Source organism: Lutimaribacter degradans (assembly GCF_023703375.1).
Classification (GTDB): domain Bacteria; phylum Pseudomonadota; class Alphaproteobacteria; order Rhodobacterales; family Rhodobacteraceae; genus Lutimaribacter; species Lutimaribacter degradans.
Genome location: NZ_JAMQGO010000001.1, coordinates 280,374 through 337,520, shown reverse-complemented (window position 1 = coordinate 337,520; position 57,147 = coordinate 280,374). Strand labels below are relative to the sequence as shown.

At 64.2% G+C, this 57,147-nt stretch carries 49 protein-coding genes (2 of these 49 running past the window's edge); 19 read left to right on the top strand and 30 right to left on the bottom strand.

Features of this window, described 5'->3' with window-relative positions:
* The 5 genes from M8744_RS01645 to M8744_RS01625 all read right to left on the bottom strand — a co-directional run.
* A protein-coding gene (locus M8744_RS01645; RefSeq protein ID WP_251408389.1) for a M20 aminoacylase family protein crosses the window boundary here: on the bottom strand, nt 1–1,072 show its 5' portion. Its footprint begins 92 nt before the window's first position; only the first 1,072 of its 1,164 coding nucleotides appear in the window; the start codon lies at nt 1,070–1,072; the stop codon falls past the left edge of the window.
* Nucleotides 1,073–1,145: 73 nt separating this feature from the next.
* Nucleotides 1,146–2,318: a M20 aminoacylase family protein gene (locus M8744_RS01640; RefSeq protein ID WP_251408386.1), complete on the bottom strand. Its 1,173-nt coding sequence runs from the start codon at nt 2,316–2,318 to the stop codon at nt 1,146–1,148.
* 112 nt (nt 2,319–2,430) lie between these two features.
* Entirely contained in the window at nt 2,431–3,780 is a 1,350-nt protein-coding gene (locus M8744_RS01635; RefSeq protein ID WP_251408383.1) for an NAD(P)/FAD-dependent oxidoreductase, read from the bottom strand.
* Nucleotides 3,777–4,934 (bottom strand): acetylornithine deacetylase, encoded by a 1,158-nt coding sequence (argE, locus tag M8744_RS01630; protein WP_251408380.1) that lies wholly within the window; start codon nt 4,932–4,934, stop codon nt 3,777–3,779. Before argE ends, M8744_RS01635 begins: the two co-directional genes overlap by 4 nt.
* Before the next feature lie 173 nt (nt 4,935–5,107).
* Complete coding sequence (locus tag M8744_RS01625) at nt 5,108–6,928, bottom strand: ABC transporter ATP-binding protein (RefSeq protein WP_251408377.1); 1,821 nt, start codon at nt 6,926–6,928, stop codon at nt 5,108–5,110.
* A gap of 312 nt (nt 6,929–7,240) precedes the next feature.
* Here M8744_RS01625 and M8744_RS01620 point away from each other — a divergent pair, with 312 nt between their 5' ends.
* From M8744_RS01620 to M8744_RS01605, 4 genes are all read left to right on the top strand, one after another.
* Complete coding sequence (locus M8744_RS01620) at nt 7,241–8,944, top strand: peptide ABC transporter substrate-binding protein (RefSeq protein ID WP_251408374.1); 1,704 nt, start codon at nt 7,241–7,243, stop codon at nt 8,942–8,944.
* Between the two features lie 85 nt (nt 8,945–9,029).
* On the top strand, nt 9,030–10,067 hold the full coding sequence (locus M8744_RS01615; protein ID WP_251408371.1) for an ABC transporter permease: 1,038 nt from the start codon (nt 9,030–9,032) through the stop codon (nt 10,065–10,067).
* Nucleotides 10,060–11,040: an ABC transporter permease gene (locus M8744_RS01610; protein ID WP_251408368.1), complete on the top strand. Its 981-nt coding sequence runs from the start codon at nt 10,060–10,062 to the stop codon at nt 11,038–11,040. The genes M8744_RS01615 and M8744_RS01610 overlap by 8 nt, the downstream gene beginning before the upstream one ends.
* Nucleotides 11,041–11,250: 210 nt before the next feature.
* Complete coding sequence (locus M8744_RS01605; RefSeq protein ID WP_251408365.1) at nt 11,251–12,309, top strand: YeeE/YedE thiosulfate transporter family protein; 1,059 nt, start codon at nt 11,251–11,253, stop codon at nt 12,307–12,309.
* On the opposite strand, the gene M8744_RS01600 is transcribed toward M8744_RS01605, so the two are convergent.
* The 5 genes from M8744_RS01600 to M8744_RS01580 form a co-directional block, all read right to left on the bottom strand.
* Nucleotides 12,230–13,525, bottom strand: coding sequence for a DUF3422 family protein (locus tag M8744_RS01600; protein ID WP_251408362.1), 1,296 nt, complete (start codon nt 13,523–13,525; stop codon nt 12,230–12,232). The genes M8744_RS01605 and M8744_RS01600 overlap by 80 nt on opposite strands.
* A gap of 188 nt (nt 13,526–13,713) precedes the next feature.
* A complete protein-coding gene (locus M8744_RS01595) occupies nt 13,714–15,147 on the bottom strand; it encodes an NAD(P)(+) transhydrogenase (Re/Si-specific) subunit beta (RefSeq protein ID WP_251408359.1) in 1,434 nt (477 codons plus the stop codon).
* 12 nt (nt 15,148–15,159) lie between these two features.
* On the bottom strand, nt 15,160–16,731 hold the full coding sequence (locus tag M8744_RS01590; RefSeq protein WP_251408355.1) for a Re/Si-specific NAD(P)(+) transhydrogenase subunit alpha: 1,572 nt from the start codon (nt 16,729–16,731) through the stop codon (nt 15,160–15,162).
* A 127-nt stretch (nt 16,732–16,858) separates the two neighbouring features.
* Nucleotides 16,859–17,317: a methyltransferase family protein gene (locus M8744_RS01585; RefSeq protein ID WP_251408353.1), complete on the bottom strand. Its 459-nt coding sequence runs from the start codon at nt 17,315–17,317 to the stop codon at nt 16,859–16,861.
* Between the two features lie 49 nt (nt 17,318–17,366).
* Complete coding sequence (locus M8744_RS01580) at nt 17,367–18,323, bottom strand: MBL fold metallo-hydrolase (RefSeq protein WP_434481337.1); 957 nt, start codon at nt 18,321–18,323, stop codon at nt 17,367–17,369.
* A gap of 155 nt (nt 18,324–18,478) precedes the next feature.
* Between M8744_RS01580 and M8744_RS01575 the strand changes: the two genes are divergently transcribed.
* The 3 genes from M8744_RS01575 (at nt 18,479) to kynA (ending at nt 21,552) form a co-directional block, all read left to right on the top strand.
* Nucleotides 18,479–19,240: an SDR family NAD(P)-dependent oxidoreductase gene (locus tag M8744_RS01575; RefSeq protein WP_251408350.1), complete on the top strand. Its 762-nt coding sequence runs from the start codon at nt 18,479–18,481 to the stop codon at nt 19,238–19,240.
* Nucleotides 19,241–19,380: 140 nt separating this feature from the next.
* A complete protein-coding gene (gene kynU, locus M8744_RS01570; protein ID WP_251408347.1) occupies nt 19,381–20,574 on the top strand; it encodes a kynureninase in 1,194 nt (397 codons plus the stop codon).
* 144 nt (nt 20,575–20,718) lie between these two features.
* Nucleotides 20,719–21,552 (top strand): tryptophan 2,3-dioxygenase, encoded by an 834-nt coding sequence (gene kynA, locus M8744_RS01565; RefSeq protein WP_251408344.1) that lies wholly within the window; start codon nt 20,719–20,721, stop codon nt 21,550–21,552.
* An 80-nt stretch (nt 21,553–21,632) separates the two neighbouring features.
* On the opposite strand, the gene M8744_RS01560 is transcribed toward kynA, so the two are convergent.
* A complete protein-coding gene (locus M8744_RS01560) occupies nt 21,633–22,241 on the bottom strand; it encodes a TetR/AcrR family transcriptional regulator (RefSeq protein WP_251408341.1) in 609 nt (202 codons plus the stop codon).
* Nucleotides 22,242–22,337: 96 nt separating this feature from the next.
* Between M8744_RS01560 and M8744_RS01555 the strand changes: the two genes are divergently transcribed.
* Nucleotides 22,338–22,799, top strand: a complete 462-nt coding sequence (locus tag M8744_RS01555) for a (2Fe-2S)-binding protein (protein ID WP_251408338.1) — start codon at nt 22,338–22,340, stop codon at nt 22,797–22,799.
* A 3-nt stretch (nt 22,800–22,802) separates the two neighbouring features.
* Nucleotides 22,803–25,040: a xanthine dehydrogenase family protein molybdopterin-binding subunit gene (locus M8744_RS01550; RefSeq protein ID WP_251408335.1), complete on the top strand. Its 2,238-nt coding sequence runs from the start codon at nt 22,803–22,805 to the stop codon at nt 25,038–25,040.
* Nucleotides 25,041–25,119: 79 nt separating this feature from the next.
* On the opposite strand, the gene M8744_RS01545 is transcribed toward M8744_RS01550, so the two are convergent.
* The 6 genes from M8744_RS01545 to M8744_RS01520 all read right to left on the bottom strand — a co-directional run bounded on the left by M8744_RS01545 (nt 25,120) and on the right by M8744_RS01520 (nt 30,931).
* Complete coding sequence (locus M8744_RS01545; protein ID WP_251408332.1) at nt 25,120–25,647, bottom strand: flavodoxin domain-containing protein; 528 nt, start codon at nt 25,645–25,647, stop codon at nt 25,120–25,122.
* 79 nt (nt 25,648–25,726) lie between these two features.
* Nucleotides 25,727–26,503, bottom strand: coding sequence for a gamma-glutamyl-gamma-aminobutyrate hydrolase family protein (locus tag M8744_RS01540; RefSeq protein WP_251408329.1), 777 nt, complete (start codon nt 26,501–26,503; stop codon nt 25,727–25,729).
* Nucleotides 26,504–26,744: 241 nt separating this feature from the next.
* Nucleotides 26,745–28,889, bottom strand: a complete 2,145-nt coding sequence (locus tag M8744_RS01535) for a malate synthase G (protein ID WP_251408326.1) — start codon at nt 28,887–28,889, stop codon at nt 26,745–26,747.
* A 123-nt stretch (nt 28,890–29,012) separates the two neighbouring features.
* On the bottom strand, nt 29,013–29,171 hold the full coding sequence (locus tag M8744_RS01530) for a DUF2256 domain-containing protein (protein ID WP_251408323.1): 159 nt from the start codon (nt 29,169–29,171) through the stop codon (nt 29,013–29,015).
* 5 nt (nt 29,172–29,176) lie between these two features.
* Entirely contained in the window at nt 29,177–30,694 is a 1,518-nt protein-coding gene (locus M8744_RS01525) for an FAD-binding domain-containing protein (RefSeq protein WP_251408321.1), read from the bottom strand.
* 39 nt (nt 30,695–30,733) lie between these two features.
* Nucleotides 30,734–30,931 carry a hypothetical protein gene (locus M8744_RS01520; RefSeq protein ID WP_251408318.1) on the bottom strand — a complete coding sequence of 66 codons (198 nt, stop codon included), beginning with the start codon at nt 30,929–30,931 and terminating at the stop codon, nt 30,734–30,736.
* 112 nt (nt 30,932–31,043) lie between these two features.
* Between M8744_RS01520 and pepN the strand changes: the two genes are divergently transcribed.
* Both pepN and M8744_RS01510 read left to right on the top strand, forming a co-directional pair.
* Nucleotides 31,044–33,596, top strand: coding sequence for an aminopeptidase N (gene pepN / locus M8744_RS01515; RefSeq protein ID WP_251408315.1), 2,553 nt, complete (start codon nt 31,044–31,046; stop codon nt 33,594–33,596).
* An 82-nt stretch (nt 33,597–33,678) separates the two neighbouring features.
* A complete protein-coding gene (locus tag M8744_RS01510) occupies nt 33,679–34,107 on the top strand; it encodes a hypothetical protein (RefSeq protein ID WP_251408312.1) in 429 nt (142 codons plus the stop codon).
* Here M8744_RS01510 and M8744_RS01505 read toward each other — a convergent pair.
* Nucleotides 34,104–34,649, bottom strand: coding sequence for a peptidoglycan-binding domain-containing protein (locus M8744_RS01505; RefSeq protein WP_251408309.1), 546 nt, complete (start codon nt 34,647–34,649; stop codon nt 34,104–34,106). The two genes, M8744_RS01510 and M8744_RS01505, sit on opposite strands and share 4 nt — an antisense overlap.
* Nucleotides 34,650–34,697: 48 nt before the next feature.
* Complete coding sequence (locus M8744_RS01500) at nt 34,698–35,090, bottom strand: OB-fold nucleic acid binding domain-containing protein (protein WP_251408306.1); 393 nt, start codon at nt 35,088–35,090, stop codon at nt 34,698–34,700.
* Between the two features lie 127 nt (nt 35,091–35,217).
* Between M8744_RS01500 and M8744_RS01495 the strand changes: the two genes are divergently transcribed.
* Together M8744_RS01495 and M8744_RS01490 are read left to right on the top strand one after the other, a co-directional pair.
* A complete protein-coding gene (locus M8744_RS01495; protein WP_251408303.1) occupies nt 35,218–35,541 on the top strand; it encodes a 2Fe-2S iron-sulfur cluster-binding protein in 324 nt (107 codons plus the stop codon).
* The gene (locus M8744_RS01490; protein WP_251408300.1) at nt 35,541–36,269 is read left to right on the top strand and encodes an FG-GAP repeat domain-containing protein; all 729 of its coding nucleotides are present in this window, start codon (nt 35,541–35,543) and stop codon (nt 36,267–36,269) included. Before M8744_RS01495 ends, M8744_RS01490 begins: the two co-directional genes overlap by 1 nt.
* 34 nt (nt 36,270–36,303) lie before the next feature.
* Here the strand turns inward: M8744_RS01490 and purD are convergent, their stop codons facing one another.
* Nucleotides 36,304–37,572, bottom strand: a complete 1,269-nt coding sequence (gene purD / locus M8744_RS01485) for a phosphoribosylamine--glycine ligase (RefSeq protein ID WP_251408297.1) — start codon at nt 37,570–37,572, stop codon at nt 36,304–36,306.
* Between the two features lie 73 nt (nt 37,573–37,645).
* Between purD and xseA the strand changes: the two genes are divergently transcribed.
* Complete coding sequence (gene xseA, locus M8744_RS01480) at nt 37,646–39,211, top strand: exodeoxyribonuclease VII large subunit (protein ID WP_251408293.1); 1,566 nt, start codon at nt 37,646–37,648, stop codon at nt 39,209–39,211.
* 38 nt (nt 39,212–39,249) lie between these two features.
* Here xseA and gatB read toward each other — a convergent pair whose 3' ends face one another.
* Nucleotides 39,250–40,761, bottom strand: coding sequence for an Asp-tRNA(Asn)/Glu-tRNA(Gln) amidotransferase subunit GatB (gatB, locus tag M8744_RS01475; RefSeq protein ID WP_251408290.1), 1,512 nt, complete (start codon nt 40,759–40,761; stop codon nt 39,250–39,252).
* An 85-nt stretch (nt 40,762–40,846) separates the two neighbouring features.
* The gene (locus M8744_RS01470; protein WP_251408288.1) at nt 40,847–42,124 is read right to left on the bottom strand and encodes a hypothetical protein; all 1,278 of its coding nucleotides are present in this window, start codon (nt 42,122–42,124) and stop codon (nt 40,847–40,849) included.
* Between the two features lie 134 nt (nt 42,125–42,258).
* Between M8744_RS01470 and M8744_RS01465 the strand changes: the two genes are divergently transcribed.
* The gene (locus M8744_RS01465; RefSeq protein WP_353049781.1) at nt 42,259–42,897 is read left to right on the top strand and encodes a transglycosylase SLT domain-containing protein; all 639 of its coding nucleotides are present in this window, start codon (nt 42,259–42,261) and stop codon (nt 42,895–42,897) included.
* A 238-nt stretch (nt 42,898–43,135) separates the two neighbouring features.
* Here the strand turns inward: M8744_RS01465 and M8744_RS01460 are convergent, their stop codons facing one another.
* The 6 genes from M8744_RS01460 to rpiA form a co-directional block, all read right to left on the bottom strand.
* Entirely contained in the window at nt 43,136–44,584 is a 1,449-nt protein-coding gene (locus tag M8744_RS01460) for a Do family serine endopeptidase (protein ID WP_251409992.1), read from the bottom strand.
* A gap of 172 nt (nt 44,585–44,756) precedes the next feature.
* Entirely contained in the window at nt 44,757–44,954 is a 198-nt protein-coding gene (locus M8744_RS01455; protein WP_251408286.1) for a DUF2065 domain-containing protein, read from the bottom strand.
* The gene (gene hflC, locus M8744_RS01450) at nt 44,951–45,991 is read right to left on the bottom strand and encodes a protease modulator HflC (protein ID WP_251408284.1); all 1,041 of its coding nucleotides are present in this window, start codon (nt 45,989–45,991) and stop codon (nt 44,951–44,953) included. The genes M8744_RS01455 and hflC overlap by 4 nt, the downstream gene beginning before the upstream one ends.
* Complete coding sequence (gene hflK, locus M8744_RS01445) at nt 45,991–47,145, bottom strand: FtsH protease activity modulator HflK (protein WP_251408282.1); 1,155 nt, start codon at nt 47,143–47,145, stop codon at nt 45,991–45,993. Before hflK ends, hflC begins: the two co-directional genes overlap by 1 nt.
* Nucleotides 47,146–47,214: 69 nt before the next feature.
* Complete coding sequence (gor, locus tag M8744_RS01440) at nt 47,215–48,573, bottom strand: glutathione-disulfide reductase (RefSeq protein ID WP_251408279.1); 1,359 nt, start codon at nt 48,571–48,573, stop codon at nt 47,215–47,217.
* 165 nt (nt 48,574–48,738) lie between these two features.
* Nucleotides 48,739–49,524 (bottom strand): ribose-5-phosphate isomerase RpiA, encoded by a 786-nt coding sequence (rpiA, locus tag M8744_RS01435; protein ID WP_251408276.1) that lies wholly within the window; start codon nt 49,522–49,524, stop codon nt 48,739–48,741.
* Between the two features lie 299 nt (nt 49,525–49,823).
* Here rpiA and M8744_RS01430 point away from each other — a divergent pair, with 299 nt between their 5' ends.
* Nucleotides 49,824–51,197, top strand: coding sequence for an L-serine ammonia-lyase (locus M8744_RS01430; protein ID WP_251408274.1), 1,374 nt, complete (start codon nt 49,824–49,826; stop codon nt 51,195–51,197).
* A 4-nt stretch (nt 51,198–51,201) separates the two neighbouring features.
* Here M8744_RS01430 and M8744_RS01425 read toward each other — a convergent pair whose 3' ends face one another.
* A complete protein-coding gene (locus tag M8744_RS01425) occupies nt 51,202–52,125 on the bottom strand; it encodes an HNH endonuclease (RefSeq protein WP_251408271.1) in 924 nt (307 codons plus the stop codon).
* 187 nt (nt 52,126–52,312) lie between these two features.
* A complete protein-coding gene (locus M8744_RS01420) occupies nt 52,313–52,900 on the bottom strand; it encodes a riboflavin synthase (RefSeq protein ID WP_251408268.1) in 588 nt (195 codons plus the stop codon).
* Nucleotides 52,901–53,038: 138 nt separating this feature from the next.
* Here M8744_RS01420 and M8744_RS01415 point away from each other — a divergent pair, with 138 nt between their 5' ends.
* The 3 genes from M8744_RS01415 to M8744_RS01405 all read left to right on the top strand — a co-directional run.
* Nucleotides 53,039–54,331, top strand: coding sequence for a capsule polysaccharide biogenesis protein (locus M8744_RS01415; protein WP_251408265.1), 1,293 nt, complete (start codon nt 53,039–53,041; stop codon nt 54,329–54,331).
* 144 nt (nt 54,332–54,475) lie between these two features.
* Nucleotides 54,476–55,612 carry a polysaccharide biosynthesis/export family protein gene (locus M8744_RS01410; RefSeq protein WP_251408262.1) on the top strand — a complete coding sequence of 379 codons (1,137 nt, stop codon included), beginning with the start codon at nt 54,476–54,478 and terminating at the stop codon, nt 55,610–55,612.
* 6 nt (nt 55,613–55,618) lie between these two features.
* Nucleotides 55,619–57,147, top strand: the 5' portion of a protein-coding gene (locus M8744_RS01405; RefSeq protein WP_251408259.1) for a capsule polysaccharide biogenesis protein. Its footprint extends 508 nt past the window's final position; only the first 1,529 of its 2,037 coding nucleotides appear in the window; its start codon is at nt 55,619–55,621; the stop codon falls past the right edge of the window.

Below are 57,147 nucleotides of genomic sequence, written 5' to 3'. Positions count from 1 at the left end.
GCACCATGGCCGTATCGCCGTTGCCCACCAGGATATAGGCGCCCGGCTTTTCTTCCAGCATGAAGGCGAAATCCTCGCCCCCCATGACCAGCGGGGCCTCGTCACATTCCCCCGCGACGCCGCGCGCAACCTCGGCGGCGAACTCGGTCTGTTCGTCGTGGTTTACCATGACGGGATAATTGCGGAAATAATCCAGCTTGATCGTGCCGCCGAAGGTGGCCGCCACCCCGTCGCAGATCGCCTGCATCCGCTCCTCGGCCAGGTCGCGCAGCTCGTTCGAAAGCGTGCGCACCGTGCCCTTGATCGAAACGCGCTGCGGGATCACGTTGAACGCCTTGCTCGATGTCTCGAAACTGGTGATCGACACCACGATGTTTCCAATCGGGTCGGCATTGCGGCTGACGATGGATTGCAGCGCCGTCACAAGGTGCGAGGCCATCAACGTGGTATCCACCGTGTCATGCGGTTTCGCGGCATGGCCGCCGCGCCCCTCGCATTCGATCTCGATCAGGTCGGTCGCCGCAAAGAACGGCCCCGGACGGATCGCGAAGCTGCCCAGCGGACGGCCGGGCCAGTTGTGCATCCCGTAAACTTCCTGGATGCCCCAACGTTCCATCAAGCCATCGTTGCACATCTCGCGGCCGCCGCCGCCGCCCTCTTCGGCGGGCTGAAAAATCACCACGACAGTGCCATCGAAATTGCGCGTCTCGGCCAGATACTTGGCCGCACCCAGCAGCATGGCGGTATGGCCGTCATGCCCGCAGGCATGCATCGCGCCATCGGTTTTCGAGGCGTAGGGCAGCCCGGTCTGCTCATGAATGGGCAGCGCGTCCATGTCGGCGCGCAGGCCGATCACCTTGCCCGAGCCTGTCGCTTTGCCCTTGATCACGCCCACAACGCCGGTCTTGCCGATGCCCGTTACCACCTCGTCACAGCCGAATTCCTGCAACTTTTCGGCCACCATCGCGCTGGTGCGATGGGTATCGAACAGAATCTCCGGGTGTTCATGCAAATCCCGGCGCCATTCGGTGATTTCATCATGCAATTCTGCAAAACGGTTCTTGATTGGCATTGCGCACGCTCCTCTGTTTGGAATTGGCGGCATCGTGGTGGCAGAGCGCGGGAATGTCCAGCGCCCACGCCGGTCATTCCACCGGCATACGCCGTTCGACCAGTTCGGCAAACCAGCTGCACCCCAGCGGAATCGACGCATCGTCGAAATCGTAGGCCGGGTGGTGGCACATGGCCGTGTCGCCATTTCCCAGGAAGATATAGGCGCCCGGCCGCGCCTCGAGCATGTAGGCGAAATCCTCGGCCGGCATGACGGGCGGGGTGTTGCGGTCGACATTGGCCGCACCGGCCACCGCTTCGGCGCAATCGGCGGCGAATTCGGCCTGATCTTCGTGGTTCACCGTGGGCGGGTAGCCCCGGTTGTAGGTCACCCGCGCCACGGCCCCGTGGCTGGCGGCGATGCCGGTGGCCAGCGCCTTCAACCGTTCCTCGACCAGGTCGCGCACATCGGCGTCGAAGCAGCGCACCGTGCCGCGCAGCTTGACGGTGTGCGAGATGATGTTCTGGGTATCGCTTTCGGTCAGGAAGGTCGCCACCGTCAGCACCGCGTTCTTCACCGGGTCGACATTGCGCGACACGATCCCGTTGAGCGCCAAGACGATCTGGCTGCCCACCAGCACGCAGTCTATGGCCTGGTGCGGCACGGCGGCATGGCCGCCCCGGCCTTCCACCTCGACGATGAACTCGTCGGCCGAGGCCATTTGCGGCCCGGGCCGGATCGCGAAGTGCCCCACGGGCGTGCCGGGCATGTTGTGAAGGCCGTACACCTCCTGGATGCCCCAGCGATCCATCAGCCCGTCCTTGACCATCTCCAGGCCGCCACCGCCACCTTCTTCGGCGGGCTGAAAGATCACCACCACCGTGCCGTCGAAATTGCGCGTCTCGGCCAGGTATTGCGCGGCCCCCAACAGCATCGCGGTATGCCCGTCGTGGCCGCAGGCATGCATCGCGCCCGGCGTTTCACTGGTATAGGGGAGCCCGGTGATTTCATCCATCGGCAGCGCGTCCATATCGGCGCGCAAGCCAATAACCTTGCCCGAACGGGTGGATTTGCCATGGATCACGCCGACAACGCCCGTGCGCCCGATGCCTTCCACCACCTCGTCACAGCCAAAGGCGCGCAGCTTTTCAGCGACGACCCCGGCCGTGCGCGGCAGGTCGAACATGATTTCGGGATGGGCATGAAAATCACGCCGCCAAGCCGTGATCTCTTCGTGCATCTCGGCCAAACGGTTTCTTACGGGCATCACATGGTCCTCTCTGTTTCGGGGCAGATTGCCCCAGGCAAACCGCCGCGACAAGCGCCGCCATCCAGCCTCTCGCGAATTATCCCAACGGCGCGAACCCCGGGCGCCGCGCTCAGATATTCGGCCCCGGTACGATTTCCTGGCCGGGTCCGAAACGCCCCCAGCGAAACCGCGTCATGTCATGGCCCGGCGCATCGCCCGCCACCATGTCGGCCACGATCCGGCCAAAGGCGGGGCCGATGCCGAAGCCATGTCCGCACATGCCCGTGGCCACCACCAAGCCCGGCAATTCGATGCAATGATCCACCACGGGCACCACGTCGGGCATGGTGTCGATCATGCCCGCCCAACCCGCGGCCATCCCCGGATCGCCCGCGCCGGGAAATGTCTGGGCAAAACGCCGCCGCGCCCGCGCCAACCGCGCGGCGCGCGGTTTCGGGTCAAGAATGCGCATCCGTTCGAACGGGCTTTGCTCATCGGCACGCCAATGTCGCGGCGTGCCCCAGCCATCGGGGTAGCCACGCGGCGGCGGACCGCGAAACGCCACCTCGAACCCGCCCGCGCGCAAAAGCGGCAGGAAGGCGCGCAAGTGACGAAAGGCATCCGGCCCGGCAAAGAACTCGGACGCGGTCGAGGGCGCGATGGAATAGCCCCCGTCATCACGCCGACGCCAGGCGATGCGCCCATCCACCGCCCCGCCGCCATGCACGTCGGGGCAGCTTTGCGTCGCCAGAACGGTGGCCCGGACGGACAATTGCGGCAGGTTGACCCCGTGGTTGCGCAGGAAGAGCGACGACCACGCACCCCCTGCGAGCACCACCGCCTCGGCCCTGATGCGCCCGCCTTCGGTGACGACCCCGGTCACGCGCCCGCCCGCGATATCCAGGCAGCGCACCGCGCAGGCTTCGCGAATGGCGACGCCTTCGGACACGGCCAGCCGCGCGATCTCGGGCACGGCGACCCACGGTTCGCCCTTCATGTCGCTGGGTGTGTGCAGCGCGCCCGCCCAGGTGCCGCGTGCCTCGGGCATCATACGACGCAGCGCCGCCGTGTCGATCAACCGGCTATCGAGCCCCGGGTGCCCCTGCGCGCCGTGCAGCCAGTCGGCGTAGAGCGCCATCTCGGCGGTGTTGCGCGCGAGGTAGCTGACGCCAACCGTCGCCACGCCCAGCCGCCCGCCCGCCTGCTGGTCAAGCGCGCGCCACAGCTGCCGTGCCTCCAGCGAGATCGGAATTTCCGCAACATCGCGCCCCTGGGTGCGAATCCACCCCCAGTTGCGGCTGGATTGTTCCGCCGCCACGCGGCCCTTTTCCAGCACGACCACCCGGCGCCCCTTGCGGGCAAGGAAAAGCGCCGCGCAGATGCCCACCACGCCACCGCCGATCACCACGCAATCGGCGGCTTCGGGCAGTGGGCCGTCATGTTCAGGCGGGTCTTGAAGGGTGAAGGGAAAGATGCTCACAGCCGCTCCAGCAAACGCTCCATGAACCCATGGCCCTGGTTGAACTGCTCCACGGTGATGAACTCGTCGGGCTGGTGTGCCTGGGCGATGTTGCCAGGGCCACAAACGACGGACGAGTAGCCACGGTGCTGGAACTGGCCGGCCTCGGTGCCGTAACTGACAACATGGGTGGCGTTGTCGCCGGTGATGGCGCGCACCAGCGCCTCGGCTTCGCCCTGGTCCTCGGGTTTCAGGCCCGGCACGTCAAAGCGGGCCGCGACATCAATGCGCGCATCGGGGTGCACCGCCTTCATCCCGGCCTCGACCTCGGCGATCTTGTCCATCATGCGCTTGCGCCATGCGGCCTGGTCATCGGTGGGCACCGCGCGAAACCCAAGGTCGAACCGGCAATGTTTCGCGGTGATATTGGCCGCCGTGCCCCCCTCGATCGTGCCGACGTGAACCGAGGTATAGGGCGGATCGAAAACTGCCGCCATTTCAGAGGGCGTCTTTGCGGCCTCTTCGGCATTCACCTGGTTGGCCCAGTCGATGATCTTGGCCGCCTCCATGATGGCTGAAACGCCGCGATAGGCGATGGAACTGTGCACCTCGTGGCCCCAGACATCGACCATGAAGCCCTGCCCGCCCTTGTGGCCGGTTACTGCCTCCATCATCGACGGCTCGCCCACGATGACGGCGCTGGCCCGTGGCAAGGTTTGCAGGATGCGCTCGATCATCGGCGGCGCGCCGGTGCAGCCCACCTCTTCGTCGAAACTCAGCGCGATCTGCAAGGGGCGGTCAATGTCGCGGTACCGGGCCTCGACCAGCGCCCAGAGCGCCAGCGCGTCAAACCCTTTCATGTCGCAGGTGCCGCGCCCGAAATACTTGCCGTCGCGTTCGGTCACGGTCCAGGGGTCGGAGGCCCAGGGCTGACCATCGACCGGCACCACGTCGGTATGCCCCGACAGCACGACGCCACCCTCTGTTTCGGGGCCGACATGGGCAAAGATCGCCGCCTTGCCCTGCTCTTCGTTGTAGAAGCGATGCGCGGTGATGCCATGACCCGCCAGGTAGTCCTCGACCCAATCGACCAGCGGCAGGTTGCTGTCGCGGCTGACGGTGGGAAAGCTGATCAACCTGGTCATCAGCTCCAGCGGGGAAAGTCGTTCTGTCATGCGTGTCTCCTGTTGACCACTTGCAATGATGCCGACCTCGGGGGCGGGGCTGTGCGGCATCATCCGAAACCAAGGACCCGAGGCCGGGTCACGATGCCCCGACCGGCCGCGCCAAGCGATTTTTGGAAAATCGCCGCGGAAAGTTTTGAAACTTTCCGAACCGGCCGCCTGCCTCAATACCCGCTGTCGGTTGTCAGCACGTAATGACCGGGGCTGACCTCGTTATATTCCGACGGTGCCGGGTCGTGGCCCACGGGGTGGATGGGTGACGGGATCGGTTTGAAATTCAGCTCGTGCTCGCCCTTGCGGCGGCGCGGGTCAGCGATGGGCACCGCCTTCATCAATGCCTGCGTATAGGGGTGCTGGGGGTCTTCGAACACCGCGCGGCGCGGGCCAAGTTCGACGATCCGGCCCAGGTACATCACGCCAACGTCGTGGCTGACCCGCTCGACCACCGCCATGTCGTGGCTGATGAAGACATAGGACAGCCCCAGCTCGGCCTGCAATTCCATCATCAGGTTCAGCACCTGCGCCTGCACGCTGACATCCAGCGCCGATACCGCCTCGTCGGCGACGATCAGCTTGGGGTTCAGCGCCAGCGCCCGGGCGATCGCCACGCGCTGCCGCTGTCCGCCCGACAATTCGTGCGGAAAGCGCCGCATGAAGCTGCGTGGCAGTTCCACCCGGTCAAACAGGGCGGCCACGCGGTCCTGTATCTCCTGTCGGTTGGTCCTGCCGTAATTGCGCAGCGGCTCGGCTACCTGGTCCATAAGTTGCATCTGCGGGTTGAGACTGGCGAACGGGTCTTGGAACACCATCTGCATGTCCACCCGCGCGCGGCGCAGGCCGCTGGTGTCCAGCGCCATCACGTCGACGCCGTCCAGCTCGACATGGCCCGCCTGCGGTTCGACAAGCCGCAGGATCGAGCGGCCCGCCGTCGACTTGCCGCACCCAGATTCCCCCACCAGTGACAGGGTACGCCCCTTGTTCAATGTGAATGACATGTCTTCGACCGCGTGCACATTGGCGACGGTGCGGCGAAAGAACCCGGCCTTGACGGGAAAGCGCGTCGTCAGGTTGCGCACCTTCAAAAGCGGCTCGTCGCTGCCCAGGATCGGGCCGGTGTCATGCCCATCAATGCCCAAAAGACGCATCGGTTCGGGGGCATCCTTGCCACGCATCTCGCCCAGCTTGGGCACCGCGGCCAAAAGCGCCTTCGTGTAATCGTGCTGCGGGTTTTCGAAAATTTCCTCGACCGTGCCCTCTTCGACCTTGTTGCCGCGATACATCACGACCACGCGGTCGGCCATCTGCGCCACCACCGCCATGTCATGGGTGATGAACATCACCGCCGTGCCGGTTTCGCGCTTGAGCCGGTCCATCAGCGCCAGGATTTCCGCCTGGATCGTCACGTCCAGAGCGGTTGTGGGTTCATCGGCGATCAGCAGGCGCGGCTCACAGGCCAGGGCCATGGCGATCACCACGCGCTGCCGCATGCCGCCCGACAATTCATGCGGATATTGCGTCAGGCGCCGTTCGGGCTCGGGGATCCGAACCTGTTTCAGCAGTTCCAGTGCTCGCGCGCGCGCCTGGGTCTTGGACATGCCGCGATGCAGGCGCAGCCCTTCGGTCAGTTGCCGGCCCACGGTAAAGACGGGGTTCAGCGCGGTCATCGGCTCTTGAAAGATCATCCCGATCTCGTTGCCGCGAATCATACGCATCAGCGACTGCTCGGTTTTCACCAGGTCGATCTCGCCGCCTTCCTTGCGATTAAAAATCAGGCGACCGCCCGCGATTTCACCACCGCCAAACTCGATCAGGTGCATCAGGGAAAGGCTCGTCACCGATTTCCCCGACCCGGATTCGCCAACGACGCAGACCGTTTCCCCCGGTTGAATCGAAAATGAAACGTCCTCGACCCCGACGACGGGGCCATCCTTTGTCTGGAATTGCACACGAAGGTTTTCGATTCTGGCTATCGGCTGATCCAGCAACGCGCTTACCCTGTCTTACTTGCACCACGGTGCGTTATGATTAGATCAAACGCTAAAGACAGCAGGCAGCCAAAGTCAATTCGTTACAAAGGCCCGCGCCTTCTCGCGTCATGCGCGAATATAGAAGTCTTGCATTTTGCGAATAACCGGTTTTCAGTTATCGCCAGCCGTGGTTGCCGGGACGTTGTCCGGCGTCGAGGGGGCTGTGGTGGGCCTCATGCGATTCACGGGAAAGTGGCGTTGCCCACGCTCGTTCACACCGCGGGCACCGAAAATAAAGAGGCACGTCACGTGTCCAACATGGAGAGAAAAATGAAACTCAAGACCCTGCTGCTGGGTGCCGCGACATCATTTGCGCTGGCGCCCGCTGCCTTTGCCGAGCGCGGCTCGGATGGCCAGCTGAACATCCTTTACTGGCAAGCCCCCTCGATCATGAACCCGTATCTGTCGGGCGGCACCAAGGATCTCGAGGCATCCTCGATCGTGATCGAACCGCTGGGCCGCTACGACGAGAACGGCACCCTGCTGCCCTGGCTGGCCGAAGAAATTCCGACCGTTGAAAACGGCGGCGTCAGCGAAGACCTGACATCCATCACGTGGAAGCTGAAAGAGGGCCTGAAGTGGTCTGACGGCACGCCGGTGACATCCGAGGACGTGGTCTTTACGGCCGAATACTGCATGCATCCCGAAGGCGGCTGCGCGCAGCTGGCCAAGTTCGAAGGCGTGAAGTCGGTCGAGGCGATGGACGACCTGACCGTCAAGGTCAGCTTCAACGAGCCTCGCCCCTTCCCCTATGGCCCCTTCATGGGCGCCCAATCGCCGATCATTCAGAAAGCACAGTTCCAGGACTGCCTGGGCCCGAAAGCGCCGGAATGCACCGATGCAAACTTCATGCCAATCGGCACCGGCCCCTTCGTCGTGGACGAGTTCAAGCCCAACGACGTGATCCAGCTTTCGGCCAATGAAAACTATCGTGACCCGAACAAGCCGGCCTTTGCCGCGGTGAACTTCAAGGGCGGCGGTGACGCCACAAGCGCAGGCCGCGCGGTGCTGGAAACCGGCGAATACGATTACGCCTGGAATCTGCAGCTTGCCCCCGACGTGCTGGCCAAGATGGAATCGGCCGGACAAGGCACACTGGAAGTGGGCTTTGGCACGCTGGTTGAACGGATCATGGTGAACATGACCGACCCCGACCCCAACCTGCCGGCCGACGAACGCTCGACCGCGGCGCACCCGCACCCCTTCCTGACGGATATCAACGTGCGCAAGGCGCTGTCGCTTGCCATCGACCGCGTGCTGCTGACCGAGATCGGCTATGGCCAGGCGGGCCGCCCGACCTGTGACCTGGTCCCGGCTCCGGAAATCTATGCCACCGGCCGCACCGACTGCCATGTCCAGGATATCGAGGGCGCCAAGGCGCTGCTGGACGAGGCCGGCTGGGTCGACAGCGATGGCGACGGCGTGCGCGAAAAGGACGGCGTGCGCCTGTCGATGCTGTTCCAGACCTCGACCAACGCGGTGCGCCAGGACTTCCAGGCGCTGATCAAGCAGTGGTGGAGCGAAATCGGTGTCGAAACCGAGCTGCGCAACGTCAACGCGTCTGTCTTCTTCGGCGGTGACCCGGGCAGCCCCGACACCTTCCAGAAGTTCTACGCCGATGTCGAAATGTATGCCAACAACTTCGACGGAACCGACCCCGAATCCTACATGGCTGCGCAGACCTGCGCCAAGGCGCCGCGCCCCGCAACCCAATGGCAGGGCGAGAATATCAGCCGCATCTGCGTGACCGAGTATGACGAGATGGTGGCCGAGCTGGGCCGCACCGGCGAGTTGGAAGAGCGCGCCGCGCTGGTTCGGGAGCTTCAGGCCATGATCATCAACGACGGTTACATGATCCTGCCGCTGGTCGACCGTGGCCGGGTCTCGGCCCGCTCCAACACGTTGGGCGGCGTTGTCCTGAACACGTGGGACAGCGAGCTGTGGAACGTCGCTGACTGGCACCGCGTCGATTGATCGGCCTTGACGGTCGGGCCCCGGCGGTGCATTTGCCCGCCGGGGCCTTTTTCACCCGTACAAACAATAGACTGGGGTCACCCGTATGCTGACCTTCACCATCCGCAGGCTGGTTCTGGCGATCCCGACGCTGTTGATCATCAGCCTGGTGATATTCCTTTTGCTGCAACTGGCGCCGGGCGACCCGATGGCGCAGGTGCCGCTGACCGTCCCTCCAGAAGTCAAGGAAAAGATGCGCGAGGCGCTTGGCCTGGGCCAGCCGCTGCACATCCAGTTCTGGAAATGGCTGGTGCAGATGTTCTGGGTCGAGCCGAAAGTGCTGATCGACTGGTTGACGAGGGATAGCTGGATGTTCGGCTGGCTGCCCGACACCGCGCTGTATCAAGATGAACTGCGCGTGATCAGCTGGCAGACCCGCAGCCCGGTATTCGACATCGTGGTGCAGCGCCTGCCGCAAACGCTGTGGGTTGTGGGCATGTCCTATGTGGTGGGCATCCTGATCGCCCTTCCCATCGGTATCTATTCCGCCTACCGGCAGTATTCGCTGTTCGACCAGGCGGGTACCTTCATCACGATGATCGGCTTTTCCATTCCGCCCTTCTTCACCGGGCCGCTGCTGATCGTGATTTTCTCGGTTCAGTTGGGGTGGTTTCCGTTCATCTACGACACCACGCACGAGGTGGTCGATTGGGACACCTTCGTTTACCAGCTCAAACAGATGATCATGCCCGTGATGGTACTGGCATTGCAAACCACCGCGCAGATCAGCCGGTTCATGCGCGCCTCGGTACTGGACAACCTCAACCAGGATTACGTGCGCACCGCGCGGGCCAAGGGCCTGGGCGAGGCCGTGGTGGTGATGATCCACGTGTTGCGCAACTCGATGATCCCGGTGGTCACGGTGATCGCACTGGGCGTGCCCGGTATCTTTGGCGGCGCCATCATCACCGAGGTGGTTTTCTCGGTCAACGGGATCGGCCAGTTGCTGATAACCGCGCTTTTCGCCAACGATTTGCCGATGGTGATGACCATCACCTTCATGTTTGCCGTGCTGATCGTGATGTTCAACCTGATCGCCGACATTCTTTACGGCGTGCTCGACCCGAGGATCCGCTATGACTGATCCGACCCCGAACCCCAACACCCCCCTGAACGCGCTGCGCGACCAGGACATCGCCCGCCCGCCGCGCAGCCAGTGGCGCGATGTCTGGGACCAGTTCAAGCATCACAAGGGTGCGCTGCTGGGTGGTGGTTTCCTGCTGTTCGTTACCCTGGCCGTGTTGTTCGGTGAATATATCTGGCAGGTAGACCCGACCCAGCTGGATATACGCAACAAGGACATACGCCCGATCTTTTCCGCGATCTGGGACAGCGATGCCAAGGTAAGCTGGGCGCACCCGCTGGGCTCGGACAATCTGGGCCGCGATCACCTGGCGCAGATCATCGCGGGCGGGCGCGCCTCGATGGCAGTGGGCTGGGCGGCGATGCTGCTGACCATGCTGATCGGCACCACGATCGGGGTGCTGGCAGGGTTCTTCAAGCGGCTCGACGGCCCCTTGATGCGCTTTACCGACTTGGTGTTGTCGCTGCCGATCCTGCCGCTGATGCTGGTGGCGGTGACGCTGTTCCGCCAACCGCTGCGCGCCAGTTTCGGGCCGGAAACAGGTATGTTCATCCTGATCGTGGCCGTCATCGGCGTGACAAGCTGGATGCAAACAGCGCGCATCGTGCGCGGTGACGTGCTGGCGCTGAAAGAACGGGAATTCGTGCTGGCCGCCCGCGCCTCGGGCACGACGGGACGGGGGATCATCTTTCGCCACTTGCTGCCCAACGTGCTGTCGCCCATCATGGTTTCGGCCACGCTGGGGCTGGCCACCGCCATCATCACCGAAAGCGCCCTGTCTTTCCTTGGCGTCGGGTTCCCCTCGGACTTCCCGACATGGGGCAAGATGCTGGCCGACGCGGTACCGCGGATGCAGGAATACCCCGAACGTGTGATGCTGCCGGGAATCATGATCTCGTTGACCGTGCTTTCAGTGAATTACCTTGGCGATGGCCTGCGCGACGCGCTCGATCCGCGTATTCGCGGCCGCTGAGGCAAAAAAGAACGCGTGTTACCGGCCCGCCCTTTCGGCGGGCCGTTTCTTTTGCGCCAAGCACGGGGCATGAAAAGGCGTTTCCCGGTCGCCTCCCGGGATGGGAAAACGTTCTATCAAAACGGTGCCAAGACGCCCGTGGCAGGCTTGATCGGCGCTCTTCCAGCGTCGCATTAGGACAGATGTTCTCATTTGTCGCGGAGACCGGACATGTTTGAAACTTTCGGATTCGAAAACCTGACCGCAGGCCAAGCGGCCCTCTGGTTCGCTCTGGCCCTTGGGCTGGCATTTGGCGTGCTGGCGCAGATCACGCGCTTTTGCTTTCGCCGCATGATCGACGGCGACGACCGCCGGAAAGCCGCGGGCGTGTGGCTGACCGCGCTGGCAGTCGCGGTGCTGGGCACCCAGGGGGCGGTAGCGCAAGACTGGATTTCCTTTGCCAATCACCGCTTCATGGCGGATGGGCTGCCGGTGCTGGCCATCGGGCTGGGCGGTTTGATGTTCGGCGCCGGGATGATCCTGACACGCGGCTGCATTTCGCGGCTGACCGTGCTGACGGGCACCGGCAACCTGCGCGCGGCGCTGGTGCTGGTCGTCTTTGCCGTGGTGGCCCATGCCACGCTCAAGGGCGTACTGGCGCCGGTGCGCACGGGGCTGGGCAGTGTCACGCTAGACGTGACGCCCGCCCTGCCCGGCAGCGGGCTGCTATGGGCCGGAGTCATCGCGCTGGCGGCACTGGCCTATGCGTGGCGGTCGGGCAACCGCCCCGTCACGCTGGCCCTGGCCGCCGGGCTGGGCGCACTGGTGCCGCTGGGCTGGGTGGGCACCGGGTTCGTGCTGTTTGACGATTTCGACCCGATCGCCATGGAAAGCCTGTCCTTCACAGCCCCCGCAACCGAGGCGCTGTTCTTTACCGTCGCCTCGACCGCCGTGGCGCCCGGTTTCGGCACCGGCCTGGTGGGCGGTGTTTTGCTGGGGGCGCTGGCCGCCGCCCTGGTAAGGCGCCAGTTCCGCTGGCAAAGCTTCGAGTCTCCGCGCCAGACCGGCCGCTACATGGCCGGGGCCGCGTTGATGGGCCTCGGCGGCGTGCTGGCGGGGGGCTGCACCGTGGGCGCGGGGCTGTCGGGCGTGCCGACACTGTCGCTGGCCGCGCTCCTGGCCATCGCTGCGATCGGGCTAGGCGGTTGGCTTACTCGGGCCGCTCTGAATGCAATGAGCGTTGCAAGCGCCGGATCAGCCACCAGACAAGCAGCACTACCGGCAGAGTGATCACCGCCGTCAATGCCCCCTTGCTGAGGCCCGTCACCTCGGTCAGGGGGAAAAGCGCATAAGCGGCCAGCGACACCGCGTAATAGCTGATCGCCACGACCGACAGCCCCTCGACCGTGCGTTGCAGTTTCAACTGCATGTCGGCGCGGGTGTTCATGCTTTCCAGCAGCGCCTGGTTCTGGGCGCTGCGTTCCACATCGACCCGCGTTCGCAGCAGGTCACCCGCGCGAATGGCCCTGTCCGACATGGCGGCCAGCCGCCCCTTGGTCGATTGCACGGTGCGCATCGCCGGGTCATAGCGGCGCATCATGAACTCGTTGAATGTCTGCCGCCCGTCGAAACGCGACTCTCGCATTACCTCGATGCGCTGATGCACGATGGCCTCGTAAGCCTCGGTCGCGCCGAAACGAAAGGCGGCGCGCGCCACCATTGTCTCAAGCTCGGCAGAAACTTCCAGCAACTTGCGCAGCGTGTCCTCGGCGGGGGTGGCGTTATCGGTCATTTCCTCCATCAGGTTGGTCAGCCGCGCGTCGATGTCGTTCATCCGCGGCGACATTGCCTTGACCTCGGAAAAGCCCAGCATCGACATGGTTTTGTAGGTTTCGACCTCGCACAGGCGCTGCACCAGGCGCCCGATGCGGCGGCTGCCGGTGCCCGGTGCGGCAAAGATGGCGAACCGCTGGTGCCCTGCCGCGTCGATGCGGAAATCGCCCGCCATCACCGCCGCGTCGTCCAGCACACGGCTGACCGCGATGCTTTCGGGTACGAACCAGTCGTTGATCGCGCCGATCACCTTTTCCTTGTCCGACCACGGCTCTACCCGGATCAGCGCGCTGGTCATGCGCACGCCGGGAATATCGTCAAGCCAGTCGCTTGGGAAAACCTCGAAATCCGCCGGATCGAACGGGCGCGCAGACAGCCCGTCGATGAAGGCGGTGTAGGTTACGAATTCCGTGTGGCTTTCCCATTTCAACTGGTAACGGCCAAGGTGGCCGAAATAATGCGTCGCACCGGGCTGCGGATGAGGCGCGCCGTAGCGATCAAGCAACGCCACAAGGTGCGCCATGTCCGCCTCGCGGTTGCGGCCTGCCGCGTTTTCCGGCTGCTTGACCGCAAGGTAAACGGCGGTCGAGGGCGTTTCGATTGAGGGAAACGGGCGCGCGTGCAGCTCGTTGGCCAGGCTATAGCGCAGCGGGTGATCTGATATCGGGGCCATTGGTGCACTCCTGTTGCACGACACCCTAGTCGATTACGTGCGGATGTAAATTAAAAATCTTTTCTTTCCAATACCTTGGCGGAATACATTGGTATACGCAACGGGCCTGTCACCCACTTGCAACCGCCCCTGAACGCGGAAAAGCCCCGCCGGTGGCGGGGCTTTCCAAACTTGAACAATCGTCAACCTCAGCTGATCTTTTGCAGCAGGGTTTCCAGGCTCTGCTTGGCGTCGCCATAGAACATCCGCGTATTGTCCTTGAAGAACAGCGGGTTCTCGATGCCCGAATAGCCGGTGCCCTGCCCGCGCTTGGATACGAACACCTGCTTGGCCTTCCACACCTCAAGCACCGGCATGCCGGCGATGGGGCTGTTGGGGTCTTCCTGCGCGGCCGGGTTCACGATGTCGTTCGAGCCAATGACGATCACCACGTCGGTATCGGGGAAATCGTCGTTGATCTCTTCCATCTCCAGCACGATGTCGTAAGGCACTTTGGCCTCGGCCAGCAACACGTTCATGTGCCCGGGCAGTCGGCCCGCAACGGGGTGGATGGCAAAACGCACCTCCTTGCCCTTGGCGCGCAAGCGGCGGGTCAATTCGGCCACGTTGCTTTGTGCCTGCGCCACGGCCATGCCGTAGCCCGGCACGATCACGACACTGTCAGCCTCTTCCAGTGCGGTGGCCACACCGTCTGCGTCGATGGCGACCTGTTCGCCCTCAACCGCCATCTGCTCGCCCTGCGCGCCACCAAAGCCGCCCAGGATCACGCTGATGAAACTGCGGTTCATCGCCTTGCACATGATGTAGCTTAGGATCGCACCGGACGAACCCACGAGCGCGCCAACGACGATCAGCAGGTCGTTGCCAAGGCTGAACCCGATGGCCGCCGCCGCCCAGCCCGAATAGCTGTTGAGCATCGACACGACCACCGGCATGTCGGCGCCGCCGATGCCCATGATCAGGTGATAGCCGATGAACAGGGCCAGCAGCGTCAGCAGAACCAGCGTCCAGCTGCCCGCGTCACCCAGATAGGCAAAGGCCAGCAACAGCGAAAGCGCCGCGGCACTGGCGTTCAGCATGTGACCGCCGGGCAGCTTTTTCGCCGCCGAGTCGACCTTGCCCGCCAGCTTGCCATAGGCGATCAGCGACCCGGTAAAGGTGACGGCACCGATCCAGATGCCCAGCACCAGTTCAACCTTGAGAATGTTGATCTCGACATTCGTTTTCTTGGCCACGAGCGTGGCAAAGCTGCCCTCGACCGTTTCACCGGCGGCCTTGGCCGCGTCGACCAGGTTGATGGTCATATCGGCGTTGAAACCGACGAACACCGCGGCCAGGCCCACAAGGCTGTGCATGATGGCCACCAGCTCGGGCATCTGCGTCATCTCGACCCGCGTAGCCAACTGGTACCCAACGGCCGCGCCCAGCGCGATCAGCACCAGCGAGGCAAGCCAAAGGCCCTGCCCCGGCCCGATCAGCGTGGCGAGAACGGCGATAGCCATGCCGACAATGCCATACCAAACCGCACGTTTCGCGCTTTCCTGCCCCGAAAGGCCGCCCAGCGACAGGATGAAAAGAACTGCTGCGACCGCGTAGGCCGCAATCGTGAATCCGTAGTCCATTGCTGCGCCTCCTTAGGATTTCTGGAACATGGCGAGCATGCGCCGGGTGACGAGGAAGCCGCCGAAGATGTTGATCGCGGCCATGAAGATACCAACCGCCGCAAGTAGCGTGATCAGCATCGAGCTGGAGCCGATCTGGATCAGCGCGCCCAGGATGATGATCGACGAGATGGCGTTGGTGACGGCCATAAGCGGCGTGTGCAAGCTGTGCGCCACGCCCCAGATCACCTGGAAGCCCACGAAGACGGACAGCAAGAAAACGATGAAATGCTGCATGAAGGAGGCAGGTGCCACCAGACCAACCGCCAGCACCAGCGCCGCGCCGATACTCAGCAGCGTGACCTGTTGCTTGGTCTGCGCCTTGAAAGCGGCGACTTCCTGTGCGCGCTTCTCTTCGGGCGTCAGTTCCTTGGGCTTTTCCTTTTTCTGGGCCGCGATGGCCTGCACCTTGGGCGGGGGCGGTGGCCAGGTGATTTCATGATCATGGGTCACGGTCGCGCCGCGGATCACGTCATCCTCCATGTTGTGCACCAGCTTGCCGTCCTTTTCGGGCGTCAGGTCGGTCATCATGTGGCGGATGTTGGTGGCGTACAGGCTGGACGCCTGGCTGGCCATGCGGCTGGGGAAATCGGTGTAGCCGATGATGACCACGCCGTTGTCGGTCTCGATCCGCTCGTCGGCGACGGTCAGCTTGCAGTTGCCACCCTTTTCGGCCGCAAGGTCGACGATGACGCTGCCGCGCTTCATCGACTTGACCATGTCCTCGGTCCACAGTTCGGGCGCTTCGCGGTTTGGGATCAGCGCCGTGGTGATCACGATATCCATATCGGGGGCAAGCTCGCGGAACTTGGCAAGCTGCGCCTCGCGGAACTCGGGGCTGGACACGCTGGCATAGCCGCCGGTGGCGGCGCCGTCCTGCTGCTCTTCCTCGAAATCCAGGTAGACGAATTCCGCGCCCATCGATTCAACTTGCTCGGCCACTTCGGGCCGCACGTCGAAGGCATAAGTGATCGCCCCCAGGCTGGTCGCCGCGCCGATGGCGGCCAGACCGGCCACGCCCGCCCCCACGACCAGCACCTTGGCCGGCGGCACCTTGCCCGCGGCGGTAATCTGCCCGGTGAAGAAACGGCCATAGTTGTTGCTCGCCTCCATCACCGCGCGATAGCCCGCGATGTTGGCCATCGAGCTGAGCGCGTCCATTTTCTGGGCACGGCTGATACGCGGCACCATTTCCATGGCGATCACGTTGGCACCGACCTTCTTGGCCTTTTCCAGCCCTTTTTCATTGCCCGCCGGGTTGAAAAAGGAAATCAGGGTCTGGCCTTCGCGCAGGCGCTTCATCTCGGTGTCATTGGGCTGGCGGACCTTGGCGACGATGTCGCATTCTTTCCACAGCGCGGCTGCGGTCTTGATCACTTCGACCCCGGCCTCTTCATACGCGGCATCCGTAAAGCCGGCCAGTATGCCAGCCCCGGTTTCGATCGCGCAGTCATACCCAAGCTTTTGCAAAGCCCGGGCCGACTCGGGGGTCATTGCGACGCGCGCCTCACCCTCGTAGACTTCCTTTGGCGTTCCGATTTTCACCTAACCATCCCCTTTCTAGGCAGATACGTTTTCGGCCGCCCCATTGGGGCGGCTCTGCTGTTTAAAATCTCCGCGCAACATTTGCAAAGTTTTCTGTCGCCTTCGATTGCCAAAATGTCGCGGAATGTCAAACCCAACGGCGTGTTTTGCGCTCGTACCGTGCGAAATCTGCCCGGAATTTACGCCGCAGGCGGTTTTCCTCGGGTATTATGAAGCGACGCTCGATGGTCCAGACGAAAATCGGCAACAGCGGCAGCGCCAGAACCGAATCCCAGCGCAGGATCAATCCGGCCAGAACCAGCAGGTCGCCAAGATAGATCGGGTTGCGCGTGCGGCTGAAAATGCCGCTGGTCACCAGGCGGTCGGCCTCCTGGTGGGGAAGGATGGTGGTGCGCTGGCGGCGCATCTCGTAGACCGCCAGCAACATCAGCAGAACACCCGCCCCTACCAGCAGACCGCCCGAAAAATCGGCCCAGCCCTGGCCAAAGGACAGGTCCAACGGGTAATAGGCGCCCTGCAACCAGGCCAGCAGCAGTGCCGCCGCCAGCCAGACGGGCGGCAGATCGATCCATTGTTTCAGACCCATCTGCGACACCCTGTTGCGCGAAAAGGGCCACCAGGCCCGACAGGCGCGTTTATTCCCATTCCATCTCCTCGTACACGCGGCCGGCATTCTTGGTGGCCAGTTCTTCGAAGGTATCCATGTATTCCCAGCGTGACTGGTCCACGTAATACGCATCGGCCAGATCGCCACCCTCGTCGATATGCGCGCCGATCTTCTCGCGCAGGTCGCGCAGATAGTCGACCGTGCCACGGGTCACCATCGCCATCGTGGTTGGATGGCCATGACCGGGGATCACGTAGGTCGGATTCAGCGCGGCAAAGGGCCCTTCGAAAGTTTCGATCCAGGCATCGGTGTCGGTTTCGGGAAAGATCGGTGGCATGCGTTCGTGAAAGGCGATGTCACCCGCGATCATCACGCTTTGCCCAGGCAGCCACACCTGCGTGTCGCCAGGGTCGTGCGACGGGCCAAGGTACATGACCTCGATCGTCATGTCGCCCATCTCGACGACCTCCTTGTCCTCGAAGGACAGGTTGGGAACGGCGATGGTCGTGCCCTCGGCCTTGTCGCGGTTGTAACCTTCCATGCCTTGCAGGATGAAATCGGCATCGCCCTCGAACGCCGCGATGGCATCGACATGGGCCAGGATATCGACCCCCTGCTCGGCCCAGTAGGAATTGCCCAGCATCGCGTGGCCCTGGCCGTTCTCGTTGATCACCAGCTTTACCGGCTGGTCGGTCACGGTCTTGATCTCGTCATGCAGCGCCTTGGCCAGGCGATAGGAGGCGCCGCCATTGATCACCACAACACCGTCGCCCGTGACCAGGAAGGACAGGTTGTTGTTGTGCCCCGAGTTTTCATAGGTCGGCGGCGCGGTGGCACCGATGGCCGACCAGACACCCGGGTAGAATTCGACCGGTTTGTTATACAGCTCGGATTGCGGATACTTGTCGGCAATATCCTCATGCGCCTGCACCATCGTCGCGCCCAGCAACGCCGCCGCGGCAACACATGTCGTGAATCGCACCATGTTGTCCTCCCAAATCAATGCGGTGACAAATTCACAGATGCGAATACAAAAGTAAAGCTGGCGTGTGCCGCCGCATACCGACGCAACGGCGCGGCTTGTGTCCCAGCGCACAACCGATACCCTGCCCGCAGCTTTGCAACAGGAGGAACCACCCGATGAGCCTAGAGGGAAAACACGCGCTGGTGACGGGCGGCGGCACCGGCATCGGCCTTGCCGTCGCACGCGCGCTGGCCGAACAGGGCGTGCAGGTCACGATAACCGGCCGCCGCCAGCAAGTGCTGGACGAGGTCGCGGGCGGTGGCCTGCACGGGTTGGCGATGGATGTCACCGACGAAGACCAGGTGCGCAGCGTGATCGACGCTGCCGTTGAGGCGCGCGGCCCCTTGCAGATCATCGTGGCCAATGCCGGCATCGCCGAGGGCCGCAAGCTGCACAAATCCGATACCGAGTTCTGGCGCCGCATCATGGCTACCAACCTGGATGGCGCGTTCTTCACCATCCGCGAAGGGATGCGCTCGATGCTGGGCACCGACTGGGGCCGGGTTCTGGCCATCAGTTCCATCGCCGGGGTGCGTGGCCTGCCGGGCGGCGGGGCCTACTCGGCCTCGAAACACGGCGTGATCGGGATGATGCGCTCGCTGGGCGAGGATTTTCTGGGGCAACCCTACACCTTCAACTCGATCTGCCCGGGCTATGTCGATACCGACATCATCACCCGCAATGTAGACGCCATCAAGAACCGGGCCGGCATCAGCGCCGAAGAGGCCAAACAGGTCATGGTGCAATCCAACCGACACAACCGTCTGATCGCCCCCGAAGAGGTAGCCGCCGCCGCGCTTTGGCTGTGCATGCCCGGATCGGAAAGCGTGAATGGCCAGGAAATCATGATCGCCGGCGGCCAGGTCGTGGGTGCATAGCCAGCCACTCTGAAAGGGCGCCGGCAATCAGCGCCGCGCGCCCGCTCGGAGCCCGGAAATTTCTGGACTCCGAAACCGTCTCCGGATACGGAGGACAACAAATACTTCAAGCCTAAAATAAGGCGTGACCGGAGCACGACATGACCGATTTTTCCGCCACGAAGGCCCGCTTTCATTTGCCCGACGGCGTGATCTATCTTGATGGCAACTCGCTGGGGCCGCTGCCGCTGGGTGCGCAAGAGCGCATGGCCAGCGTGATGCAGGACGAATGGGGCGAGATGCTGATCACCGGCTGGAACAAGGCCGGTTGGATGGATCAGCCCACCCGTGTGGGCGACCGCATCGCGCGGCTGATCGGCGCGCAGCCCGGCCACGTAGTGATGGGCGACACGCTGTCGATCAAGGTTTACCAGGCGCTGGCCTCGGCCGTTGCGATGAACCCGGGGCGCAAGGTGATCCTGTCGGACAGCGGCAATTTTCCGTCCGATCTTTACATGGCCGAAGGGCTGATCCGGTTCCTGGGCCAGGGGCACGAGCTGCGCGTGGTCGCCCCCGAGGAGGTCGAGGACAACATAACCGACGAAGTGGCGGTGACCCTGATCACCGAGGTCGATTACCGCACGGGCCGGATGCATGACATGAAGGCCCTGACCGCCAAGGCCCACGCAAATGGCGTGATCACCGTGTGGGATCTGGCCCATACCGCCGGCGCCACGCCCGTTGACCTGGTCGGGGCCGATGCCGATTTCGCGGTGGGCTGCACCTACAAGTATCTCAATGGCGGGCCCGGCGCGCCGGCCTTCATCTACGTCAACCCGCGCCACGCCGATGCCGCGTTGCCAGCTCTTTCGGGCTGGTTGGGGCATGACGCGCCGTTCGCCTTCGAACAATCCTATCGCCCCGGCCCGGGGATCGAGCGGATGCGCGTGGGCACGCCCCCCGTGCTGGCGCTGGCCGCGCTGGATGCCGCGCTCGCTATCTGGGACATGACCGATATGCAGGCCGTGCGCGCCAGGTCACTGGAACTGACCGAGCGGTTCATCGCCGGAGTCGAGGCCGCCTGCCCGATGCTGACGCTTATCACCCCGCGCGACGGTGCCCGGCGCGGCAGCCAGGTCTCGTTCGAATTCGCCGATGGATACGCCGCCATCCAGGCACTGATCGCGCGCGGCGTGATCGGCGATTTCCGCGCGCCCGACATCATGCGTTTCGGCTTTACGCCGCTCTACATCGACGAAAGCGACGTGGACGCCGCGACAGACATCATCGCCGACGTGATGACAAACCGGCTGTGGGACAAGCCCGAATACAAGACCCGCGCCAAGGTGACCTGATGCAACGCGGCGGCACATATCACCTCCCACTGTGCCAGCCGGCGGGCTGGGTGGCGTTGTGGCGACGCATGGCCGCGATTTCCTGCCTGAACACGTAACGCGCGCGCCAAGGCCCGCGTTAACATTCAGAACAGGAGATACCAGATGACCGACCCCTACGACCCCGCTGCCGAAGGCGCCCAGATGCAATTCGACGGGCGCATGTCCTACGGCGATTACCTGCATCTCGACAGCGTTCTGTCGGCCCAGCAGACCTGGACCGACACCCATGACGAGATGCTGTTCATCATCCAGCACCAGACATCCGAACTGTGGATGAAACTCGCCATCCACGAAATCGCCGCCGCGCGGCGCGCGCTGGCGGCGGGCGATACGCGCCCGGCCTTCAAGATGCTGGCGCGGGTGGCGCGCATCTTCGAACAGCTCAACAACGCGTGGGACGTGCTGCGCACCATGACACCCAGCGATTATACCGCCTTCCGCGATGCATTGGGGCAAAGCTCGGGCTTTCAGTCCTACCAATATCGCCAGATCGAATTCATGCTGGGCAATCGCAACAAGGCAATGCTGCGCCCGCATGAGCACCGCCCCGAGATCGTGCAGATGCTGACGGACGAGTTGGCGCAGCCCTCGCTTTATGACGTGGCGCTGCAATTGCTCAACGAGTCGATCCCGCTGCCGGACGCGGTGCTCAACCGTGACCTTGCGCGCCCGTGGACGCCCGACCCGGCGGTGACACAGGCGTGGGCACAGGTCTATCGCGCGCCAAAGGCATATTGGGAACTGTACGAACTGGCCGAGAAGCTGGTGGATTTCGAGGATTACTTCCGCCGCTGGCGCTTCAACCACGTGACCACCGTCGAACGGGTGATCGGGTTCAAGCGTGGCACGGGCGGCACCGGCGGAGTCAGTTACCTGCGCCGGATGCTTGAGGTGGAGCTGTTCCCCGAGCTGTGGCACCTGCGCACCGACCTGTAGAAACGGCGCGCCGGCGGGCAAGCGGCCTTGCATTGTCTTGAACCCGACATTCGGGGATGGGGCGCAGCGCCCCGACCGGCCTAATTGCCAACGGCCAGCGCCCGGCCGAACAGCCGGGCCAGCCGTTCGGCACTGGCGCGATAGGTGCCAGGGTCGGGCCGCCCGGCCTTAAGCCCGTGCAACGCGGTAAGCATCGTTTCCGAAAGCGCCTGCGCGTCGTCGCCGAACGGCGCCAGGTCAACCCGGCCCGCTTCGGCCTCTGCCTCCAGCCAGGCGGCGTGTATCGCGGCCAGCCGAGCCTCCCCGGCCTCGGCCACATCGGCGGCCTGGGCATATTTCGTATCCAGCAATTCCTCGCCATGGGGCGAGGTCAGCAACGCCTCGAACAGTTCACCGGCCTGGGCGGCAAAGGCCGCGGGCAGCGCCTCGGCCACGTCACGCCCCGGGCGCAACTCGGCGCGCACCGACTGTTCGGCGGTGTCGTAATAATGCGCCGCGAGCGAACGAAAGATGTCTTCCTTGTTGCGGAAATGCAGATACAGCGCCGCACGCGACATGCCCGCCCCGCGCGCTATGTCATCCATCGAGGTGCGGCGAAAACCGTAGTTCCGAAACGCCTCGAAAGCCGCACCAAGAATGGCTTGCTGGCGTGGATCGGTCAGGGGGTCGGGGGGCGTTGCGCGGGTCATGGAAATCCGATTGACAGAACGGGTCCAAATTGTCAATTGACACAATGACATTTTCAACTCAAAGTGTCACAAAGCCAAAACCGCAAGGAGTCGCCAATGGCCACCCAACTGACGATCAACGGTGCATCGCATGACGTTGACCTGCCCGAGGATGTGCCCCTGCTGTGGGTGCTGCGTGATGAAATTGGCCTGACCGGCACGAAATTCGGCTGCGGTGTCGCCGCCTGCGGGGCCTGCACCGTGCATATCGACGGGCAGGCCGTGCGCTCGTGCCAGGTGGCACTTGGCGACGTGTGGGGCGATGTCACCACGGTCGAGGGTCTGGGCACACCCGACAGGATGCACGCGCTGCAACAGGCCTGGGTCGAACACCAGGTCGCGCAATGCGGTTACTGCCAGTCGGGCCAGATCATGCAAGCCGCCAGCCTGTTGGCACAAACTCCAAACCCCACCGACCGGCAAATCGACGATGCGATGCAGGGCAACCTGTGTCGTTGCGGCACTTACCCGCGTATCCGTGCCGCCATTCACACTGCCGCCGCCAAGATGGAGGGCTGACCCATGGCAAGCCTTGGAAAAATCGCCCGTCGCACGTTCCTGATCGGGTCGGCCGCCATCGTGGGGGGCGCGGCCTTTGGCGCCTGGTATGTCGGACGCCCCGCGCCCAACCCGCTGATGCCGGGACGGGGCGAGGCGGCGCTGACGCCTTTTGTTCTGGTAACGGACGACGGGGTGACGCTGATCACGCCGCGCGCCGAGATGGGCCAGGGCACCCAGACCACGCTCGCCGCCTTACTGGCCGAGGAGCTGGACCTGGACTGGCAGGATGTACGCGTGGAACACGGCCCGCCCGCCACCGCCTATTACAACGGCGCCCTGATGGGCGAGGCGCTGCCCGGCAAGGGCTATGACCAATCCGATTTCATGCACGGGCTGGCGGAAACCATCGGCAAGGTCGGCAAGGTGTTCGACATGCAGGTAACCGGCGGCTCGACCGCGATGAAAGACGGCTACACCCGGTTGCGGGTCGCCGGTGCAACGGCACGCGAAGCTCTGAAATGGGCCGCCGCCGAAAGGCTGGGCGTTGATGCCGCCGAACTGCGCACCGAGAAAGGCACGGTCATCGCACCCGATGGCACGGTGATCGCCTATACCGACCTGGCGGCCGAGGCCGCCGAGGCGCCCCTGCGCGCGCCCGACCTGCGCGATCCTGCGGACTGGAAATACCTGGGCAAATCCATGCCCCGGCTGGACATGGTTGGAAAGGCCACCGGCACGGCCGCCTTCGGCATCGACGCCCGGCCCGAGGGGCTGCGCTTTGCCGCGCTTCGGATCAACCCCAAACGTGCCGGCATGCGCAGCTTCGACGCCAGCACGGCCGAGGGCATGGCGGGTGTCGAGCGCGTGATCGAGCTGCGCGACGGCGTTGCCGTGGTGGCGCGCAACACCTGGCTGGCGCAACAAGCCGTCGACGCGATCGAGGTGGAATGGGAAGACGCGCCCTATCCCGCCGATACCGACAAGATATTCCAACGCATCGCCGATGCCTTTGACGGCAGCGCCAATTCCACCATGCGCGACGATGGCGATGCTGGCACCCTGCCCGGGGGCGCGACCGAGGTGACGGCCGAATACACCCTGCCCTACCTGGCCCACGCCACTATGGAGCCGATGAACGCCACCGCGCTTTACACCGGCGACACGCTGACCGTGTGGGCCGGCAACCAGGCGCCAACCTTCACCCGCGACCATTGCGCCACCGCCGCCGGGCTGGAGCCCGACCAGGTAACGGTGATCACCCCCTACCTGGGTGGCGGGTTCGGGCGACGGGGCGAACTGGATTTCTCGGTCTATGCCACCCAGGTGGCGGTCGCCATGCAAGGCACGCCCGTGCAACTGACCTGGAGCCGCGAAGAAGACATGCGCCACGATTTCTACCGCCCCGGCGCCATGGCCCGGATGCGCGGCGCGGTGCGCGATGGCACGGCGGTTCTGCTCGATGCGCAGGTGGCCGCGCAATCGACCACGCAGCAGGCCATGGGCCGGTGGCTGGGCATGTCGCCCGGTGGGCCCGACAAGGGGCATGTCGACGGGCTGTTCAACGCGCCCTACGCCATCGCCAACCACCGCGTGCGCGGCTACCTGGCCGATCTGGACGTGCCGGTCGGATTCTGGCGCTCGGTTGGTGCCTCGTTCAATGCATTCTTCCAGGATTGCTTCATGGACGAGATGGCCCATGCGGCGGGGGCCGACCCGCTGGAGTTTCGCCTGGCACTGATGCGCGATGAATATCCCGCAGGGGCCGGCGTGCTCGAGGCGGTGCGCGACATGTCGGGCTGGGCGGGCGAAAAGCCCGGCAACACTGGGCGCGGCGTGGCATTTTCCTACAGTTTTGGCACGCCCGTGGCCCAGGTGGTCGAGGTCGTGGACGAAGACGGGACAATCCGCATTGCCCACGTCTGGATCGCCTGCGACGTGGGCACGGCGCTTGACCCCGGTATCATCGAGGCGCAGATGATCGGCGGCTGCATCTACGGGCTGTCGGCGGCCGTATCTGAAGAGATCACCTTTGCAGAGGGCGAGGCGGAACAGTACAACTTTCCCGACTACGACGCGCTGCGTATGCACAACACGCCCGATTTCACGGTGCAAATACTTGAAAATAATGCGCATCTTGGCGGCGTGGGCGAACCTGGCACACCTCCCGCCGCCCCGGCGCTGGCCAATGCGCTGTTCGATCTGACGGGCACCCGCGCGCGCCGGCTTCCGCTGAATAAGAGCTTCGATCTGCTGGTCTGAAGCGCGCCCGTGGCTGCGAAAGAAGTAGGGGGCAACCGTTCAGGTTGGCCCGTTACTGATATCGCAAGGCGGGCGGTTCTCAGGCGATCCTGGCGGCGAAGGCGTCGATCTCGGTGCTCAGAGCGGCCCAATCGGTGTATTCGCGGTCGTCATGGGGGTTGACCTCTTCGCCCTTTTGCCAGGCGATCCAACGCATGGCGAGGCGTCGAAAGAAATCGTATTTCGTAAAGCGAAAGGCACCCGCCACCTGGCAGGTCTTGCCCGCCTGCCAGCCGGTTCGCGCCTGGAACGCCTGGGCGATGCGATCAAGATCGGCCCATTCGTCGGCGTCATGGCCAGCCGCCGCCAGCGACACCGCCAGAAACAGCGTGCGCCGCGCGGTCAGCGCCTGCGCGTGGCGCAACGCAAAACCCTCGATCGCGTCCTGGTACCGGCCCATATGCACCGAGGCCGCCAATATCGCCGCGTCGCATTCGGGCATATCCTCGGCGCCGGTTTGCAGGTGCAGCAGGGTCGCAGCCTGCCCCCCGGCTTCCAGCCGCTCGGCGCAAAACCGCGCGATCTTTTCGGTCTGGCCCTCGGTGGTGGCATAGGCAATCAGTATCATCGGTGCATCCTCCTGCCCGGCAGAATGACACAAGCCCTGCGCGCGCGCCTTGCGCAGGGTCAAGGCGCGCTTTGGCCAATCAGGCCGTTTTAAGAATCTGCGGCTGGCGCGCCTTGGCCCAGGCGCGCACTGCATCGCCGAAGGCGGTGAAAAGAGGGCGCGATACCGGATCATTGGCGGCATCCCATTCGGGGTGCCACTGCACCGACAGGGTGAAGCCGGGCGCATCCTTGACGTAAACCGCCTCGGGCGTGCCATCGGGCGCGTGCCCCTCGATCACGATGCGGCGGCCCGCGGTCAGGATGCCCTGCCCGTGCAGCGTGTTGGTCATCACCTCGGACGCTCCGAACAGGCGGTGGAAAACGCCGCCCTCGGTCAAGGTGACCTTGTGACGAAGGGCAAATTTTTCCTCTATCGTGCCATCGGGGGGCATACGGTGGTTCTGCCGGCCGGGAATATCGCGGATTTCGGGGTGCAACGTGCCCCCCATGGCCACGTTCACCTCTTGAAAGCCGCGGCAGATGCCCAGAAAGGGTTGGCCGCTTTCGACGCAGGCCCGCACCAGCGGCAGGGTGATCGCGTCGCGGGCGCGGTCGAAATCGCCATGCGCCTCGGTTGGCTCATGGCCGTATTCCGCGGGGTGGACATTGGGCCGCCCGCCGGTCAGCAGAAAGCCGTCGCAGGTTTCCAACAGTTCTTCGACCGACAGAAACCGCGGATCGGCCGGCACGATCAACGGCACGCAATCCGCAACGGTGGCCACCGCCTCGGAATTCATCGTGCCGCCCGCATGGGTCGGGTAAGTATCGTTGATCAGATGTGTATTCCCGATGATTCCGACGACTGGTCTGGTCATGGTGGGCCCGTCCTGCTGCGATTGCGGCCAAGGTATAGCGCGCAAGCCGCCGGGAAAACACCCCCTGTGCCCGTGCACAGCCGCACATCGCCCCTGCCTGCGCCAAATTCGGGCAAACTATTCATCCGCCTGCCGCAAAAATCACGGCAAGCGGGGCGTTTTGCGCGGCGGACGCGCCGATCGGGGCTACCTCTGACAAGCGGCCGCAGCCGCGCGGGGCCTGCCCGCCCCTGTCTCGGGGTCAGCCTGCTGCTTTCAACTCAAGACGCCGGCGGTGCAAAACGGGTTCGGTATAGCCCGAGGGCTGCACGCGCCCCTCGAACACCAGGTCGCAGGCGGCCTTAAAGGCGATGCCGTCAAAACCCGGCCCCATCGGGCGATAGGCCGGGTCGTCCGCGTTCTGGCCATCGACCACGCGGGCCATCTTTTGCATCGCTTCCATCACGCGCTCGCGGCTGACCACACCGTGATGCAGCCAGTTGGCGATGTGCTGACTCGAGATCCGGCAGGTCGCGCGGTCTTCCATCAGGCCCTCGTCGTTGATGTCGGGTACCTTGGAGCAACCGATGCCCTGGTCGACCCAGCGCACCACGTAGCCCAGGATCCCCTGCGCGTTGTTTTCCACCTCGCGCATGATCTGAGCATCGGTCCATTTGCGGTAGCTGGCCAAGGGGATATCCAGCAGCATGTCCAGATGCGCACGCCGCCCGCCGGCCTTCAGCTTGTCCTGAACCGCGAAAACATCGACCTGGTGATAATGCAGCGCGTGCAGCGTGGCGGCCGTGGGGCTGGGCACCCAGGCGCAGGTAGCGCCCGATTTCGGATGCTCGATCTTCTGGTCCAGCATCTCGGCCATGGCGTCGGGCTTGGCCCACATGCCCTTGCCGATCTGCGCGCGGCCCTGAAGGCCACATTCCAGGCCGATATCGACATTCAGGTTTTCATAGGCACCGATCCAGGCCTTGCGCTTGATGAAATCCTTCCGGCTGAAGGGGCCGGCCTCCATGCTGGTGTGGATCTCGTCGCCGGTCCGGTCAAGAAAGCCGGTATTGATGAAACATACGCGCGACCGGGCAGCGCGGATACATTCCTTGAGGTTGGCGCTGGTGCGGCGTTCCTCGTCCATGATGCCCAGTTTCACGGTGTTGCGCGGCAGGCCAAGCGCGTCTTCGACCATGTCGAAGGTTTCGACGGCAAACGCCACCTCTTCGGGGCCGTGCATCTTGGGCTTGACCACGTAGACAGAGCCGGTGACCGAATTGCCGCCATCGCGGGCCAGGTCATGCATGGCGATCAAAGTGGTCACCATCGCATCCATCAACCCCTCGTATACCTCGTCGCCATCACGGGTCAGGATCGCGGGGTTGGTCATCAGGTGGCCCACGTTGCGCACCAGCATCAGCGCCCGCCCTTTCAAGGAGATCTGCCCCTGCCCGTCGGGCGTGGTGAACACCGGGTCATCCGCCAACCGGCGGGTCATCTGCTGGCCGCCCTTCTGGAATGTTTCTTCAAGGTCGCCCTTCATCAGTCCCAGCCAGTTGGCATAGGCGGCGACCTTGTCCTCGGCATCGACGCAGGCCACGGAATCCTCGCAATCCATGATCGCCGACAGGGCGCTTTCCATCCGCATATCGGCCAGGCCCGCCTGGTCGCGGCTGCCTATGGGGTGGGTGCGGTCGAACACCAGTTCCACATGCAACCCGTTATTGATCAGCAACACCGCCGCGGGTGCCTTGGGGTGGCCGCGATAGCCCACGAATTTCGACGGATCGGCCAGCGGCATGTCATCGACCAGCAGCGCGCCCTTTTCAACGTGATAGCGCCGCGCATCCGCGTGGCTGCCCCCCGTGATCGGAAACGCCTGGTCAAGGAACACCCGCGCGCGGGCCACGACGCGCGCGCCGCGCCCCTTGTCATACCCGCCCGAAGGCACAGGCGCCCCCATCACGTCGGTGCCGTAGAAGCAGTCATAAAGGCTACCCCAACGTGCATTCGCGGCATTTAGCGCAAAGCGCGCGTTGGTGATGGGCACCACCAGTTGCGGGCCCGCGACCTTTGCGATCTCGGGGTCGACATTGGCGGTGTCGATCTGGAAATCGTCGCCCTCTTCGACAAGGTATCCGATATCGCGAAGGAACGCGCGATAGGTGTCGGGGTCGCGCGGTTCATTCATGCGCGCCTTATGCCACGTGTCGATCTGGCCCTGAATCTCGGCGCGCTTTTCAAGAAGGCGGGCATTTTCGCGCCCTTGCCCATGCGCGATGTCCGACAGGCCCTTCCAGAAGGCATCGGCACTGACGCCGATTCCGGGCAGCGCTTGGTCGTCGATGAAACTGGCCAGTTCCCTTGCCACTTGCAGGCCGTGCTTTTCGATGCGTTGCGTCATGGAGCCCTCCTGTTGCCGAACGGTTTCAGGATTAGGGCAGAAGTTTCCTATAGGCAACAAAAGCGGTAAAGGTTTTTTACCAATTTCCGCACAGGTCTTTCAATTTTCCCCGAAAAGCGCGGCTTACCCTTTCGGGCTGGTGCCAGGCCGCAAACGGTCGCGTCGGCACCTGTCTGAGCAATATCGCACCTCGTCCCAGACGCGTGCCCATTTCTTGCGCCAGGTAAAGGGTCGGCCGCAACTGGCACAGGTCTTCACCGGCAAATCGCCCTTGCGGCGCATTCCGCTCACAGGTCGAACCGCAACTGGCGGTCTTGCCCGACACCCGGCTCGGGGTCGCGGATGAAATGGCCCGCACTATCCCTTCGGCTGGCGTGTTTATGCACGATGGTTTGCGCAGCCTGGCGAAAGCCATCGCGCTTGCGCACGGCCCAGACCGCATCGCGCGCGGCGCGGGCGGCCCGTTTCACATCGACCATCGGTTCAGGATAGGCACGCCCCAGCACCCGGCCCGCATTGGGCCATCGCCACGGCTCTTGCAGGTACTCATCCGGCAGCTCGGCCAGCTCGGGCACCCAGCGGCGGGTGAACGCCCCGGCCGGGTCTTGATCGTGGCCCTGCTTGACGGGGTTGTAGATGCGGATCGTGTTCATCCCCGTGGTGCCGGATTGCATCTGCACCTGGCTCCAGTGGATACCCGGCTCGTAATCGGTGAAAAGCCGCGCCAGCACCGGCCCGGTTGCGCGCCAGTCCAGCCACAGGTGATACGAGGCCACGGCCATCACCATGCTGCGCATGCGGAAATTCAGCCAGCCGGTGTGGTTGAGATAGCGCATGCAGGCATCGACAAAGGGCAGCCCCGTCTGCCCCGTGGCCCAAGCGTGCAGGCGCGCGGCATCGGTGTCGCGCGGGCGCAGCCCTTCGTAGGCGGGGTGCAGGCAACGCCATTCGATATCCGGCTGATCCTCGAGCTTTTGCATGAAGTGATCGCGCCACGCCAGCCGCGATTGGAACGACTTGACCGAACCGTGCCAGCCCTTTTGTCCCTTTATCGCGCCCGCGCGGGCGGTGGCTGCCTGCGCCGCCTCGCGCCCCGACAATGAGCCAAAGGCCAGATGCGGCGACAGGCGGGAACAGGCGGTTTCCCCCGAAAGGGGCGAGGACATGGCGCTGCGATACGCACGCCCGCGTTCGTGCAGAAAGCTGTTCAGCAGGGCCAACCCGGCCGCGCGCCCACCCGGTTGACGCCCAGGGCATGGATCGGGGGCCATCCCCAGCGCGGCGGCACCGGGCATGGCGTCGCTTGCCACGCCGGAAACAAGGCGCATCCCCCGTGGCAACACCTGCGGCTGCCGAACGAAACGCTCGCGCCGCGCGGCCCAGCCATCCCGCCCCGATAGCCGGCGCACCACGCCCGATTGCGGCAATTCGTGCCATGCCACGCCCTGCCCGCGCGCCCAGCGGGCCACGGCCCTGTCGCGGGCATAGGTCCAGGCGTTGCCGGTTTCCTCGTGACTGACAAGCTGGCGCGCGCCGTGATGCCGGCGCAGTTCTTCCAGCACGCCGGGCGCGTTGCCGACCCGGATGACCAAGGCCCCGCCAACCCCCTGCACCTCGGCGCTCAATTCCTTCAGACATTCGCGCAGAAAGGCGTATTGGCGCCCCGAGGCATCGGTCTGCCGCCACAATTCGGGTTCGATGATGTAAAGCGGAATGACCGGCCCCAGCGCGGCGGCACGCGCAAGGGCCGGGCTGTCATGCAAGCGCAAATCGCGCTTGAACCAAAAGATCACCGGGCCTGTCATGGCCGGTGAAATAGGCGCGAAACACCGCGCGGAAAGGGATCAATCGGCGGGCACCTCTTGGCCGGTCCGGCCGTCGATCTGCGTTGCGGGTGTTTCGGGCGACTGGCCATTGATGACAAGCCAGCCCACGAACAACACCAACAACAGCGCGGCAAAGCCGATCGCCCCCTTTATGCCCAACAGCGCGGGCTTGTGGTTTTCCTGCTGTTTTTTCACGTTCGTATCGGGTGCCGACATCCTTCTGTCCTCCGTTTCCTGCCGGGCTGCCCCTGGCTTTCCATTGAAGCCCCGTCAGCATCGCTCTAACGTAACGGGCAAACCCGGAATTCCCTTATCGGAGCGCCCCGCGATGAAAGACGCCTCTCCCCAGACCATTTATTTGTCCAACTACACACCGCCAGCTTTCCTGGTTGAAAAGGTCGAGCTTACCTTTCACTTGAACCCTGAAAAAACACGAGTTGTCAGCAAGATAAAGTTCATACCTAATCCTGCGTCACAATCGGGTGAGTTCTTTTTGCACGGCGAGAACCTGACGCTGGTGAGCGCGCGTATCGACGGGCAAGAGGTCACACCTACGATTACCGAGACCGGCCTGACCTGCGCGGTGCCCAACGCCCCCTTCACCTGGGAGGCCGAAGTCGAGATCAACCCAGCCGCCAATACCGCGCTTGAAGGGCTTTACATGTCGAACGGCATGTATTGCACCCAATGCGAGGCCGAGGGATTTCGAAAGATAACCTATTATCCCGACCGCCCCGACGTGATGGCCCCCTTTAGCGTGCGCATCGAGGGGCCCCACCCGGTGCTCTTGTCGAACGGAAACCCGACGGGCGCGGGCGATGGCTGGGCCGAATGGCACGATCCGTGGCCCAAGCCCGCCTATCTTTTCGCGCTGGTGGCGGGTGACCTGGTCAACCATCCCGACACGTTCACCACCAGGTCGGGCCGCAAGGTCGACCTGAACATCTGGGTACGCCCCGGCGACGAGGGCAAATGCGCCTTCGGGATGGAGGCGCTGAAGAAATCCATGAAATGGGATGAAGACGTGTATGGCCGCGAATATGACCTGGACGTATTCAACATCGTGGCTGTCGACGACTTCAACATGGGCGCGATGGAGAACAAGGGGCTGAACATCTTCAACTCGTCCTGCGTTTTGGCAAGCCCCGAAACCAGCACCGACATGAATTTCGAGCGGATCGAGGCGATCATTGCGCACGAGTATTTCCACAACTGGACCGGCAACCGCATCACCTGCCGCGACTGGTTCCAGTTGTGCCTGAAAGAAGGGCTGACCGTGTTCCGCGACAGCGAGTTCACCGCCGACATGCGCAGCGCGCCGGTAAAGCGCATCTCTGACGTGATCGCCCTGCGCGGCCGGCAGTTCCGCGAAGATAACGGCCCCCTGGCCCACCCCGTGCGGCCCGACAGCTTTGTCGAGATCAACAACTTCTACACCGCCACCGTTTACGAAAAGGGCGCCGAACTGATCGGGATGCTGAAACGGCTGGTGGGCGACGATGGCTATGCCAAGGCGCTTGATCTGTATTTCGACCGCCATGATGGCGATGCCGCCACGATCGAGGATTGGCTGAAAGTGTTCGAGGATGCCACCGGCCGCGACCTGACCCAGTTCAAGCGGTGGTACGAACAGGCCGGCACCCCGCGCCTGAAGGTAACAGATGACTTCAAGGATGGCACCTATACCATTAATTTCGAACAGGAAACGCCGCCCACGCCCGGACAGCTCAGGAAAGACCCTCGGGTCATCCCCATTGCCGTGGGGCTGCTGAACCCGAACGGCGACGAAGTGGTGCCCACAACCATGCTGGAGATGACCGGGGCGAAACAAAGCTTCAGCTTTGACGGGCTGGCCGCACGGCCCGTGCCCTCGATCCTGCGTGACTTCTCGGCCCCCGTGATCGTCCAACGCGACAGCACCAATGACGAGCGCGCATTTCTGCTGGCCCATGACACCGACCCTTTCAACAAATGGGAGGCCGGACGCGACCTGGCGCGTGACGTGCTGATCGGCATGGTGCGCGACGGGGCCGCACCCGACGACGGATACCTGGAAGCAATGCACGCGATGCTGCGCGATGACAGCCTTGACCCGGCGTTCCGCGCCTTGGCGCTTGGCCTGCCCAGCCAGGACGATATTGCGCAAACCCTGCACGAAACCGGCGCCACGCCCGACCCGCAGGCAATCTGGGATGCGGGCCAGACCTTGCGACAGGCGATGGCGCAAAAGATGCAGGACACGCTGCCGCGCCTATACGCCCAACACCAGGTCAGCGCGCCCTACGCACCCGACGCGCAGCAATCAGGCGACCGGGCGCTGGCAAACGCGGTGCTTGGGTTGCTTACGCGGCTCGATGGCGGCGCGCAGGCGCAACGCCAGTACGACGCGGCCGACAACATGACCCAGCAACTGGCCGCCTGGGGCTGCTTGTTGCAGGCGGGCAAGGGCGATGCCGCCACCGCCGCCTTTTTTGACCAGTGGCAAGATGACCGGCTGGTTGTCGACAAGTGGTTCAGCCTGCAGGTTGTCCATGCCGACCCGGCCGACGCGGTGGAAACCTGCGCCCGCTTGACCGAGCACCCGGATTTCAACTGGAAGAACCCCAACCGTTTCCGCGCCACGTTGGGCGCTTTGGCGATGTCGCCCGCGGCCTTTCATCGGGCCGACGGGGCGGGTTATGCGCTGCTGGCAGATTGGCTGATCCGGCTTGATCCGGTGAACCCGCAGACCACCGCCCGCATGTGCACGGCCTTCGAGACCTGGGCCCGGTATGACAGCACGCGGCAGGCCCATGCCAAGGCCGCGCTGGAACGGATACTGGAAACGCCCGAACTCAGCCGCGACACGACCGAGATGGTCAGCCGCATCCTGGGGCAATAGGGACGCCCCGAATGGCTCGCGCGACCCTGTGGCCCGTGTCGGAAAAGGCATCCGGTATCCCGCCCATGCCGGCGGGCGTGCGATGACCCTTGCCTATCACCGCACGGGGCGCGCGCGTCGCAACGTGGTGGCACTGGCCCTGGTCTGGGCCGGGCTGCTGGGGATGGTGCTGCTCTTCGGCGCGGCGGCCTGGATCGTGCTGTTCTTGTGGCTGTTTTCCCTGCCGCTCGCGTGGGAGGTGTGGCGCAACCCCGAAAGCCGGCTGACGCTGGATAGCGACACGCTGGCATGGCACGGCATGATGGGCCGCGACGCCGTGCCCCTGTCATTGATCGACAAGGTCCGCTTTGATCGGCGGCTGGACCTGTCGATGCGCGTGACACTGGTGCTTGAGGACGGGCGCAAGATTCGCCTTCCCCATGACGTGTTGCCGCCGCCTGAACGGCTGGAGGCGGCCTTTCAGGCCCATCGCATCGCGACCGAGCGGAACCCGTTTTCGCTGCTGGGCTAGGCCTCGTCACCATCGGGCGCGGGCCGCTCAACGGCCACCAGGCCCAGCTTGCGCGCGGCGGCCAGCGACAGGATACCCGAATCCAGCCCCTCGGGCGCCTGGTAGCGGCGCACCGCCGCGCGGGTGCGCGCATCCATCTCGCCGTTAGGGGTGCCCCGATAATGCCCGCGCACCGCAAGCGCACGTTGCAGGCTCTGCACGAAATCCGGTGTCAGCACGCTTTCGCAAGGGGTTTCGAACCATGTCTCGCGCCGCTCCTTGACGATCTTCTGGCGTGTCTCGGTGCGATAGACCGGCGAGGTCGTAACCGCGCCATCGGCCGAAATCTCGGGCGGCTGCACCATGACCTGCTCGGTCACGGTTTCGATCACGGCGGGCGTTGCTGTCTTGCCCCAGCAGGTGCCCGGCGCGGCGCCCGGCGGCGCCGCCTGGAAGAGGCGTGTCACCTCGGGTTCGCCCGTGGGCAAGGGCAGCGTCGTCTGGCAGGCGACAAGCGCCGGCAAGACCGCCAGCAGGCAAAGACGATGGACCGTGATGCACATCTACTCAACACCTCGTTTCAGGCCTCTTGCAGGGCAATTCGGCGCAATCTACCCGGTTTTCGACGGTAAAGAAAGCGTGCCGTCCGTATCGACAAGACGATCGAGCAATTCCGAGATATCCTCGATTTCTTCGGCGATGACATGGGTCACCCCTGCCTCGCGCTGCAGCCGGCCGGTGACGCGCAGCAACCGCCCCGCGATGACCGCGCGGCGAAAGCGTTCATACATCTTGCGCCAGACGATGACATTGACCACGCCTGTCTCATCCTCGAGCGTCAGGAAAATCACCCCCTTGGCAGTGCCGGGGCGCTGACGCAGGATGACCAGCCCCGCCACCGTCACCCGCGCGCCCTGCGGCGGGCGATCCAGCCAGGCGGCGACAAGTGCCGCGGGCGGGCGCGGCCAGCCTTGCGAGGAAACGGTATCAGGCATGAATTGCATGAGAACATAAATAGAACAAATGTGATTTCATGCAAGCGTGATATTACACCGGTGCAAAAGGGGGTGGAACGGGCCGCGCCGCTTGGCTAGGAACGGCCAGACACCGCATGAGGGGAGAGCACATCAGATGGCCAAGATCACCTATATCGAGCATAACGGCACCGAACATGTCGTCGATGTCGCCAATGGCATGACCGTCATGGAAGGCGCGCGCGACAACAACATTCCGGGCATCGAGGCCGATTGCGGCGGCGCCTGCGCCTGTTCGACCTGCCATGTCTATGTCGATCCCGCCTGGGTGGAAAAACTGCCCGCCAAGGACGACATGGAAGAGGACATGCTCGATTTCGCCTATGAGCCCGACGCCGAACGCTCGCGCCTGACCTGCCAGTTGAAGGTCACCGATGAGCTGGACGGGCTTGTGGTGCACATGCCCGAAAAACAGATCTGATGGCGCGCGCCGCAGGGATCATCGCCTGCTGCGCAGCGCTTTTCGCCGGAACATCCGCGCGCGCCGATCTGGCAATAGAACAGGCCGGGTTCGACGCCCCCACCACCCATTATGCCCATGCCGTTCTGGGTGATGGCGTGGAATATGGCGCCTTGGTGCTACGGCTGACGGATGGGCAGCGCGTGACGCTGCGCTTTGCACCGGGCACCCGCGTTTTCGAGGATATCGCCCCCCGCCTGTGGGACGTGACCGGAGACGGCGCGCCCGAGGCGATCGTCGTCGAAACCGACCCGGCACGGGGCGCGCAGCTATCGGTTTACGGCCTGCGGCCCGATGGCGGTGCGGCCAAGCTGGCAGCCACGCCGCATATCGGGCAGCCCAATCGCTGGCTTGCGCCAGTCGCTGCGGCCGACCTGGATGGCGATGGCCGGATCGAGATCGCCTATGTCGACCGTCCGCACCTGGCCAAGCGGCTGCGAATCTGGCGGTTTGACGGGGGCACATTGCGCCACGTGATCGACCATGACGGGCTGACCAACCACAAGATCGGGTGGGATTTCATCCCCGGTGGCCTGCGCGATTGCGACGATGGCCCGGAATTGATCACCGCAGATGCCGGGTGGCAAAACGTGATGGCAACGCGGTTCGATGGCCGGTCGGTCTCGACGCGGGCGCTTGCCCCCTATGCCGGGCCGGAAAGCCTGGCCGCCGCGCTGCGCTGCGACTGATCACTCGCCCCACGCGCGGCGCCCGTTGGCGATGTCAGCCCTTGAGCGCGCGCCAGCCGATATCGCGGCGGCAAAACCCCTCTGGCCAGTCGATGCCATCGACCATCTCGTAGGCGCGCGTCGCCGCCTCCTGCAAGGTGGCGCCACGCGCGGTCACGTTCAGCACGCGCCCGCCATCGGCCAGTATCTTGCCGTCCTTCGCGACGGTGCCGGCATGAAACACGATCGCGCCGCTGCTTTCGGGCATTTTATCCAGACCGCCGATCTCGCTACCTTTTTCATACGCGCCGGGATACCCCTGCGCAGCCATGACCACCGTGATGGCATGGTCATCCGCCCAGTTCACCCGTGCCTCGCTCAGCCTGCCCTCGGCGGCCGCATGCATCAGGTCAAACGCCTGCGCGCCCAGCCGCATCATCAGCACCTGCGCCTCGGGGTCGCCGAAACGCACGTTGTACTCCACAAGGCGCGGCTGGCCATCCTTGATCATCAAGCCGGCATAAAGCACCCCCTGGTAGGGCGTGCCGCGCCGCGCCATTTCGGCCATCGTGGGTTTTACGATCTCGTCCATCGCCTTTTGCGCCACCGCATCGGTCAGCACCGGCGCGGGCGAATAGGCGCCCATACCGCCGGTGTTGGGGCCGGTATCGCCTTCGCCGACGCGCTTGTGATCCTGCGCGGTGCCGATGGGCAGAACGTTTTCCCCATCACACAAGACAAAGAACGACGCCTCTTCGCCTGTCATGAATTCCTCGATCACCACCTCGGCCCCGGCGGCGCCGAATTCACCGGCAAACATGTCTTCGATGGCGGCCAGTGCCTGCTCTTCGGTTTCGGCCACGATCACGCCCTTGCCCGCGGCCAGGCCATCGGCCTTGACGACGATGGGCGCGCCCTGCGCGCGAACGTAGTCGCTTGCCGCCTGCGCGTCGGTGAAATGGGCGTAACGCGCCGTGGGCGCTCCGGCGGCATCGCAGATTTCCTTGGTGAAACCTTTCGACGCCTCGAGCCGCGCCGCCGCCTTGCCGGGTCCGAACACCAACAGGCCCGCGTCGCGCAGCCGATCAGCCACGCCCGCGGCCAAGGGCGCCTCGGGACCGACGATGACAAACTCGATCGCCTCTGCCTCGCAAAAGTTCACAACCTCGGCGCCATCCTCGATGTCGAGGCTTGCACATTCGGCCATCTGCGCGATCCCCGCGTTGCCCGGCGCCACCACGAGGCGGTCGCATTTGGGGTTCTGCAGCACGGCCCAGGCCAGTGCGTGTTCGCGACCGCCGCCGCCGAGGATCAGGATGTTCATGCCGCGCACTCCGTCTTGGCCTTGTCTGCCGCGCGTTCTAAGCTGACCCTCAACCAGAGGCAAGCGAGGCACCATGTCCGACCTGATCGACGAGCCGATTCCCGGCGTGAACGAGCCTGAATACACCGTCACCGAGATATCGGGCGCGATAAAACGCGTGATCGAGGGCGAATTCAGCCATGTCCGAATCCGTGGCGAGGTGGGCCGCGTCAGCCGCCCGCGTTCGGGCCATCTTTATCTCGACCTGAAGGACGACAAGTCGGTTCTGAACGGGGTCATCTGGAAAGGGGTGGCCGGCCGTCTGTCGGTGCAGCCCGAAGAGGGTATGGAAGTGGTGGCCACCGGCCGCATGACCACCTTTGGCGGGCAGTCGCGCTACCAGATCGTGATCGAGGATATAAAACCCGCCGGCATGGGCGCGCTGATGGCGATGCTGGAAAAGCGCAAGAAGGCGCTGGAGGCAGAGGGCCTTTTCGCGCCCGAACACAAGCGCCCCCTGCCCTACCTGCCGGAAATCATCGGGGTTATCACCTCGCCCTCGGGCGCGGTGATCCGCGATATCCTGCACCGCCTGCGCGACAGGTTTCCACGCAAGGTACTGATCTGGCCCGTCGCCGTTCAGGGCGAGAATTGCGCCCCCGAAGTGGCCCGCGCCATCGCCGGGTTCAACGCGCTGACGCCCGGCGGTGCGTTGCCCCGGCCCGACCTGCTGATCGTGGCGCGCGGTGGTGGCAGCATCGAAGACCTTTGGGGGTTCAACGAGGAAATCGTGGCCCGCGCGGCTGCGGCCTCTGACATCCCGTTGATCTCGGCCGTCGGGCACGAAACCGACACCACGCTGATCGACTATGTCTCGGACAAGCGGGCACCGACGCCCACGGCGGCGGCCGAGCTTGCGGTGCCCGTGCGGTTGGAGCTTTTGGCCTGGGCAGACCAGCAGGGTGCACGGCTGTCGCGCGCGCTGACGCAAACCATCGGGCTGCGCGGGCAACGCCTGCGCGACATGGCCCGCGCCCTGCCCCGGCCTGAAACCCTGCTGGACGGGCCGCGCCAACGGTTCGACCGCGCCGCCGACCGGCTGCCCCTGGCGCTGACCGGCATGGTGCAAAAGCGCCGCGTGCAATTGTCGGAAAGCGCGGGCAGCCTGCGCCCGTCGCTCTTGTCGCGGCAATTGGCCGAACAACAACGCCGGCTGGCCGCCAGCGCACCGCGCCTTGGTGCCGGGCTGAGCGCCACGGTTGAGCGCAAGCGCGAGGCCCTGGGCCGGCGCACCGACCGGCTGAGCATCGGGCCGATCCGGCGCAATGTCGCCCAGCAGCGCGATCGCCTGGGCGATCTGTCGCGCCGCCTGTCCAAGGCGGGCACCGCACAGACAGACACCTGGCGCAAGCAGGTCGATGCGCTGGACCGCCTGCGCGAAACGCTTGGCTACAAGGCGACGCTGCAACGGGGCTATGCCGTGGTTCGCGGCGATGGCGACGTGGTGACAACGGCCAAGGCCGCGCGCAAGGCAACCGAGTTGGAGATTGAATTTGCCGACGGGCGGATCAGCGCGGGCAAGGCGCCGGGCACGGGCGGTGGCACGAAATCCGGCCCGAAACCAAAGCCCAAGCCCCCTGAACAGGGCAGCTTGTTCTAGGCGCGGCGCGGTGGCCTGAGCGGCCACCGCCCCCGGTGTTACAGGCCCAGCTTGGCCTGCACGATGTCGTTCACGGCCTTGGGGTTTGCCTTGCCGCCAGTGGCTTTCATCACCTGGCCCACGAACCAGCCAGCAAGTTTCGGGTTCACCTTGGCCTTTTCCACCTGCGCGGGGTTATCGGCGATGATCTGGTCAACCGCCGCCTCGATCGCGCCGGTATCGGTGACCTGTTTCATGCCCCGGTCTTCGACGATCCGGGCCGGGTCACCGCCTTCGGTATAGACGATCTCGAACAGGTCCTTGGCGATCTTGCCGCTGATGTCGCCCTTGGCGATCAGGTCGATGATACCGCCCAGTTGCCCCGGCGACACGGGGCTATCGGTGATATCCTTGTCATCTTTCTTCAGGCGGCCGAACAGCTCGTTGATGACCCAGTTGGCCGCCATCTTGCCATCGCGCCCCTCGGCCACTTGCTCGAAATAGTCGGCATTGGCGACCTCGGCAGTCAGCACGCCGGCATCATATTCCGACAGCCCCATCTCGGTGACGAAGCGCGCTTTCTTCTCATCCGGCAATTCCGGCAGCGACGCGGCGATATCATCGACCCAGGCTTGCTCGATCTCCAACGGCAGCAGGTCGGGATCGGGGAAGTAGCGGTAATCATGCGCCTCTTCCTTGGACCGCATCGAGCGCGTCTCGCCCTTTTCCGGGTCGTAAAGGCGGGTTTCCTGCACCACCTCGCCGCCGGCTTCGACGATGGCGATCTGGCGGCGCGCCTCGTATTCGATGGCCTGCTGGATAAAGCGCATCGAGTTCATGTTCTTGATCTCGCAGCGCGTGCCGAGGTGGCTGAAATCCTGGGTTTCCTGGTATTTCTCGTAATCGCCCGGGCGGCAGATCGAAATATTCACGTCGGCGCGCAGGTTGCCGTTCTGCATGTTGCCATCACAGGTGCCCAGGTAACGCAGGATCTGGCGCAGCTTGGTGACATAGGCGGCCGCCTCCTCGGGGCCACGGATGTCGGGGCGGCTGACGATCTCCATCAGGGCCACGCCCGTGCGATTGAGATCGACAAAGGACATCGCCGGGTCCATGTCGTGGATCGACTTGCCCGCGTCCTGCTCCAGGTGAATCCGCTCGATCCGCACCTTGCGCGCAACGCCGGGGGCCATATCGACCAGGATCTCGCCTTCGCCCACGATGGGATGATAAAGCTGGCTGATCTGGTAGCCCTGCGGCAGGTCGGGGTAGAAGTAGTTCTTGCGGTCAAAGGCCGACCAAAGGTTGATCTCGGCTTTCAGGCCCAGCCCGGTGCGCACCGCCTGCGCCACGCAGAAATCGTTGATGACGGGCAACATGCCCGGCATCGCCGCATCGACGAAGGCCACGTTGGAATTGGGTTCCGCGCCGAACCGGGTCGAGGCGCCGGAAAACAGCTTGGCATTGCTGGCGACCTGGGCGTGCACCTCCATGCCGATCACCAGTTCCCAATCGTGCTTGGCCCCGGCAATTACCTTGGGTTTCGGGGTTTCATAGGTCAGGTCGAGCATGGCAGACGCCCCTTTGTCAGACGGTTGATCGCGGTTCTAGGACAGCACCGCGACAGGAGCAAGGGGATAGGCGCGCGGCGACTGTCTAGCCACCCAGCGGTTCCAGCGCGACGCCTTTTCGCGTGATGACCACGCGCATGCCGCTACGCAGCTCGGGATTGAAGTGACGACCGATCCGGCGCAGCGCCACGTCGCGGCCGAGGCGCATCAGTTCATCATGCGCCAAGGGCTTTGAGCCGTGCGGCTGCGCCGCCGCCGCCCAGACCAGCGGGTAAACCTGGTGCAGATGGCGGCGCAAGATCCAGCCCAGGGCGCCGCGCAGTTCTCTGGCGGTGTGGGCGGTATCGGGGTGCTCAAACCGCGGCTGCGTCAATGTCACCGCGCAAAAGGCCGCCAGTTGATTGGCCACATGCTGATCGCTGCGGCGCTTCAGGATGTCGCGCAACGCGTCGATGAAACAAGGCACGTCCAGCCGCACCAAGGCGCGTGAGTCGAGCGCGATGGCATCAAGGTAGACCCATGCATAGGCGCCCATTCCCCAGATATCGCCGGTGCGCGCCAAGGTGCGCCGTGCCTCATGCTCTAGCTGGTCATAATCGCCGTACCATTGCGGCAGCAGGAATTTACCCAGCGCGCGCATGTGAACCGGGTTGCCTGGGTCGAGGTCGATCAGGTCTTCGTAATCATCCGCAATACGGGCCTGCGGCGTCCGGCTGGCGGCCAGCAGGCTGCACCGTGCGGCAGCCAGCGCGGGGCTATTTTCGGCAAAGGCATCGAACCGATCAAGAATTTCACCCGCGGTATCGAAATGGCGATGAAACGTCTGCATGTGCTTTTCCGGCACTTTCGATTGCGGCCCCTGCCCGCGCGCTGCCCTGCCGATATCTATGTGGGTTTGCACGATCACCAGCGCGACGCCGTAGTCATCCGGGTGATCCTCGCACGCTTCTTGCAGCGCCCACACCCCGTCGCGCGGCGCGTGCGCGGGCATCAGGGTCGGGTCGGAAAGCACGGTCTCAATCGGCCCCACCACGTCGGCGCGGGCGCCACGGCTTAACAAATCGGCCAGCGCGGCGCCGGCCTCGGTGCTGGTCCGGCCCCGGTCGTGGTGCCGAATCTCCTGGCCCAGGGTTTCCCACATCTCCTGGCGAGCCAGGAACTGACCCCGCGAGTGCAGGCGCCGGGCTTCGACATCCCCGGCGGTTTCCTCGACAAGCTCGACGCTTACACCCGCGTCATCGCGGCGCGCCAGGCGGTGGTCGCGCCGAACGATGCTTGGCAAGGCCGGCATGGGCAGCGCCCGACGCAGCGCGGACAGGCCCAGGCCAAGGCGTTCAAATGGTTGTGGCAGCAGATCGCTCATGAAAATCCGTCACAGTGTTGCCGGGCGAACAAGCCGCACAAGTCGGGCTGAAACGTGGCAATGAAGGGGAGATTGCAGGACAACATCGGGTCATCTTTGTTGCCTTGCCGGGCGCGGGCCGGCACACTCGCCAAATGATGCGGCGCTGGATCATAGCTTTTTGCCTTTTTCCCGGGCTCGTCCTGGCACAGGGCGAACATGACGGGCTGCGCCCGCCTGCCCGCGACGACGCGTTGCCCCGCACCCAGTGGGAGCATCGCGGCGACGCGCCGCTATGGACCCGCGCCGTGCTGTCGGCCTTGCGCGGCCACGGAGCGGCGCTGACGCGGGTTGTGCCGCGCGATATCGACACGTGGTGCCCCGCCTATACCAGTGCCGATGCGCAGCAACGCGCGCAATTCTGGGTGGGCTTTCTGTCCGCACTGGCCAAATACGAAAGCACCTGGCGCCCCGAAGCCGTGGGCGGCCGCAACCAGTGGTACGGTTTGTTGCAGATCCTGCCAGCCACCGCGCGTGGCTACGGCTGCCGCGCGGGGTCCGGCGCGGCGTTGCAGCACGGCCCCTCGAACCTGAGCTGCGCAGTCCGTATCCTGGCGGTGACAGTGCCACGCGACCGCGCCATCGCGCTGCGTGACAGCCGGTGGCGCGGCGTGGCGGCGGATTGGGCACCGATGCGCTCGGCAACGAAACGGCGTGACATGGCCCGCTGGCTGCGCGGGCAGAGCTATTGCAAGCCGCTATCGGCCACACGGCCCCGGTTGCGCCCGTTCTGACCACGCCCGCGCCGGCCTAGCCCCCGCTGGATTCGCAAAAGCCATGTGGTGGCCTGTTTGGCCGCGCCCTTGCGCTCGACCATTTTGAACTAGGTGCTCCGGGCTGATCGGAAGCGTCGAAAAACGGGATCGGGCCCATGGTGTTAATTTTCATGCACGACCGCGCCCTGGCAACCCGGAACGAAAAAAGGGGCACCCTTCCGGATGCCCCTTTTGGCCGGTTAACTGTCGGATCGTGTCAGTCGGTCAGCGATAGGGCCACGAAACGCGGGTCGCCCGCGCGGCGCACCAAAAGCAGCAGCGACTTGCGCCCCGCCTCTTGCGCGGCTTCGACACGCTCTTGCAGATCGCTGACGCTGGCCAGTTTCTCCTGGCCCGCCTCGGTGATGACATCGCCTGCGCGCAGCCCTTTTTCATAGGCCTCCGAGGTCGCATCGACATCCATCACCACAAGGCCGGTGATGCTGTCGTCGAGATCCAGATCATCGCGCAGATCATCGGTCACGGGTGACAGGGTCAGGCCCATCATCTCGATCTCGGATGGCTCTTCCGGTCCGTCGCCCGGCTGAGCGGCGGGCACGGCACCTTCGGCCTCTTCGCGGCGGCCCAGCGTCACGCGCAGCGTTTCTGTATTTCCGTCGCGTAGCACCACCACGCGCACGGCCTTTCCGACCTCGGTGTCACCGACCTGGCGCACCAGGGCGCGGGTGTCCTCGACATCGCGGCCATCGAAACTCAGGATCACATCGCCCTGCAACACGCCCGCTTCCCTTGCCGGGCCGTCGGGCACGTCGGTCACCATGGCACCACGCGCGGTGTCCAGCCCGTCGATCGCATCGACCATATCGGGTGTCACGTCCTGGATGCGCACGCCCAGCCAGCCGCGCCGGGTCTCGCCGTATTTCTGCAACTGGTCGACAACATTGACCACCACGTTCGCCGCCATAGAAAACCCGATCCCGATTGACCCGCCATTGGGCGACAGGATCGCGGTATTCACGCCGATCACCTCACCTTCCATATTGAACAGCGGGCCGCCCGAATTGCCGCGGTTGATGGCGGCATCGGTCTGGATGTAATCGTCATACGAACCACGCAGCGCACGGTTGCGGGCCGAAACGATGCCGGCACTGGCAGAAAAGCCCTGCCCCAGCGGGTTGCCCATCGCCATCACCCAGTCGCCAACGCGCATGGTGTCGCTGTCGCCGAAGCTGACGAATTTCAGCGGTTGGTCGGCCTCGACCTTGAGCACGGCAATATCGGTGTTCGGGTCGGTCCCGATCACCTCGGCGGGCAGTTCGGTCATCGGCTGGCCATCGCCGGGGAAGAACTCGATAAGGATCTCGTCGGCGGTTTCGATCACGTGGTTGTTGGTGACGATATAACCGTCTTCGGAAATCACGAAGCCAGAGCCCAGCGCCGACGACCGGCGTGGCCTGTCGCCTTCGCCCTGGCGGTCACGGAATTCACGAAAGAAATCTTCGAACGGGCTGCCCTCGGGCACAATCGGGTTCGGGCCACCGGGGGTGGCAACAACGGTCGACGTGGTGATATTCACCACTGCCGGGCTGACCCTGTCGGCCAGGTCGGCAAAGCTTTCGGGCATGCGCGCCTGTGCAGACAGCGTCTGCGCCAGCATGAAAAGCACGGCCAAAAGCGTCAGCCACATGGCGCGCAGCGCCGGCATGGCGGGGTTTCGGGTTTTGCTAAGAGCTTGGGTGGTCACGCCAGTTTCTCCTCTGGGTTACCGTTTTGAATTATTCATATCTTCCATGTAGGACGCCGAAGTTACAACACAAAGGGTGTTACGCCCTGTCAAACCACTGTGACGCGCCGTGACGGGTTTGTGAAGGCTCCGTTCAGGCGCCAAGGGTCTTGGCCACCCAAACCAGCACGACACCCAGCAGCATCGCAAGAAGGCCGACATTGCGCCGCATCGTGTCGGGCAAGGCGCGCAATATCTCAAGCATCTGTTCAACAAGCGAAGGGGCCAGCGCATAGGCCAGCCCCTCCACGATCAGAACCAGCCCTAGGGCCAGAAATGCCGTTTCGATCATTCCGTTTCTTCGCTCGGCGTGGCGCGTTGCTCGATTTCTTTGTTGTTACGCTCAAGCTGTTCGCGCGCCTCTGCGGGCAGATCCTCGGACAGTTCCGATTTCGGCGCAAGTTCACGCAGTTCATCGGTGCTCATCGTCTCTACCGCTTCGGCCAGCAGCCCCTCGGCACGAATGGCGCCGAACATGGCCGAGATGAAATCGCTGTCCGGGGTCAGCACGATGGTCGAGTTATCGGCGTTCAAGCTGCGCTCGAACGCAGCGAGCGAGCGGTAAAAGCCAAAGAAGGCAGGATTGCCACCATAGGCTTGCGCAAAGATCCGGTTCCGCTCGGCATCGGCCTCACCACGGCGGATTTCCGCCTCGCGCTCGGCTTGCGACACGGTTTCCACAACCGTTCTGTCCGCCGCGGCGCGCACGCGCTGTGCGGCCTCGTTACCGCGGGCGATTTCGTCGGCGGCTTCGCGTTCACGCTCGGCCCGCATCCGGGCAAACGTCGCTTCGAGGTTCTGTTGCGGAAGGTTCGTCTGCTTCAGCCGCACGTCGACCACTTCAAGCCCGAGGCCCTCGGCGGATGTCCGTGCCTGGGCGCGGATGCGCAGGGCAAGATCGCGGCGCTGCGCCGATAGGATCGTGTCGGATGTCACCTGATCTGCACCCAGAACCTCACGGATCTGCGCGTTCAGGATCGAGGACAGGCGATCCTCGGCGGCGCGAATGCCACCCACGCCAACCGCCTGCCGGAACTGAACGACATCACGGATGCGATACCGTGCGAAGGCATCGACCACCAGGCGGCGGTCATCGGAGGGTGTAACCTCGATCGTGTCGGTATCAAGCGACAGGATACGGTCGTCATAGCGCACGACTTCCTGGATCAGCGGGATCTTGAAACCAAGGCCGGGCTCTTCGCGCACCTGCTGGATCTGGCCGAACTGCAGCACCAGCACTTTTTCACGTTCATCCACGATGAACAGCGATGACATCGCGACGACCGCGGCAATCACGACGACTGGTATTAGGAAAGCGGTCTTTTTCATCAGTTATCTCCCCGGTTCGCACTACCGCCACGCAGCTCGTTCAGCGGCAGGTAGGGCAGAACCCCGTTGCCACCCTCGCCCATGTTGTCGTCGAGCAGGATCTTGTCGACATTGCCAAGGGTGCGTTCCACTGTCTCCAGGTAAAGGCGGCGTTGTGTAACCTCGGGTGCAGAGTTGAATTCGTTTGCCACGGCGACGAAACGGCTGGCTTCACCGATCGCCTCGTTGACCACGCTGGCACGGTAGGCTTCGGATTCTTCCAGGATCTGCGCACCCTGGCCGCGTGCTTCGGCCAGAACCCGGTTGGCGTAGGCATCGGCCTGGCGTTGCAGCCTGTCGCGCTCCTGCTCGGCGGCCTGCACCTCGCGGAAAGCGTCGATCACGGCTGACGGCGGGTCGGCCCGGTCAAGGTTCACACGAACGATATTGATGCCGCTGTCATAGTCATTCAACGTTTCCTGGATGTTTTGCAGGGCAGTATCTGCAATCAGGCCACGATCGCGGTTCAAGATCGGCGCCAGGTTCGACGCCGCGATGATTTCGCGCATGACCGATTCCGACACCGCCTGCACCGTCAATTGCGGATCGCGGATATTGAAAAGCAGCTTGGACGGGTCGGCGATGTTCCAGACAACCTGGAAATCGATGTCCACGATGTTGGCATCGGTCGTCAGCATCAGCCCGTCATTGTCGTTGCCGCGACGCAGGCCCACATTCTCGGTCCGCTCCGAAGTGACGTTGATCACGTCATAGGTGACAAACGGCCACGGCGCGAAATTCAGACCGGGATTGCCAATCGAGGAATAGGCGCCAAGGAACAGTTCAACCGACTGTTCTTCGGGCTTGACGGTGTAAAAGCTGGAAAAGGCCCAAAGCCCAACCGCCAGCAACCCGCCAATGGCAAGGCTGCCACGGCTGAATTGCGGGCCACCCGACCCGCCGCTGCCGCCGCCCTGGCCATTGCCGCCGCCGCGCCCGCCCATCAGCACGCGCAGCTGCTCTTGGCCCTTTTTCATCAATTCGTCGATTTCCGGGATCTGGGGGCCGTCATCTTCGGGGCGACGCCCGCCGCCCCCGTTTTGCCCACGGCCGCGGTCGTCACCGCCACCCCTGTTTCCGCCGCCGCCCCATGGGCCGCCAGAATTTCCAGCCATCTACCTGAGTTCCCCTCTGTGGTCGTGTGTCTTTGTATTGTGCATTACCTGTGCAGCCCGGCGCAAATTTCAAGCCGTCCGAACTGGTTCTCGCATCGTCACGATCTCTTCCGTCATGGTCGGGTGAACCGCCACGGTGCGGTCAAAATCCTCTTTCGTGGCGCCCATCTTCACCGCGATACCCGCCAGTTGAATCATCTCGCCCGCGCCGGGCGCGACGATATGACAGCCCAGAACGCGGCGCGTATCGGCGCAAACGATCAGTTTCATCAGCACCCGCTGCGCGCGCCCCGCGAAGGCTTCGCGCATCGGCTTGAACGAGGTGGCATAAACCTCGATCGGGCCGTGGTCACGCGCCTCTTCCTCGCTCATGCCCACGGTGCCCATCTCGGGCTGGGTGAAAATCGCCGTCGGGATCAGGTCATGATCCACGGGCGTTGGGTTGCCATTGAAAACCGTCTCGACAAAGGCCATGCCCTCGCGGATCGCGACGGGCGTCAGGTTGACGCGGTCGGTCACGTCGCCAATGGCATAGATCGACGGCACGCTTGTCTGGCTGTACTCGTCCACCAGCACCTCGCCCTTGCGACCCAGTTCAACGCCCAGATCCTGCAGCCCCATATCGGCGGTGTTTGGGGTGCGGCCGGTGGCAAACATCACCTGGTCGAAATGACGCTCGGTGCCGTTCGTCGCCTTGACGCGGATACGACCGTCATCCTCCTTGTGCATCTCCAGGATGTTCGTTCCAAGGTGCAGGTCGATGCCGTTTTGCTGCATCTCTTCGGAAACAAGACCGCGCGCTTCTTCGTCGAAACCGCGCAGTATTTGCGCACCGCGGTAATATTGGGTGACGTTCACCCCCATACCGTTGAGGATGCAGGCAAATTCGCACGCGATATACCCGCCGCCCAGGATCAGCATGGAGCCGGGCAGGTCATCCATGTGAAACACCTCGTTCGAGGTAATGCCCAGCTCGGCGCCGGGGATGTCGGGGCGCATCGGCCAGCCGCCCATCGCCAGGAGAATGTGCTTGGCCGTCTTGCGGCTGCCATCCGACAGCTCGACCGTATGCGCATCCGCCAGCCTGGCGCGCGCGTCAAATGTCTCAACGTCGTTGTTGCCCAGGATATTGCGATAGACACCTTCCAGGCGGTCCAGTTCGGTATGCATCTTCGACTTGAAGGCCGACCAGCTGAATTCGCCGATCTGCGCCTCCCAGCCATAGGCTTTCGCGTCTTCGACATAGCCGGGGTATTCGCTGGCGAAAACCATCAGCTTCTTGGGCACGCAACCGCGCTGCACGCAGGTACCGCCATAGCGGTCTTCTTCGGCCAAGGCGACCCTCGCCCCGCCCTGCGCCGCAACCCGCGCTGCACGCACCCCGCCCGAACCGCCACCGATCACGAAAAGGTCGTAGTCAAAGCTCATGGTGTGATCCCTTTGCTTTCGTTGGGCGAAGGTATTTCACAAGCGACACGGGAAAGCCAGAGAAGAGGCCGCGATTCACCCGGATCAAGGGCCCGGGGCCACCGCCCGTCGCGGGCATTTGCACCGCCTTGAAACCGCACGCCAAACGGGCGCCGACGCGGCCTGTCAATCAAGGTCGGTAAACAGGTTCTCGTTTTCCACGAAATCAAGCCGGTCGGTTTCCACCGTGCCCTCGTTAATGTCACGGGTTTCCACGCGACCATCGCCGTAGCCCACGATCACCACGTCGCAAATGTCGATGAACAGCCCGTTTTCCACCACGCCCGGCACCTGGTTCAGCACCATCGACAGCTGCCGCGCATTGCCGATGCGGTTGAGATGCAAATCAAGAATATGATTGCCCTCGTCGGTGACAAACGGCGTGTCGCCATTCATCCGCAGCGTCACGCTACGCCCCAGCACATCCATCGATATCAGCATTTCCTCGACCAGCGCCTTGGTGGTCTGCCAGCCAAAGGGGATCACCTCGATCGGCAGGGGAAAGGCGCCGAGCGATTCGACCTCCTTGCCGACATCGGCGATCACGATCATCTGGTCGCTGGCAGTGGCCACGATCTTTTCTTGCAGCAAAGCGCCGCCGCCGCCCTTGATCAGGTTCAGATCGCCGTCGAACTCGTCCGCGCCGTCGATCGTCAGGTCAAGCCAGCGCGCCTCGTCCAGGCTGATCACCTCTATTCCCACTTCGCGCGCCAGCGCGGCGGTGCGTGTCGATGTCGGCACGCCGCGAATCTTCAGCCCGTCATCGCGCACCATTTCGCCCAGGCACCGCACCATCCAGGCGGCCGTGCTGCCGGTGCCCAACCCCACGCGCATACCATCCTCGACATAATCCACCGCCCGCTTGGCAGCGACGAACTTGGCCTTGTCGATGGGCGACAACTCTCCGGTCATGGGCGCGACTCCTTTCGGGCGTTTGCGGCCTTATAGGGGCTTGCGCGGCGCGTGGGTAGGGGCAATGCGCCGCGCCATGCAACCGCAATCGCCACCCGTGCAAAGCCCGACCGCAAGGGGCCCGATTGCGGGCGGACAGGCCAGGGCTTGCATGGATGCACCCAAGTCGTTTGAAATGCCGCCCAACAATTCACCCCCGGTCCGCGATGGCGGAGGCGCCGGCCAGGCCGTCGCTTTCGCGCTGGCCATGCGGCGCAGATTCCGTCATCGTCGGCCAGGCTGCGCGAAAGGGTTAGGCGATGTTCCTGTCGGTTCTCGATCTCTTCAAGGTGGGTGTCGGACCGTCTTCGTCCCACACGATGGGGCCCATGGTGGCGGCCGAACGGTTCCTTGACGCGCTGCGCGCCGCGCCATTCCAGGCGCATGGCCTGCGCGCCTCGTTGCATGGCAGCCTGGCCTTTACCGGCGTCGGCCACGCCACCGACCGCGCGGTCATCCTGGGACTGGCCGGGTTTTCACCCGCAACCTACGACGCATCCCGCGCCGAAGAGACGCTTACCCACATCAACGGCACCGCCCGGATCGAGGCCCCAGGCCTCGGCACGCTCCGCTTCGATCCGAAAACCGATCTTGTCTTCGACTACGACCACCCCCTGCCCGGCCACGCCAACGGCATGATCGTCATGGCAACCGACCCGCAGGGCGACGTGATCTTGCAAGAAACATACTACTCCGTCGGTGGCGGTTTCGTGATGACCGCCAACGAACTGGCCGCCGGCCGCGACCATGATGACGGCCCGCCCGTGCCCTACCCGTTCAAATCCGCCGCGCAGATGCTGGACATGGCCGCCCGGTCAGGCAAATCGATCGCCCAGATGAAACGCGCCAACGAGATCGGCCGCATCGGAACCGAGCGGCTCGACAGCGGGCTGGCCCGTATATGGCAGGTCATGAACGACTGCATCGACCGCGGGCTTGAGGCCGAAGGTATCCTGCCCGGCGGGTTGAACGTGCGCCGCCGCGCCCGCGCCATCCACGAAAAGCTGCAGGCCGAGCGCGGCATGAACCTCACCGCGCCGCACGTGATCAACGACTGGATGAGCACTTATGCCATGGCCGTGAACGAGGAAAACGCAGCCGGCGGCCAGGTTGTGACGGCGCCCACCAACGGGGCGGCGGGCGTGGTCCCGGCGGTAATCCGCTACTGGCTCGATCACGTACCGGGCGCCCGCGCCGCGCGTGTCGACGAGTTCCTGCTGACCGCGGCGGCCATCGGCGGGCTGGTGAAATTCAACGCCTCGATCTCGGGCGCCGAGGCCGGCTGCCAGGCCGAGGTCGGGTCCGCCAGCGCCATGGCCGCGGCCGGGCTTTGCGCCGTCCTGGGCGGCACGCCGGAACAGATCGAAAACGCGGCGGAAATCGCGCTCGAACACCACCTTGGCATGACATGTGACCCGGTAAAGGGCCTGGTGCAGGTGCCCTGCATCGAACGCAACGGGCTGGGGGCCATCAAGGCGGTGTCGGCCGCCAGCCTTGCCCTGCGCGGCGATGGGCAACATTTCGTGCCGCTCGATTCCGCCATCGAAACCATGCGCCAGGTGGGCGCGGACATGCACGAGAAATACAAGGAAACTTCGCTTGGCGGGCTGGCCGTCAACATCCCGAATTGCTGACGGGTCAGGCCCAGGGCAGATCGTCTCCCGGCAATACCTGCCCGAACACTTTCTCGCGGTGCCATTGCAGGTTGGCAGGGTGCGGCGCATCGCGCGGATCGTCGGGGCGCAACAACTTTCCGCCCGGCCGGATCAGCCGGTCCACCACCTCGTCAGGCACCTTGTTGCGTGACACGAGAATCGTTTCACCATCCCCAGCAACCGAGATCAGCCCGCGGTCGAACATCCAGTGCAGCGTCCCCGACAGGGCCAACCCGTTGCGCACCGCATCGCTGCCGCCCTGGGCGACCGGCTTGATATGCGCCGCCTGTACCTCGGGGCGCCCACCGCCATTGCGCAGTTGCAACCCCGACATCGCACAGCGATAGCCATAGGCCGCGCGAACCTTGCGCCGAAAGGCCACGTCACGATAGGCCCGACACGTCAAACGCTCCAGTACTGGGCGTTGAAACGGGGCCGGCGGCTCATCGATTTCATGGCCTGCGGGTGCATAGCGGAGTGCCTCGATCTGCTCTAGGTCCCACGGCAAACCCAAGTTTACGATCCGCGCGAATTCGTCGTCTGGCAAGGGCCGCACCGCGCGTTGCACGGCCCCACCTTTTTTCGGCCTGCCATCCGACTCGGAAAGGGCACGCTCCAGCGGCCTGCCGTCCACCAGGCGCGGCACGTTGCTATCGAAAGGCAGAAAGCTGCCCGGAGCGATCAGCGCCAGAAAACGCCCTGCCGACCCCGGTTTCTCAATGATACGCGCCACCTGTGCCACCGCGAAATACCCCCGATGACCGGCCTTGACCGGTTCGTAGTACACGACCCAGTCTCCCACCGCCTGCTCCATCGCCTTCAAGTAGGCGCGCGGGAAATCGTAAACGGCGTCCGGCTCATCCTCGTAGATCGAGTCCACCTTGTGCAGCAAAACCATCTTGGCCATGCTCCGATCAAATCCGGTTCGGCATGAAAAGCAAGCGCCGTCTTGCCCCGGTTTTCCTCTTGCCGGAAATACCCCGGGGGAGGCGCGCGGCACGCGCGACGGGGGCAGCGCCCCCTCACCCGCAGGCTCCGCCAGGGGCCGAGATACACCGCGTCGCGGAACGCGACACCGCAGGATCAGGCGGGCGTCAGGCGCACTCGTTCAGGCGCGCGACATAGCGGGCCAAGGTGTCGATTTCCAGGTTGATACGGTCGCCCACCGCCACGTCGCCCCATGTGGTGGCTTCCTTGGTGTGGGGAATGAAGTTCACACCGAAATCACGGCCATCGACCTCGTTCACCGTCAACGAGGTGCCGTTCAGCGCAACCGAGCCCTTGGGCGCGATGAACCGTGCCAGCTCTTGCGGTGCGCGGAATGTCACGCGTGTGCTGTCACCTTCGTTGCGCAGGGCCACCACCTCGGCCACGCCGTCGACATGGCCCGACACGATATGCCCGCCCAGTTCGTCACCCACCTTCAACGCTCGTTCAAGGTTGATGCGATGCCCTTCGGCCCAGTCGGCGATGTTGGTTTTCGACACGCTTTCGGCACTGATATCCACGTCGAACCAGCCCGCGCCCTTGTCGACCACGGTCAGGCAGACGCCGTCGCAGGCGATCGAGGCGCCCAGATCGACCCGGTCCATGTCATAGCGCGATTCGATGCGCGCGCGCAGGTCGCCGCGATGCTCCAGTGCCGCGATACGGCCGATATCGGTGATGATGCCCGTGAACATGGCGTGCCCTCTTGCTTGTGCGCCCCATGACGTAGCGGCCCGCAGCCTTCAAGGCAAGCGCGTGCATTTTCCGCCTTATTCTTGCCCGACTGACGCGGTAAGACCCATTGCAGGCATGCAAGGATACTCTGGCTGGTCATGAGCGAAGGCACACCGAAAAACCGGGTTTTCCTGTTTCTGCAGGGGCCGCACGGGCCATTCTTTCACCGGCTTGGCCGGATGCTGCGCCTGACGGGCGCGCAGGTGTGGCGCGTGGGTTTCAACGCCGGCGACCGGGCGTTCTGGTTCGACCCGTCCACCTACATTCCCTTCCACGAAAAGGCCGCGGCCTGGGCCGACCGTTTCACCGCGCTGGTGGCCGAAAAGGGCGTCACCGATATCGTGCTTTACGGCGATACCCGCGCAATCCACGCCACCGCGATCGAACGGGCCCACGCGCTGGGGGTGACGGTTCATGTCTTCGAAGAAGGGTACCTGCGTCCCTACTGGGTCACCTATGAGCGCGGCGGCGCCAACGGCCATTCGCGGCTCATGCGCATGACCATCGCCCAGATGCGAAAGGCGCTTGCGCAATCGGACATGGACACCCCCGTGCCGCCGGCGCATTGGGGCGACATGCGCCAACACATCTTTTACGGCGCGCTTTACCATTGGTTCGTGATGTTCCGAAACGGCGCCTACCGCAATTTCCGTCCGCATCGCGACCTGCCGGTGACCAAGGAATTCCGCCTTTACCTGCGGCGGCTGCTGCTGATGCCCATCCACCATCTCGAGCGGCGCCTGGCCACGCGGCGCGTTCGCAATGGCGGGTTTCCCTATCATCTGGCGCTCTTGCAACTGGAGCATGACAGCAGTTTCCAGATGCACAGCCCCTTTTCCACGATGACCGAGTTTCTCGAACTGGTGATAGGCGATTTCGCCAAGGGCGCGCCGGGCCATCATCACCTGGTGATCAAGGCGCACCCGCTCGAGGATGGCCGCGTGCCCCTGCGCCACGAGATTTCCCGCCTGGCCCGACAGGCGGGGGTGCATGACCGCGTGCATTACGTGCGCGGCGGCAAGCTGGCACAATTGCTCAACGATGCCCGCTCGGCCGTCACCGTGAACTCGACCGCGGCGCAACAGGTGTTGTGGCGCGGTATCCCGCTCAAGGTGTTCGGTACGGCGGTCTATGCCAAGCCCGAATTCGTCTCGGCCCAGCCGCTTGTCCGGTTTTTCGCGCAACCCGCCCGGCCCGACCGCAAGGCCTACAAGGATTATCGTCGCTACCTGCTGGAAACCAGCCAAGTGCCCGGCGGCTTTTATTCGGCACGCGGGCGCCGGCAGTTGCTGCGCCAGGTCGTCGACATGATGCTATCGTCAGAAGACCCGTATGACGCTCTGGAATCGGGCACCGCGGCCCCGCGCCAGCATTTACGCGCCGTCACCTGATCCGTGCTTGCGAGTCCGGCAAGCAACACCTTGCCCGTGCCGAAGCAGTCCAACCGCGCGAGACGCTGGATTTTTTACACGTGCTGGGTTAGCTTCGCAAAAAAACACCGAGGCAGAACCATAACAGGTCGAGGAGACCGAGCAGTGAAACCCCAAACTTCCCGGCGGGCGAAGTCCGTCGCCCTTGTTGTCGCGGTTGCCCTTGTCGCATCTTGCAGCCTGCCACGTTCGGGCCCCAACAAACGCGAAATCTTTGCTGGCTCCGTCCTGCGTGAGGGCGACGCCTATGTCGTTTCGGTAAATGATCGCGTGACAGCCGCAACGGCCGTGGTGCCGGCACTGGGCTTTACAAGCGATTTCAAGAACGCGGGCATCCTCGGGTCTGACACGATCCGCGCGGGCGATACGCTGGGCCTGACGATCTGGGAAAACGTCGATGACGGCCTGTTGGCGGGTGAAGGCATCAATGCCACCGCGCTGGAAGAGGTGCAGGTTGACGGCACGGGGTTCATTTTCGTGCCCTACGCCGGTCGTGTCCGCGCCGCAGGCAACTCGCCCGAGGCGCTGCGCCGGATCATCACCGAGAAACTGCAAGACCAGACCCCCGAACCCCAGGTCGAGGTGCGGCGCCTGGCCGGTGACGGCGCGACGGTGTCGATCGTCGGGGCCGTGGGCGGCCAGGGCGTTTACCCGATCGAGCGGCCTACCCGCACCTTGTCGGCGATGCTGGCGGGCGCCGGTGGCGTCGCGATCGAACCGGAAATCGCACAGATCACCGTGATCCGCGGCGACAAACGCTCGAAGGTATGGCTGCAAGATCTTTACAAGCACCCGGAATTCGACATCGCGTTGCGCCCGGGCGACCGTATCTTGGTCGAAGAGGACAGCCGCGCTTTCACCGCGCTTGGTGCCACCGGCAGCCAGTCGCGCGTACCGTTCGAATCCCAGACGCTCAGCGCGATCGAGGCCATTGCCCAGGTGGGCGGCCTGTTGGCCAACGCGGCTGACCCGACCGGTGTTTTCGTGCTCCGCAACGAACCCGCGGATATCGCGAACCAGGTGCTGGGGCGCGACGATCTGCAAGGCGCACAGCGCATGGTTTACGTTCTGGACCTGACCCAGCCCAACGGCATGTTCATGGCGCGCGATTTCTCGATCCGCGATGACGACACGCTCTACGTGACCGAAGCGCCGTTCACCCAGTGGGACAAGACGATTTCGGCGCTGACCGGCTCGCTTGGTTCGGTCAACGCGGTAAGCGATCTCGCTTCGGGCAACTAGGCCCGGATGGCCGATGTGCCGAACAACAATGCAGCCGCCGGGGCCGGCCCCCGGCGGCTTTTCCATTACAACGCCGGTTTTCTGACACAGCGCCGCGTGCGCCGCATCCTGCAACTGGCGGGGTATCAACCAACGCTGGGCAAGCCCGGGCCAGATGATCTCGTGGGGGTGTGGGGCCATTCCCGCTATGCCAGCCGCGGCGAGGCAGTGGCCCGCGCGACGGGCGCTGCGCTGGTGCGAGTCGAGGATGCGTTCCTGCGCTCGCTTTACCCGGGGCGCTCGGGGGACGCGCCCATCGGGCTGATCATCGACCACGCGGGGATGCACTTCAACCCGTCCCACCCATCCGACCTGGAACGCTTGCTGCGCGATGACCCGTTGGACGATGCCGCCTTGCTGGGCCGGGCGCGCGGCGCCATCGCGCGGCTGCAAGAGGCCCACCTGACCAAGTATTGCGCGGTCGACCCCGCCGCCGCCCTGCCCGATCCGGGCTATGTTCTGGTGATCGACCAGACGCGCGGGGATGCCTCTGTCACCCACGGGATGGCCGATGCAAATTCGTTCAAGGAAATGCTGTTTCACGCCCGCGACGAGCACCCCGGCGCGCGCATCGTGATCAAGACGCACCCCGAAACCGCCGCCGGCCACCGCGCGGGCTATTTCGGGCCCGATGATCTGGACGCCCGCACAACGCTTCTGGCCGACCCGGTCAGCCCCTGGGCGCTGCTGGAGGGGGCGGTTGCGGTTTATACCGTGTCGTCGCAGATGGGGTTCGAGGCAATAATGGCCGGGCATCGCCCACGCGTTTTCGGTCGCCCCTTTTATGCCGGCTGGGACCTGACCGAAGACCTGCACGCCGTCTTGCGTCGCAACCGCAGCCTGACCCGCGCACAGCTATTTGCTGGCGCGATGATCCTTTACCCCGTCTGGTATGATCCGTTCGATGACTGCCTGTGCGAGTTGGAGCGGGCGATCGACACGCTCGACGCGCAGGCCCGCGCCTGGCGCGAGGATCGGCACGGCTGGGTCGCGCAGGGGATGCGGCTGTGGAAGCGCGGCGCGATCCAGGTTTTTTTCGGCGCGGCAAAGGGCGTGCGCTTTGCCGACACCCCGGCCAAGGCGCGCGATCTTGCCGCGAAATCGCGGGCACGGCGCATGGTCTGGGCAGCACAGGCGGATGCGAACGACGACGCCTTGCGGGTCGAGGACGGTTTTCTGCGCTCGCGCGGGTTGGGGGCGAAACTGGTGCCGCCCCTGTCGCTGGTATGCGATGACCTGGGCATTTACTACGATCCGTCACAAGCAAGCCGGCTGGAACGGCTGATCGCCGCCCGCGCCGATCTGCGCCCCGACCAGGACAATCGCGCCCGCGCCCTGATCCGCCGCATCACCGACAAGGGCCTGTCGAAATACAACCTGGGCGGCCACGCACCCGACCTGCCTGGGGGGCGGCAGATCCTGGTGCCGGGCCAGGTGGAGGATGACGCATCCATCCGGCTGGGCAGCGGCAAGGTATCGACCAACCGCGCGCTTTT

What these genes read in the sequence shown, in the direction of transcription:
- M8744_RS01640 (WP_251408386.1), bottom strand. Translation starts at nt 2,318, where the DNA reads ATGCCCGTAAGAAACCGTTTGGCCGAGATGCACGAAGAGATCACGGCT.
- argE (WP_251408380.1), bottom strand. Translation starts at nt 4,934, where the DNA reads ATGACAGAACGACTTTCCCCGCTGGAGCTGATGACCAGGTTGATCAGC.
- M8744_RS01620 (WP_251408374.1), top strand. Translation starts at nt 7,241, where the DNA reads ATGAAACTCAAGACCCTGCTGCTGGGTGCCGCGACATCATTTGCGCTG.
- M8744_RS01615 (WP_251408371.1), top strand. Translation starts at nt 9,030, where the DNA reads ATGCTGACCTTCACCATCCGCAGGCTGGTTCTGGCGATCCCGACGCTG.
- M8744_RS01610 (WP_251408368.1), top strand. Translation starts at nt 10,060, where the DNA reads ATGACTGATCCGACCCCGAACCCCAACACCCCCCTGAACGCGCTGCGC.
- M8744_RS01605 (WP_251408365.1), top strand. Translation starts at nt 11,251, where the DNA reads ATGTTTGAAACTTTCGGATTCGAAAACCTGACCGCAGGCCAAGCGGCC.
- M8744_RS01600 (WP_251408362.1), bottom strand. Translation starts at nt 13,525, where the DNA reads ATGGCCCCGATATCAGATCACCCGCTGCGCTATAGCCTGGCCAACGAG.
- M8744_RS01595 (WP_251408359.1), bottom strand. Translation starts at nt 15,147, where the DNA reads ATGGACTACGGATTCACGATTGCGGCCTACGCGGTCGCAGCAGTTCTT.
- M8744_RS01585 (WP_251408353.1), bottom strand. Translation starts at nt 17,317, where the DNA reads ATGGGTCTGAAACAATGGATCGATCTGCCGCCCGTCTGGCTGGCGGCG.
- M8744_RS01580 (WP_434481337.1), bottom strand. Translation starts at nt 18,323, where the DNA reads ATGGTGCGATTCACGACATGTGTTGCCGCGGCGGCGTTGCTGGGCGCG.
- M8744_RS01575 (WP_251408350.1), top strand. Translation starts at nt 18,479, where the DNA reads ATGAGCCTAGAGGGAAAACACGCGCTGGTGACGGGCGGCGGCACCGGC.
- kynU (WP_251408347.1), top strand. Translation starts at nt 19,381, where the DNA reads ATGACCGATTTTTCCGCCACGAAGGCCCGCTTTCATTTGCCCGACGGC.
- kynA (WP_251408344.1), top strand. Translation starts at nt 20,719, where the DNA reads ATGACCGACCCCTACGACCCCGCTGCCGAAGGCGCCCAGATGCAATTC.
- M8744_RS01560 (WP_251408341.1), bottom strand. Translation starts at nt 22,241, where the DNA reads ATGACCCGCGCAACGCCCCCCGACCCCCTGACCGATCCACGCCAGCAA.
- M8744_RS01555 (WP_251408338.1), top strand. Translation starts at nt 22,338, where the DNA reads ATGGCCACCCAACTGACGATCAACGGTGCATCGCATGACGTTGACCTG.
- M8744_RS01550 (WP_251408335.1), top strand. Translation starts at nt 22,803, where the DNA reads ATGGCAAGCCTTGGAAAAATCGCCCGTCGCACGTTCCTGATCGGGTCG.
- M8744_RS01545 (WP_251408332.1), bottom strand. Translation starts at nt 25,647, where the DNA reads ATGATACTGATTGCCTATGCCACCACCGAGGGCCAGACCGAAAAGATC.
- M8744_RS01540 (WP_251408329.1), bottom strand. Translation starts at nt 26,503, where the DNA reads ATGACCAGACCAGTCGTCGGAATCATCGGGAATACACATCTGATCAAC.
- M8744_RS01535 (WP_251408326.1), bottom strand. Translation starts at nt 28,889, where the DNA reads ATGACGCAACGCATCGAAAAGCACGGCCTGCAAGTGGCAAGGGAACTG.
- M8744_RS01530 (WP_251408323.1), bottom strand. Translation starts at nt 29,171, where the DNA reads ATGCGCCGCAAGGGCGATTTGCCGGTGAAGACCTGTGCCAGTTGCGGC.
- M8744_RS01525 (WP_251408321.1), bottom strand. Translation starts at nt 30,694, where the DNA reads ATGACAGGCCCGGTGATCTTTTGGTTCAAGCGCGATTTGCGCTTGCAT.
- M8744_RS01520 (WP_251408318.1), bottom strand. Translation starts at nt 30,931, where the DNA reads ATGTCGGCACCCGATACGAACGTGAAAAAACAGCAGGAAAACCACAAG.
- pepN (WP_251408315.1), top strand. Translation starts at nt 31,044, where the DNA reads ATGAAAGACGCCTCTCCCCAGACCATTTATTTGTCCAACTACACACCG.
- M8744_RS01510 (WP_251408312.1), top strand. Translation starts at nt 33,679, where the DNA reads ATGACCCTTGCCTATCACCGCACGGGGCGCGCGCGTCGCAACGTGGTG.
- M8744_RS01505 (WP_251408309.1), bottom strand. Translation starts at nt 34,649, where the DNA reads ATGTGCATCACGGTCCATCGTCTTTGCCTGCTGGCGGTCTTGCCGGCG.
- M8744_RS01500 (WP_251408306.1), bottom strand. Translation starts at nt 35,090, where the DNA reads ATGCAATTCATGCCTGATACCGTTTCCTCGCAAGGCTGGCCGCGCCCG.
- M8744_RS01495 (WP_251408303.1), top strand. Translation starts at nt 35,218, where the DNA reads ATGGCCAAGATCACCTATATCGAGCATAACGGCACCGAACATGTCGTC.
- M8744_RS01490 (WP_251408300.1), top strand. Translation starts at nt 35,541, where the DNA reads ATGGCGCGCGCCGCAGGGATCATCGCCTGCTGCGCAGCGCTTTTCGCC.
- purD (WP_251408297.1), bottom strand. Translation starts at nt 37,572, where the DNA reads ATGAACATCCTGATCCTCGGCGGCGGCGGTCGCGAACACGCACTGGCC.
- xseA (WP_251408293.1), top strand. Translation starts at nt 37,646, where the DNA reads ATGTCCGACCTGATCGACGAGCCGATTCCCGGCGTGAACGAGCCTGAA.
- gatB (WP_251408290.1), bottom strand. Translation starts at nt 40,761, where the DNA reads ATGCTCGACCTGACCTATGAAACCCCGAAACCCAAGGTAATTGCCGGG.
- M8744_RS01470 (WP_251408288.1), bottom strand. Translation starts at nt 42,124, where the DNA reads ATGAGCGATCTGCTGCCACAACCATTTGAACGCCTTGGCCTGGGCCTG.
- M8744_RS01465 (WP_353049781.1), top strand. Translation starts at nt 42,259, where the DNA reads ATGATGCGGCGCTGGATCATAGCTTTTTGCCTTTTTCCCGGGCTCGTC.
- M8744_RS01460 (WP_251409992.1), bottom strand. Translation starts at nt 44,584, where the DNA reads ATGCCGGCGCTGCGCGCCATGTGGCTGACGCTTTTGGCCGTGCTTTTC.
- M8744_RS01455 (WP_251408286.1), bottom strand. Translation starts at nt 44,954, where the DNA reads ATGATCGAAACGGCATTTCTGGCCCTAGGGCTGGTTCTGATCGTGGAG.
- hflC (WP_251408284.1), bottom strand. Translation starts at nt 45,991, where the DNA reads ATGAAAAAGACCGCTTTCCTAATACCAGTCGTCGTGATTGCCGCGGTC.
- hflK (WP_251408282.1), bottom strand. Translation starts at nt 47,145, where the DNA reads ATGGCTGGAAATTCTGGCGGCCCATGGGGCGGCGGCGGAAACAGGGGT.
- gor (WP_251408279.1), bottom strand. Translation starts at nt 48,573, where the DNA reads ATGAGCTTTGACTACGACCTTTTCGTGATCGGTGGCGGTTCGGGCGGG.
- rpiA (WP_251408276.1), bottom strand. Translation starts at nt 49,524, where the DNA reads ATGACCGGAGAGTTGTCGCCCATCGACAAGGCCAAGTTCGTCGCTGCC.
- M8744_RS01430 (WP_251408274.1), top strand. Translation starts at nt 49,824, where the DNA reads ATGTTCCTGTCGGTTCTCGATCTCTTCAAGGTGGGTGTCGGACCGTCT.
- M8744_RS01425 (WP_251408271.1), bottom strand. Translation starts at nt 52,125, where the DNA reads ATGGCCAAGATGGTTTTGCTGCACAAGGTGGACTCGATCTACGAGGAT.
- M8744_RS01420 (WP_251408268.1), bottom strand. Translation starts at nt 52,900, where the DNA reads ATGTTCACGGGCATCATCACCGATATCGGCCGTATCGCGGCACTGGAG.
- M8744_RS01415 (WP_251408265.1), top strand. Translation starts at nt 53,039, where the DNA reads ATGAGCGAAGGCACACCGAAAAACCGGGTTTTCCTGTTTCTGCAGGGG.